The sequence below is a fragment of the Pseudonocardia alaniniphila genome, from assembly GCF_022524485.1.
Lineage (GTDB): Bacteria > Actinomycetota > Actinomycetes > Mycobacteriales > Pseudonocardiaceae > Pseudonocardia > Pseudonocardia alaniniphila.
The window spans coordinates 111,884-168,355 of sequence record NZ_JAKXMK010000028.1; the positions used below are offsets into that span (position 1 = coordinate 111,884).

Annotated in this window: 57 protein-coding genes, 1 tRNA gene and 1 pseudogene (1 of these 59 running past the window's edge); 30 read left to right on the forward strand and 29 right to left on the reverse strand. The window is 70.5% G+C overall.

Annotation, left to right across the window (positions count from 1 at the left end):
- Both MMF94_RS29310 and MMF94_RS29315 read right to left on the reverse strand, forming a co-directional pair.
- Positions 1–214 carry the start of an endonuclease/exonuclease/phosphatase family protein gene (locus MMF94_RS29310; RefSeq protein ID WP_241040477.1) on the reverse strand. 737 nt of this gene lie to the left of the window's left edge, so only the first 214 of its 951 coding nucleotides appear in the window; the start codon lies at positions 212–214; its stop codon lies beyond the left edge, outside the window.
- A gap of 115 nt (positions 215–329) precedes the next feature.
- On the reverse strand, positions 330–1,607 hold the full coding sequence (locus MMF94_RS29315) for an MFS transporter (RefSeq protein WP_241040478.1): 1,278 nt from the start codon (positions 1,605–1,607) through the stop codon (positions 330–332).
- A gap of 184 nt (positions 1,608–1,791) precedes the next feature.
- Here MMF94_RS29315 and MMF94_RS29320 point away from each other — a divergent pair, with 184 nt between their 5' ends.
- Positions 1,792–2,571: an SCO4651 family lipoprotein gene (locus MMF94_RS29320; protein ID WP_241040479.1), complete on the forward strand. Its 780-nt coding sequence runs from the start codon at positions 1,792–1,794 to the stop codon at positions 2,569–2,571.
- On the opposite strand, the gene MMF94_RS29325 is transcribed toward MMF94_RS29320, so the two are convergent.
- The 3 genes from MMF94_RS29325 to MMF94_RS29335 form a co-directional block, all read right to left on the reverse strand.
- Positions 2,572–3,486: a carbohydrate ABC transporter permease gene (locus MMF94_RS29325; RefSeq protein ID WP_241040480.1), complete on the reverse strand. Its 915-nt coding sequence runs from the start codon at positions 3,484–3,486 to the stop codon at positions 2,572–2,574. It lies immediately after the preceding gene.
- Positions 3,483–4,451: a carbohydrate ABC transporter permease gene (locus MMF94_RS29330; protein WP_241040481.1), complete on the reverse strand. Its 969-nt coding sequence runs from the start codon at positions 4,449–4,451 to the stop codon at positions 3,483–3,485. Before MMF94_RS29330 ends, MMF94_RS29325 begins: the two co-directional genes overlap by 4 nt.
- 89 nt (positions 4,452–4,540) lie before the next feature.
- Positions 4,541–5,920, reverse strand: a complete 1,380-nt coding sequence (locus tag MMF94_RS29335) for an ABC transporter substrate-binding protein (RefSeq protein WP_241040482.1) — start codon at positions 5,918–5,920, stop codon at positions 4,541–4,543.
- Positions 5,921–6,165: 245 nt separating this feature from the next.
- Here MMF94_RS29335 and MMF94_RS29340 point away from each other — a divergent pair, with 245 nt between their 5' ends.
- The gene (locus MMF94_RS29340; protein ID WP_241040483.1) at positions 6,166–7,251 is read left to right on the forward strand and encodes an ABC transporter ATP-binding protein; all 1,086 of its coding nucleotides are present in this window, start codon (positions 6,166–6,168) and stop codon (positions 7,249–7,251) included.
- 54 nt (positions 7,252–7,305) lie between these two features.
- On the opposite strand, the gene MMF94_RS29345 is transcribed toward MMF94_RS29340, so the two are convergent.
- On the reverse strand, positions 7,306–8,343 hold the full coding sequence (locus MMF94_RS29345) for a GNAT family N-acetyltransferase (protein WP_241040484.1): 1,038 nt from the start codon (positions 8,341–8,343) through the stop codon (positions 7,306–7,308).
- 130 nt (positions 8,344–8,473) lie between these two features.
- Here MMF94_RS29345 and MMF94_RS29350 point away from each other — a divergent pair, with 130 nt between their 5' ends.
- On the forward strand, positions 8,474–8,896 hold the full coding sequence (locus tag MMF94_RS29350; RefSeq protein ID WP_241040485.1) for an organic hydroperoxide resistance protein: 423 nt from the start codon (positions 8,474–8,476) through the stop codon (positions 8,894–8,896).
- Positions 8,897–8,947: 51 nt separating this feature from the next.
- Here the strand turns inward: MMF94_RS29350 and MMF94_RS29355 are convergent, their stop codons facing one another.
- On the reverse strand, positions 8,948–10,813 hold the full coding sequence (locus MMF94_RS29355; protein WP_241040486.1) for a prolyl oligopeptidase family serine peptidase: 1,866 nt from the start codon (positions 10,811–10,813) through the stop codon (positions 8,948–8,950).
- Between the two features lie 134 nt (positions 10,814–10,947).
- Between MMF94_RS29355 and MMF94_RS29360 the strand changes: the two genes are divergently transcribed.
- From MMF94_RS29360 to MMF94_RS29375, 4 genes are read left to right on the forward strand one after another with little or no spacing between them, the layout of a single operon-like run.
- Positions 10,948–11,280 carry a hypothetical protein gene (locus tag MMF94_RS29360; protein WP_241040487.1) on the forward strand — a complete coding sequence of 111 codons (333 nt, stop codon included), beginning with the start codon at positions 10,948–10,950 and terminating at the stop codon, positions 11,278–11,280.
- A 53-nt stretch (positions 11,281–11,333) separates the two neighbouring features.
- On the forward strand, positions 11,334–12,239 hold the full coding sequence (locus MMF94_RS29365) for a hypothetical protein (protein WP_241040488.1): 906 nt from the start codon (positions 11,334–11,336) through the stop codon (positions 12,237–12,239).
- Positions 12,240–13,460, forward strand: coding sequence for a hypothetical protein (locus MMF94_RS29370; protein WP_241040489.1), 1,221 nt, complete (start codon positions 12,240–12,242; stop codon positions 13,458–13,460).
- A 4-nt stretch (positions 13,461–13,464) separates the two neighbouring features.
- Positions 13,465–13,794 (forward strand): YnfA family protein, encoded by a 330-nt coding sequence (locus MMF94_RS29375; protein ID WP_241040490.1) that lies wholly within the window; start codon positions 13,465–13,467, stop codon positions 13,792–13,794.
- A 9-nt stretch (positions 13,795–13,803) separates the two neighbouring features.
- Here the strand turns inward: MMF94_RS29375 and MMF94_RS29380 are convergent, their stop codons facing one another.
- Positions 13,804–14,727 (reverse strand): cation diffusion facilitator family transporter, encoded by a 924-nt coding sequence (locus MMF94_RS29380; protein ID WP_241040491.1) that lies wholly within the window; start codon positions 14,725–14,727, stop codon positions 13,804–13,806.
- A gap of 95 nt (positions 14,728–14,822) precedes the next feature.
- On the opposite strand from MMF94_RS29380, the gene MMF94_RS29385 reads away from it, so the two are divergent.
- Both MMF94_RS29385 and MMF94_RS29390 read left to right on the forward strand, forming a co-directional pair.
- Positions 14,823–15,242 (forward strand): DUF1707 SHOCT-like domain-containing protein, encoded by a 420-nt coding sequence (locus tag MMF94_RS29385; protein WP_241040492.1) that lies wholly within the window; start codon positions 14,823–14,825, stop codon positions 15,240–15,242.
- A 517-nt stretch (positions 15,243–15,759) separates the two neighbouring features.
- Complete coding sequence (locus MMF94_RS29390; RefSeq protein ID WP_241040493.1) at positions 15,760–17,313, forward strand: amidase; 1,554 nt, start codon at positions 15,760–15,762, stop codon at positions 17,311–17,313.
- A 37-nt stretch (positions 17,314–17,350) separates the two neighbouring features.
- On the opposite strand, the gene MMF94_RS29395 is transcribed toward MMF94_RS29390, so the two are convergent.
- Entirely contained in the window at positions 17,351–17,890 is a 540-nt protein-coding gene (locus tag MMF94_RS29395) for a VanZ family protein (RefSeq protein WP_241040494.1), read from the reverse strand.
- A gap of 555 nt (positions 17,891–18,445) precedes the next feature.
- Positions 18,446–19,339 carry an aminoglycoside phosphotransferase family protein gene (locus MMF94_RS29400; protein ID WP_241040495.1) on the reverse strand — a complete coding sequence of 298 codons (894 nt, stop codon included), beginning with the start codon at positions 19,337–19,339 and terminating at the stop codon, positions 18,446–18,448.
- 586 nt (positions 19,340–19,925) lie between these two features.
- Here MMF94_RS29400 and MMF94_RS29405 point away from each other — a divergent pair.
- The gene (locus tag MMF94_RS29405; protein ID WP_241040496.1) at positions 19,926–20,657 is read left to right on the forward strand and encodes a hypothetical protein; all 732 of its coding nucleotides are present in this window, start codon (positions 19,926–19,928) and stop codon (positions 20,655–20,657) included.
- A 147-nt stretch (positions 20,658–20,804) separates the two neighbouring features.
- Here the strand turns inward: MMF94_RS29405 and MMF94_RS29410 are convergent, their stop codons facing one another.
- Positions 20,805–21,293, reverse strand: a complete 489-nt coding sequence (locus MMF94_RS29410; protein WP_241040497.1) for a hypothetical protein — start codon at positions 21,291–21,293, stop codon at positions 20,805–20,807.
- 171 nt (positions 21,294–21,464) lie between these two features.
- Here MMF94_RS29410 and MMF94_RS29415 point away from each other — a divergent pair, with 171 nt between their 5' ends.
- Both MMF94_RS29415 and MMF94_RS29420 read left to right on the forward strand, forming a co-directional pair.
- Positions 21,465–22,973: an RNA-directed DNA polymerase gene (locus MMF94_RS29415; protein ID WP_241040498.1), complete on the forward strand. Its 1,509-nt coding sequence runs from the start codon at positions 21,465–21,467 to the stop codon at positions 22,971–22,973.
- Positions 22,974–23,152: 179 nt separating this feature from the next.
- Complete coding sequence (locus MMF94_RS29420) at positions 23,153–23,545, forward strand: hypothetical protein (RefSeq protein ID WP_241040499.1); 393 nt, start codon at positions 23,153–23,155, stop codon at positions 23,543–23,545.
- Positions 23,546–23,752: 207 nt separating this feature from the next.
- On the opposite strand, the gene cutA is transcribed toward MMF94_RS29420, so the two are convergent.
- Together cutA and MMF94_RS29430 are read right to left on the reverse strand one after the other, a co-directional pair.
- Positions 23,753–24,082, reverse strand: a complete 330-nt coding sequence (cutA, locus tag MMF94_RS29425; protein WP_241040500.1) for a divalent-cation tolerance protein CutA — start codon at positions 24,080–24,082, stop codon at positions 23,753–23,755.
- Complete coding sequence (locus MMF94_RS29430) at positions 24,079–24,690, reverse strand: helix-turn-helix domain-containing protein (RefSeq protein WP_241040501.1); 612 nt, start codon at positions 24,688–24,690, stop codon at positions 24,079–24,081. Before MMF94_RS29430 ends, cutA begins: the two co-directional genes overlap by 4 nt.
- A gap of 144 nt (positions 24,691–24,834) precedes the next feature.
- On the opposite strand from MMF94_RS29430, the gene MMF94_RS29435 reads away from it, so the two are divergent.
- The 13 genes from MMF94_RS29435 to MMF94_RS29495 all read left to right on the forward strand — a co-directional run bounded on the left by MMF94_RS29435 (position 24,835) and on the right by MMF94_RS29495 (position 32,472).
- The gene (locus tag MMF94_RS29435; RefSeq protein WP_241040502.1) at positions 24,835–25,206 is read left to right on the forward strand and encodes a hypothetical protein; all 372 of its coding nucleotides are present in this window, start codon (positions 24,835–24,837) and stop codon (positions 25,204–25,206) included.
- The gene (locus tag MMF94_RS29440; protein ID WP_241040503.1) at positions 25,203–25,457 is read left to right on the forward strand and encodes a hypothetical protein; all 255 of its coding nucleotides are present in this window, start codon (positions 25,203–25,205) and stop codon (positions 25,455–25,457) included. The genes MMF94_RS29435 and MMF94_RS29440 overlap by 4 nt, the downstream gene beginning before the upstream one ends.
- 288 nt (positions 25,458–25,745) lie before the next feature.
- On the forward strand, positions 25,746–25,928 hold the full coding sequence (locus MMF94_RS29445; protein ID WP_241040504.1) for a hypothetical protein: 183 nt from the start codon (positions 25,746–25,748) through the stop codon (positions 25,926–25,928).
- Between the two features lie 4 nt (positions 25,929–25,932).
- On the forward strand, positions 25,933–26,259 hold the full coding sequence (locus MMF94_RS29450; protein ID WP_241040505.1) for a hypothetical protein: 327 nt from the start codon (positions 25,933–25,935) through the stop codon (positions 26,257–26,259).
- A 5-nt stretch (positions 26,260–26,264) separates the two neighbouring features.
- Positions 26,265–26,450: a hypothetical protein gene (locus MMF94_RS29455; protein ID WP_241040506.1), complete on the forward strand. Its 186-nt coding sequence runs from the start codon at positions 26,265–26,267 to the stop codon at positions 26,448–26,450.
- A 100-nt stretch (positions 26,451–26,550) separates the two neighbouring features.
- A complete protein-coding gene (locus tag MMF94_RS29460; RefSeq protein WP_241040507.1) occupies positions 26,551–28,053 on the forward strand; it encodes an FtsK/SpoIIIE domain-containing protein in 1,503 nt (500 codons plus the stop codon).
- Positions 28,053–28,364 (forward strand): hypothetical protein, encoded by a 312-nt coding sequence (locus tag MMF94_RS29465; RefSeq protein ID WP_241040508.1) that lies wholly within the window; start codon positions 28,053–28,055, stop codon positions 28,362–28,364. Before MMF94_RS29460 ends, MMF94_RS29465 begins: the two co-directional genes overlap by 1 nt.
- On the forward strand, positions 28,364–28,579 hold the full coding sequence (locus tag MMF94_RS29470) for a hypothetical protein (protein WP_241040509.1): 216 nt from the start codon (positions 28,364–28,366) through the stop codon (positions 28,577–28,579). Before MMF94_RS29465 ends, MMF94_RS29470 begins: the two co-directional genes overlap by 1 nt.
- On the forward strand, positions 28,576–29,292 hold the full coding sequence (locus MMF94_RS29475; protein WP_241040510.1) for a hypothetical protein: 717 nt from the start codon (positions 28,576–28,578) through the stop codon (positions 29,290–29,292). The genes MMF94_RS29470 and MMF94_RS29475 overlap by 4 nt, the downstream gene beginning before the upstream one ends.
- A 111-nt stretch (positions 29,293–29,403) precedes the next feature.
- Positions 29,404–29,649: a hypothetical protein gene (locus MMF94_RS29480; RefSeq protein WP_241040511.1), complete on the forward strand. Its 246-nt coding sequence runs from the start codon at positions 29,404–29,406 to the stop codon at positions 29,647–29,649.
- Positions 29,646–31,037, forward strand: coding sequence for a replication initiator (locus tag MMF94_RS29485; protein ID WP_241040512.1), 1,392 nt, complete (start codon positions 29,646–29,648; stop codon positions 31,035–31,037). The genes MMF94_RS29480 and MMF94_RS29485 overlap by 4 nt, the downstream gene beginning before the upstream one ends.
- Entirely contained in the window at positions 31,034–31,240 is a 207-nt protein-coding gene (locus MMF94_RS29490; RefSeq protein ID WP_241040513.1) for a helix-turn-helix domain-containing protein, read from the forward strand. Before MMF94_RS29485 ends, MMF94_RS29490 begins: the two co-directional genes overlap by 4 nt.
- Positions 31,213–32,472: a site-specific integrase gene (locus tag MMF94_RS29495; protein ID WP_241040514.1), complete on the forward strand. Its 1,260-nt coding sequence runs from the start codon at positions 31,213–31,215 to the stop codon at positions 32,470–32,472. The genes MMF94_RS29490 and MMF94_RS29495 overlap by 28 nt, the downstream gene beginning before the upstream one ends.
- Before the next feature lie 85 nt (positions 32,473–32,557).
- On the opposite strand, the gene MMF94_RS29500 is transcribed toward MMF94_RS29495, so the two are convergent.
- Together MMF94_RS29500 and MMF94_RS29505 are read right to left on the reverse strand one after the other, a co-directional pair.
- A tRNA-Pro gene (locus MMF94_RS29500) sits at positions 32,558–32,634 on the reverse strand.
- 24 nt (positions 32,635–32,658) lie between these two features.
- Positions 32,659–33,600: a metallophosphoesterase gene (locus MMF94_RS29505; protein ID WP_241040515.1), complete on the reverse strand. Its 942-nt coding sequence runs from the start codon at positions 33,598–33,600 to the stop codon at positions 32,659–32,661.
- Positions 33,601–33,744: 144 nt separating this feature from the next.
- Here MMF94_RS29505 and MMF94_RS29510 point away from each other — a divergent pair, with 144 nt between their 5' ends.
- A complete protein-coding gene (locus tag MMF94_RS29510; RefSeq protein WP_241040516.1) occupies positions 33,745–34,215 on the forward strand; it encodes a GatB/YqeY domain-containing protein in 471 nt (156 codons plus the stop codon).
- Positions 34,216–34,232: 17 nt separating this feature from the next.
- Here MMF94_RS29510 and topA read toward each other — a convergent pair whose 3' ends face one another.
- From topA to MMF94_RS29540, 6 genes are all read right to left on the reverse strand, one after another.
- The gene (gene topA, locus MMF94_RS29515; RefSeq protein WP_379660242.1) at positions 34,233–37,064 is read right to left on the reverse strand and encodes a type I DNA topoisomerase; all 2,832 of its coding nucleotides are present in this window, start codon (positions 37,062–37,064) and stop codon (positions 34,233–34,235) included.
- A gap of 239 nt (positions 37,065–37,303) precedes the next feature.
- Positions 37,304–37,897 carry a hypothetical protein gene (locus MMF94_RS29520; protein WP_241040517.1) on the reverse strand — a complete coding sequence of 198 codons (594 nt, stop codon included), beginning with the start codon at positions 37,895–37,897 and terminating at the stop codon, positions 37,304–37,306.
- Positions 37,898–38,037: 140 nt separating this feature from the next.
- Complete coding sequence (locus MMF94_RS29525; RefSeq protein WP_241040518.1) at positions 38,038–38,643, reverse strand: hypothetical protein; 606 nt, start codon at positions 38,641–38,643, stop codon at positions 38,038–38,040.
- Positions 38,644–38,761: 118 nt separating this feature from the next.
- Positions 38,762–39,355, reverse strand: coding sequence for a hypothetical protein (locus tag MMF94_RS29530; RefSeq protein WP_241040519.1), 594 nt, complete (start codon positions 39,353–39,355; stop codon positions 38,762–38,764).
- A gap of 73 nt (positions 39,356–39,428) precedes the next feature.
- Positions 39,429–39,983, reverse strand: coding sequence for a hypothetical protein (locus MMF94_RS29535; protein WP_241040520.1), 555 nt, complete (start codon positions 39,981–39,983; stop codon positions 39,429–39,431).
- A 134-nt stretch (positions 39,984–40,117) separates the two neighbouring features.
- Positions 40,118–42,430 carry a sodium-translocating pyrophosphatase gene (locus MMF94_RS29540; protein WP_241040521.1) on the reverse strand — a complete coding sequence of 771 codons (2,313 nt, stop codon included), beginning with the start codon at positions 42,428–42,430 and terminating at the stop codon, positions 40,118–40,120.
- Between the two features lie 231 nt (positions 42,431–42,661).
- Between MMF94_RS29540 and MMF94_RS29545 the strand changes: the two genes are divergently transcribed.
- Both MMF94_RS29545 and MMF94_RS29550 read left to right on the forward strand, forming a co-directional pair.
- Positions 42,662–43,630: a serine hydrolase gene (locus MMF94_RS29545; protein ID WP_241040522.1), complete on the forward strand. Its 969-nt coding sequence runs from the start codon at positions 42,662–42,664 to the stop codon at positions 43,628–43,630.
- A 76-nt stretch (positions 43,631–43,706) separates the two neighbouring features.
- Complete coding sequence (locus MMF94_RS29550) at positions 43,707–46,130, forward strand: DEAD/DEAH box helicase (RefSeq protein ID WP_241040523.1); 2,424 nt, start codon at positions 43,707–43,709, stop codon at positions 46,128–46,130.
- Positions 46,131–46,772: 642 nt separating this feature from the next.
- Here the strand turns inward: MMF94_RS29550 and MMF94_RS29555 are convergent.
- The 7 genes and pseudogenes from MMF94_RS29555 to ssd all read right to left on the reverse strand — a co-directional run.
- Positions 46,773–47,066: pseudogene (locus tag MMF94_RS29555) on the reverse strand (Rv3654c family TadE-like protein); the annotation flags it as partial.
- Positions 47,063–47,500 (reverse strand): TadE family type IV pilus minor pilin, encoded by a 438-nt coding sequence (locus MMF94_RS29560; protein ID WP_241040524.1) that lies wholly within the window; start codon positions 47,498–47,500, stop codon positions 47,063–47,065. The gene MMF94_RS29560 and the pseudogene MMF94_RS29555, both read right to left, overlap by 4 nt.
- Positions 47,500–47,712: a DUF4244 domain-containing protein gene (locus MMF94_RS29565; protein WP_241040525.1), complete on the reverse strand. Its 213-nt coding sequence runs from the start codon at positions 47,710–47,712 to the stop codon at positions 47,500–47,502. The genes MMF94_RS29560 and MMF94_RS29565 overlap by 1 nt, the downstream gene beginning before the upstream one ends.
- A gap of 32 nt (positions 47,713–47,744) precedes the next feature.
- The gene (locus tag MMF94_RS29570) at positions 47,745–48,503 is read right to left on the reverse strand and encodes a type II secretion system F family protein (protein ID WP_241040526.1); all 759 of its coding nucleotides are present in this window, start codon (positions 48,501–48,503) and stop codon (positions 47,745–47,747) included.
- Positions 48,500–49,303, reverse strand: coding sequence for a type II secretion system F family protein (locus MMF94_RS29575; RefSeq protein WP_241040527.1), 804 nt, complete (start codon positions 49,301–49,303; stop codon positions 48,500–48,502). The genes MMF94_RS29570 and MMF94_RS29575 overlap by 4 nt, the downstream gene beginning before the upstream one ends.
- On the reverse strand, positions 49,297–50,442 hold the full coding sequence (locus tag MMF94_RS29580) for a TadA family conjugal transfer-associated ATPase (RefSeq protein WP_241040554.1): 1,146 nt from the start codon (positions 50,440–50,442) through the stop codon (positions 49,297–49,299). Before MMF94_RS29580 ends, MMF94_RS29575 begins: the two co-directional genes overlap by 7 nt.
- Before the next feature lie 229 nt (positions 50,443–50,671).
- Positions 50,672–51,784 (reverse strand): septum site-determining protein Ssd, encoded by a 1,113-nt coding sequence (ssd, locus tag MMF94_RS29585; protein WP_241040528.1) that lies wholly within the window; start codon positions 51,782–51,784, stop codon positions 50,672–50,674.
- Positions 51,785–52,182: 398 nt separating this feature from the next.
- Between ssd and MMF94_RS29590 the strand changes: the two genes are divergently transcribed.
- On the forward strand, positions 52,183–53,013 hold the full coding sequence (locus tag MMF94_RS29590; RefSeq protein WP_241040529.1) for an HAD family hydrolase: 831 nt from the start codon (positions 52,183–52,185) through the stop codon (positions 53,011–53,013).
- A gap of 372 nt (positions 53,014–53,385) precedes the next feature.
- Here MMF94_RS29590 and MMF94_RS29595 read toward each other — a convergent pair whose 3' ends face one another.
- Positions 53,386–54,156, reverse strand: a complete 771-nt coding sequence (locus MMF94_RS29595; protein ID WP_241040530.1) for a Fic family protein — start codon at positions 54,154–54,156, stop codon at positions 53,386–53,388.
- A gap of 202 nt (positions 54,157–54,358) precedes the next feature.
- Between MMF94_RS29595 and acs the strand changes: the two genes are divergently transcribed.
- Complete coding sequence (gene acs, locus MMF94_RS29600) at positions 54,359–56,341, forward strand: acetate--CoA ligase (protein ID WP_241040531.1); 1,983 nt, start codon at positions 54,359–54,361, stop codon at positions 56,339–56,341.
- The last annotated feature ends 131 nt before the right edge of the window (positions 56,342–56,472 follow it).

Genomic DNA, 56,472 nt, shown 5'->3' on the forward strand with positions numbered 1-56,472 from the left:
CGAGCAGCACCAGGACCACGCCGTCGACGAACGGCAGCACACGCCGCTCGAACACCATCACCACGAGCAGCAGCACGAGCAGCCCCGCGACCCCGATGAGGATCCACGGACGGAACGACACGAGCTGCGTGAAGGGGCTGCGCTGGTCCAGCCCGAACAGCAGGTCGGGCAGGGCGACCACGGCCACGAGGAGCGTGAAGACGACCGCCGCCACGTAGCGCAGGGCGTCTCTGCGGCCAGAGGAGGAGGAAGGAGCCGATGGCGGACCCGGCGGTGGTGCTGGGGCCTGCAGGCTGTCCGGCGGCGCGGTCATCGGCACCGAGTGTGCCTTAGATCGGTTGAGAGCCCACTGAGGGTCCTACCCCGATCGAGGCAACCTGCGGGGCGTTCTGCCTGCGCAGACGAGCGCCCCTGCGGGCGAGGAGTGCCGCGACTCCGGCGACCGTGATGCCGGCGAGCCCCACAGTGATCACGGCCACAGCGGGCGACCCGACGTCGATCAGCAACCCGGCGACCGGCGTGCTGATCGCCGCCCCCACGGTGATGGCGGATCCGTGCAGCCCGGTGACCAGACCGCGGGCGTGCTCGGGGGCGAGGCCGCTGACGGCCTCCGAGCTGGCCGCGAGCGACGGCGCGCAGAGCAGGCCCGCGGGCACGAGCAGGAGTGCGTAGGACCACCAGGGGCCGGCGGCGGCCACCAGCAGCGTGGCCACTCCCATGGCGGCGACCAGCACGAACAGCGACGGCGAGCGGCGGGCCGCGCCGTAGAGGAACCCTCCGGTGAGCGACGAGATGCACCACACCGCGTTGACGACCGCGATGGCCGCTGCCTGTCCGCTGGTCTGCAGCCCGGCGATCATCGAGATCTCGGTGCCGAAGATCAGCACGACAGCCGCGGTGGTGGCCAGCAGCGCCCCGAGCAGTCGCAGGTCGAGCCACTCGCGTACCGGGCCGGGCCGGGCGGCGCCAGCGGTCTCCGGGGCCCGGGTGGGTGGGTTGAGCAGCCAGAGCGCGACGCCCGAGGCGACCCAGCCGGCCCCGACGATCCACATGGCCGTGCTGGTGGCCAGCTGCAGCGCGAGGAGCGTGCCGACGGCGGGACCGATGATGTAGGACATCTCGACCGACATCGAGTCGAGCGCGAAGGCAGGCCTGCGGTGCTGTGCGGGCACCATCGCGCCGAGCGACTGCCGCACCACCGAGTACACCGGCATCCCGAGCAGGCCGCCGAGGAACGCCCCGACCAGCAGCGCGGGATAGGACAGCCACGGGGCGACGGTCCAGAACACCGCCTCGGCGCACAGCGTGAGCGACAGCATCGTGCGCAGCCCTCGCCGGTCGACGAGCCTGCCGAGCAACGGTGCGCCGACGGCCATCCCGATCGTGGAAGCCGCCCCGACGAGACCCGCGGCTGCGTAGCCGTGCCCGAGGGTGAGCACCACGTGCAGGGTGAGCGTGATGGCGGCGGCCGACGGAGCGATGCGCGCGAGGAACGAGACCGCCGTGAGCGCCGCGACCCCGGGCAGCGCGAGAACGGTGCGGTAGGCGGCCAGGCCGGCAGTGCCCTCGTCGCTGCCCTCGTCGCTGCCCTCGTCGCTCGGTGTCACGTGGACATAGTGGACCGGGGGACCGACAAATCTCGACCGGGTTCGGGCACGCCGGGCTCTCGGACCACATTCGGTGCAAGGCCAACCGGACGTGCGCGCGGAGATCCCCTTCGCAGCGCCGGGATCGGCATAAGGTGCCGCTCCGACCGGCCCTTGTCTGCTGCCCTCACGTCCAGGAGGACCCATGCCAAGACCGATCCGTGGTGCAGGAATCGCCTGCGTGGCCGTCGTCGCGGTCGCGCTCCTCGGTGGTTGCAGCGGGACCGGGGAGGCGCCCGTGGGTTCCCCGGCGGCCCAGAACGGGGCGGCCGCTGCAGGCGATCCCGCCGCGCTTCTCGCCAGCGCTGCCGCCGCCACGTTCGCGTCCGGGTCCACCCGTTTCGCGCTCCAGATGCAGGTCAGCTCGGGTGGTCAGGACACCACGGCCAGCGGGGCGGGTAGCTACGACTTCGCCAGGAAGGTCGGGGACATCTCCGTGACCACCACCGGCACCGCTGCGCAGCGCAGCCAGGTCGACGTGATCATGGACGGCGCCACGTTCTACACGCGCCTGCCGGGGCAGGAAGGCTGGACGCGGACGCAGGCGCAGGGCGCCGCCGCGGGTGGTCAGCAGTACGACCCGGCCCAGCAGCTCGACATCCTGCAGAAGGTGTCGAGCGACGTGCGGCTCGTCGGCGTCGAGGAGTTGCGGGGAGAGCAGGTGCGCCACCTGACCTTCACCATCGACCCGGCGTCGCTGGCTGCGGCGTCCGGCATGGCGGGCGACGGTGCGGCCGCGCTTCAGCGCGGTGGACCGATCGCGGGTGACGTCTACATCGACGACGCGGGCCGCGTGCGCAAGCTGCAGACGCGGATGACCATGGACATCGCAGGGTCGAGCACCGCGATGAACCTCGTGTCCGAGTACATCGAGTTCGGCGTGCCCGTCACCGTGCAAGCACCGGATCCGGCGACGGTGCGCTGATCAGCCCTTGACGCTGCCGGCGAGCAGGCCGCGCACGAAGTAGCGCTGCAGCCCGAGGAAGACCAGCAGCGGGATCACGATCGAGACGAAGGCGCCTGCAGCGAGCAGGTGCCAGTCGGCGCCGCGCGTGCCGGCGAGGTCGGCCACCCGCACCGTCAGCGGCGCGACGTCCGACGTGCCGCCCGCGAACACGAGCGCGACCAGCAGGTCGTTCCACACCCACAGGAACTGGAACACGGCGAACGCCGCGATCGCGGGCTTCAGCAGCGGCAGCATGATCGTGGTGAAGATGCGCACGTGCCCGGCGCCGTCGACGCGCGCGGCCTCCACGAGCTCCTCCGGGATCTCGCGCATCGCGTTGTGCAGCAGGAAGATCGCCAACGGCAGCGCGAACGTCGAGTGCGCGATCCACACCGTCCAGAATGTGTTGTTGAGGCCGCTGCCCACGAAGATCTCCAGCAGCGGCAGCAGCGCCACCTGCAGCGGCACGATCTGCAGCGCGAAGATCCCGACGAAGAGCGTGTCGCGCAGCGGGAACTTCGTCCATGCGAACCCGTAGGCCGCGAGCGTGGCCAGCACGATCGGGATGGCCACCGAGGGAAGCGTGATCAGCACCGAGTTGACGACGTAGCCGATGAGCGGCTGGTTCCCGCCGAAGAGCACCTCGGCGTAGTTGTCGAAGGTGATGCTCGGGTTGGCGAAGAACGTCCACCAGCCCGTTCGCTGGACATCCCGCTCGGGGCGGAACGAGGAGAGGAACAGGCCGAACGTCGGGATCGTCCACAGGACGGCGATCACGATCGCCGCGAGCGACGCCCACGGTGAGGACAGCCGGCGGCGGGCGGTCGCGGGCCGCGTCGTCGCCGCCGTGACGATGCCGGGAGTCGCGTCGTCGCGCGTGTCGAGCAGCGTCATCGCGCGTCCGCCTTCCGAATCTGCCGCACGTTGTAGATCACGATCGGCACCACCAGGAGGAAGAGCAACATGGCCAGGGCGGAGCCCATGCCCAGGTCGGAGAGCCGGAAGCTCTGCACGTAGAACTCGTTGGCCACCACGCTCGTGCCGAACTGACCGCCGGTCATCGTGCGGACGATGTCGAAGACCTTGAGCACCGCGATGCTGATCGCGGTGACCACCACGACCACGGCCGGCCGGATGCTCGGCAGGGTGATGTACCAGAACAGGCGCACGCCGCCCACCCCGTCGAGCCGCGCGGCCTCGACGATGTCGCTCGGGATGGCGTTGATCGCGGCCGAGAGCACGGTCATCGCGAACCCGGCCTGGATCCAGATCATCACCACGATCAGCAGCAGGTTGTTCCAGGGCTGTTGCAGGATCAGGTTGACCGGCTCGAAGCCCAGCCAGACGAGGAACTGGTTCACCAGCCCGGTCTGCTGGATGTTCTGCTGGTTGGGCCGGTACTCGTAGACGAACTTCCAGATGATCGACGCCCCGACGAACGAGATCGCCATCGGCAGGAAGATCAGCGCCTTGGCGAACGACTCGAAGCGCGTCCGGTCCACCAGCACCGCGTAGACCAGCCCGATCGCCGTGGCGAGGATCGGGGTGACCACGACCCAGAGCACCGTGTTGCGCAGGACGACGAGCAGGTCGGGCTGGGTGAAGATCCGCACGTAGTTGTCCAGGCCGATGAACCCGGCGCTACGGGCGTCGAGGAGCGACTGCACCGCGGTACGTCCCGCCGGGTAGAGCAGCCCGACGAGGAGCAGCAGCAACGCGGGCGTCGCGAATGCGATGCCGGCGACCACGTCGGTGCGGCGGCCCTTGGCGCGGCCTGCCACCAGGAGCACCGCGCCGAGCACTGCGGCGAAGACCGCTGCTGCCACGAGAAGTTGGAGAAGCTTGTCCAGCAGGGTCATGCCGGCTCACCTCCGAGCACACCGAGGGGCACGCCCCGGGACGGACGGCCCGGCACCCGCTCGGGGCGCCGGGCCGTGTGGCGCGGTTCCTACTGGCCGGCGGGCCAGGACTGTTCGATGAACGTCAGCGAGTCCGCCGTGCTCTTGCCGGTGATCCAGTCGGTCATGCCCCGCCAGAACGTGGCGGCGCCGACCGCGGCCGGCATCAGGTCCGACCCGTCGAACCGGAAGGTGTTGCCCTCGTCCTGCAGGATCTCGGCCGAGAGCCGGTCGATGGGGCTCGACAGGTTGGCCGGGTCGAAGCCGGTGTTGGCGCTCACCCAGCCGCTCTGCCCGAGAGCCGAGCCCGCCTTGGCCTTCTCGTTGGCCCACTCCGGCGAGGACAGGTAGGCCTGGAAGGCCTGGACCTCGGGCCGGTCGGAGAACGCCGCCACGAACTCGGCGCCGACGAGGATGGTCTGCGGTGAGGCCGGGTTGATCGGCGGAAGCTCGAACGCGTAGACGTCGCCGTTCTCGGTGATCTCGGTGCCCTCGGGCCAGTTCGCCGCGTAGAAGTTCGCCTGGCGGTGCATGTAGCAGGTCTCGTCGAGGATCGGCAGGCCGCCGTCCTGGAACGTGGTGGTGGCGATCGAGGAGGCGTCGCCGAGCCCGCCGTTGACGTACGCCGGGTTCTTCAGCACCGAACCGACGCGGTCGAGCGCCGCGTTCACCTGCGGGGCGTTGAACGGGATGGCGTGGCTGACCCACTGGTCGTAGACCTCCGGGCCGTTCTCCCGGAGCATCACGTCCTCGAGCCAGTCGGTGAGGGGCCAGCCGGTGGCCTCGCCGGAGCCGATGCCGGCGCACCAGGGCTTGCCGCCCTCGGCGACGATCCGGTCGGAGAGCGCGATCATCTCGTCCCAGGTCGTCGGCACGGTGTAGCCCTTGGCCTGGAAGGCCTTCGGCGAGTACCAGACGAACGACTTCACGTTGGCGCCCAGCGGGGCGGCGTAGAGAGTGCCGTCGACGCTGCCCGCCGACTTGAAGGTCTCCGGGAAGTACTGGTCGACGTTGGCGGCGACGCCGGCGGGGGCCGGCTTCACCGCGCCCGTCTGCCGCACGAGGGTGGCCAGGAGGCCGGGCTGGGGCACGTACGCGATATCCGGCGGGCTACCCGCCTGCACCCGGACGGGGAGCTGGGCCTCGAACTCCTTCGAGCCCTCGTACACGACCTTGGCCCCGGTGCACTGCTCGAACGGCTTGTACGAGTCGATGTGCGGCTGGTCCTCAGGCTCGACGATCGAGGTGTAGACCGTGATCGTCTTCCCGTTGAGGTCTCCGTACTGGGCGTAGGCACCGCACTCCGGGGCAGGCCCGGTGGGGCCGCCACCCGCGACGTTGCTCCCGCTGCAACCCGCGAGCACGAGACCCAGAGCGAGGACCCCGCTCGCGAGGCTCGCCGCGCGCCCTCTTGATGGCACAGCAGGCATCACATCTCCGCTTCATCGGGGAAGGACGGGCGCGTGCCTCGCACCCGGGAATCACGCCATGGAAGCGGTCCCGCACGGAAACGGGCAATAGCGGACAGTAACGATAACGTAACCTCACGCTACGTGCCCACTTGCCACTCAGGGTAGTAGGTCTGTCCTGATCGTGATCGGCATGGCACTCTTCGATCGCTACTCCCTCACACTCGGATCGTCCGGCACGTTCCTGCCGGTGGAAGGAGCACAGCATGGCTGCTGTGACCTATGACAGCGCGAGCCGGATCTACCCCGGCTCCACCGTCCCCGCTGTCGACTCGCTCGACCTGGAGGTCGCCGACGGGGAGTTCCTCGTCCTGGTGGGGCCGTCCGGTTCCGGCAAGTCCACGGCCCTCCGGATGCTCGCCGGGCTGGAGGACATCGACAAGGGCTCCATCCACATCGGGGGTCGCGACGTCACGCGGGTGCCGCCCAAGGACCGCGACATCGCGATGGTCTTCCAGAACTACGCGCTCTACCCGCACATGACGGTCGCCGAGAACATGGGCTTCGCGCTCAAGATCGCCGGGCAGTCCAAGGCCACGATCCAGGAGCGGGTCATGGAGGCCGCGAAGATCCTCGACCTCGTCGACTACCTCGAGCGGCGCCCCAAGGCGCTGTCCGGTGGTCAGCGTCAGCGCGTCGCCATGGGCCGCGCGATCGTGCGCCAGCCGCAGGTGTTCTGCATGGACGAGCCGCTGTCCAACCTGGACGCCAAGCTTCGCGTCTCCACCCGCACGCAGATCGCGTCGTTGCAGCGCCGTCTCGGCACGACCACCGTCTACGTCACCCACGACCAGGTCGAGGCGATGACGATGGGCGACCGCGTCGCGGTGCTCAAGGACGGGCTCCTGCAGCAGGTCGGCACGCCGCGCGAGATGTACGACAAGCCGGCCAACGTGTTCGTCGCCGGGTTCATCGGCTCACCCGCGATGAACCTGCTCCCTGTGGAGGTCGACGGCGACACGCTGCACTTCGGCGGCGCCGACGTCCGCGTGCCTCGGCAGGCAGCCGACGCCGTGGGCGCCACCCGGTCGGTCACGGTCGGCGTCCGGCCCGAGGACATGGACATCGTCGAGAGCGGTGCCGGCCTGCTCACCGAGGTGGAGGTCGTCGAGGAACTCGGCGCCGACGCCTACGTCTACGGCAGCACCGAGGTGGGCGGCGAGCGCCGCGCGGTCATCGCGCGGGTTGACGGGCGCACGCCGCCGAACAAGGGCGCGGTGTTGCACCTCGCCCCCCGTGAGGGCGCCCTGCACATGTTCGCCGGCGACACCGGTGAGCGCATCGAGATCTGATCGAGCCTGTCCGAGCGGCCCCGGGACCAGCGGTTCCAGGGCCGCTCGGCGCTTTCAGGCGACCGGGGCGGGAAGCGCGGCCCGCAGGTGCACCTTGTCGTCCACGATCTCCGCGCACGGCCGCAGCCCCGCGCGACGGAGCAGTCGGGTGACGCCGAGATCGTCGGCACGGACCACTCCGGTCAGCTCCGTCAGCCCTTGCTCGGCCGCCGTCTCCGCCACTCTGCGCAACAGGGCCGTGCCCAACCCCCGGCGCTGCCAGGCGTCCTCCACCAGCACCGCCGCGCGCGCCGTGCCCGCCCCGGCGCCGTCGAGGTTGGCGATCCCGACGGCACTACCGCCGTCGACCGTCACCGCGAGCACGGCCCGACCGTACTCGGACCCCAGGCCGAGGAGCGCCTCGAGCTCGCCGGGGGCGAGCTGGCGCGTGGGACTCAGGAACCGGGACCGCCGCGAGTGCGGGGCGCAGCGCGCGTGCAGTGCTGCCACGAGCGGGGCGTCGCCGTCGGAGGCGGGTCGCATGCGCACCTGCGATCCGTCGCGCAGTAGGAGGATCCGATCGGGGGACACCGCGCGTGCCGGGGCGCGCATCGCGAGCTGGGTGGCGAGCTCCAGCAACGCGGCCGCCCGCGAGAGCTCGGTGGCTGTGAACGGCCAGGCCCGGCCCAGCCGCAGCTGCTGAGCGCCCACGCGGATGACATGCGTGTGCCCGTCGTCGTGTTCGGCGGACGGGTCGACCAGTCGCGCTCTGAGCATCGTGGCCACCGCGCGCGGTGCGCTGCCCGGATCCGCCGCGACCATCCGGGCCAGGGCCAGCGCGGTGGTGGCGGGGTCGGAGAGCTCGGTGGCGTCAGCGCGTACGAGGAGCGTGCAGGGGATCTCGGCGCCCTCCACCGCTTCGACGAGCGTGGCCGGATCGGCCGACTCCGGCACCTTGACGAGCAGTTCGTCGGTGATCGAACCGTCGTCGGCAGGCTCGCCGACCACGTGCAGGGAGATGATGTTGCAACCGGCCGCCCCGACCGCCGTGGCCAGCTCGCCGAGCCTGCCGGGCCGGTCCTCCAGCTGGACATGCACCCGCCACAGGGCCATGTACGCCACCTCCTCGGGGGTCGGGTCCCAAGAGTTCCTTGGAGATGTTTCGTGGCCGCTAACGAACCATGACAGCGCTGGATCCCGGAGATAGGTTGTGCACGACATATCCTCGAGAAAAGGCGGGTTCATGACAGAGGCGATCTACACCGCTGAGGCGACATCCACCGGTGGAGGCCGTGACGGTCACGTTCGCTCCTCGGACGGCGTCATCGACCAGGACGTGAAGTTCCCGAAGGAGATGGGTGGGCCAGGAGGCGCCACCAACCCCGAGCAGCTCTTCGCGGCGGGCTACTCCGCCTGCTTCCACGGCGCCCTGCGCCTCGCCGGCAAGAACAAGGGCGTGCGTATCCCCGACGGCGCAAGCGTCGACGCCGCCGTCGGGATCGGCCGCGACGACACCAGCATGGCGATCAGCGTCGCCCTCACCGCCCACCTGCCTGGCCTCGACCAGGCCACGGCGAACGACCTCGTCGAGGCCGCCCACCAGCTGTGTCCGTACTCCAAGGCCACCCGCGGCAACGTGGATGTGCAGCTGAACGCGACCGTCTGACCCATCTGCGGATACGGATGCTCCCCGCATCCGTATCCGCGCAGGGCTGCGTCAGGCCACCGCCCGCAGCGCGAAGGCGATCTCGGTGGCGATGTGGCGCATGGTCTCGTCCACGACGAGCGAGCCGTGGCCCGCGTCGAAGCGGCTGACCTGGTAGTGGACGTCGCCCTGGGACGTGCCCACGAGCGGCTCGATGCCGCTCCGCTCAGCGAGTGCGTCCAGGTAGTTGTCGACCTGCCGGATCGGGCACCGCGGGTCGTTCTCCCCGGCCAGCACCAGCACCGGGGCGCGCACCTCGGCCACGTAGGTCAGCGGCGAGGCCACCCGGTAGGCCTCCGGGCGTTCCTGCGGTGACCCGCCGAACAAGGCCCGGTCGAACGCGCGGAGCTGCTCCATCTCGTCGGCGTAGGCCGTGAGGTAGTCGGCCACCGGCACTCCCGCGAGCGACGCGGCCCAGCGGTCGGGCTGCGTGCCGGCGGCCAGCAGCGCCAGGTAGCCGCCCCATGACCAGCCCTCCACCACGCAACGCTTCTGGTCGACGAGACCGGACTCGACGCACCGGTCGAACACAGCGGCCACGTCCTCCAGCTCGGTGAGCCCCGGCCTGCCCTCGATGGCGTCGCGCCACGCCGAGCCGTACCCGGTCGAGCCTCGGTAGTTCACCTCCACGACGACGAACCCGGCGTCCACCCAGGCGGCGCGGGCCGCGCTGAAGCGATCCTCGTCGGCCGCGTGCGGGCCTCCGTGCAGGCTGAACACGGCAGGCGCCGGGCCTTCCACGCCGGACGGGCGGGCGACGAGCGCGTGCACCCGGCCACCGGGCCCGTCCACCCAGAGGTCCTCGACCGGCACCGATCCGGGCGCGCGCTGCCCGGGCGGTGCGATGAGCACGTGGTCGGTGCCGTCCGGGCGCAGGGCGCGCACCGCAGGCGGCTCCGCGGCCGACGAGCACGTGTACTCGACCGTGCCGTCCGGGCGGACCTCGGCCGATCCGATGCATCCCGGCGCCACGGGCAGCTCCGTCAGCTCGCCCGTGTCGAGGTCGTAGCGGTGCAGGCGGGTACGGGCGGCGTGGGTGTGCCAGACGAGCAGGCTGCGGCCGTCGGGGTAGAAGTCGGCCACGATCTCGCCGGGCAGGTCGAGCGGCAGCTCCCGCTCCGTGTCGGCGGGGACGTCCCAGATCAGCAGCTCCTCGCGGCCGTGACGTTCGTGCAGCAGGAGCAGCCGCCCGTCGCCGGCGATCGGGGCGAACGCGAGCGGGGTCAGGCCCTTCCCCTCGCCGTCGGACTTCTCGGCCACCGCGGCGCCGTCCGACACCCTGAGCACGCGCACGGAGGGGTGCCGGGAGTCGCCGTGCTCGGAGTGGCTGATCGCGAGCAGGGTCTCGTCCTCGGAGAGCGCTCCGACGCCGGCGTCCTCGGCATGCGTGTAGATCACCTCCGGCGGGCCGTCGCCGCGGTGCAGCCAGATCTTCGTGCCGTCGTCGGTGGAAGTACCGACGGCCACCACCCGGCGGCCGATCTCCAGGCCTGCCGGGTAGCCGTCCTCGACGCCCGCGACGGCGGCCGCGGCCGTGGCCCCGTCGGTGAGCCCGGCGAACGGCTCGGTCACCCAGTGCCCGAACTCGTCGCCGTCGGTGTCGGCGAACCACCACACCGTCCCGCCGTCCGGCGGGAGGGTTGCCGTGAGCGTCCCGCTGCGGCGGTCGGTCACCTGCCGGTGCGTGCCTGCCGCGCGGTCCCAGACGTAGACCTCGGTGGTACCGCTGCTGTTGGACGTGTACACCGACCGGTCAGGGGCATCGCGGGCCCAGCCCGGCCGCGACATCCGCGTGGCGGTGAACCGGGCGCGCCACCGCTGCTCGCGCTCGTCGTCGAAGAGCCGGTCGGGGACGGGTGCGGCAGGGTGTTCGGTCACGCTTTCGATCCTGCCGCACCTCGCCCGGACGCCGGCGTGTCCATGGGTCCACGGTTGAATCTCGTCGTGCGGATTCGGGGACCACGACCGGCGGCCGTCTGATGGGGCCGCGTCTGGCCGCGACGCTGGCGGCGATGGTGCTTCTCGTCGTCGGATGCGGCACAGCGGGCACCGGCGCTGCGGCGCCCGTCGTCACGGCCGACGGTGTCCAACGGGTGGAGGTGACGTTCGCCGACGGGGCGGTCACCGGCGGGGTGCGGCGGTACGCGGTGCCGCTCGGGTCCACCGTCGACCTGGTGGTGGCGAGCGACGTGGCCGAGCAGGTGCACCTGCACGGCTACGACCGGATGACCTACGTCACCGCGGGCGCCACCGCCACCCTGCGCTTCGCGGCCGACCTGCCAGGGGTCTTCGACGTCGAGCTGGAGGGCAGCGGCACCCCACTGACGCAACTCCAGATCGCCTAGCCGGGGCGGGCGTGCGTCGATCACGTGTGTGCGTCTCCGCGTAGGGTGACCTTGTGCCGGGGGTGCGGATTGCGCAGTTGCTCCTGCTCGTGGCCATGACCGCACTCCTGCTCCCGGCAGGCGCGACGCCGGCTCTCGCACACGCAGGCGGATTGTCGTCGTCCACCAGTGAGGCGCGGGTGCTCGCGATCGATCCGCCCGTCCCCGGTCTGGACGTCCGTGCGGTCGAGTTCGGTGCCCGCCTGCGGATCGAGAACGGCACCGGCGACACCGTGGTCGTCGAACCGCCGGACGGATCCCCGCTCGCCGCCCTGCCCGCCGTCGCTCCGGGCGCCGTCGCCTATTGGATCGACCCGCGGGTCACTGCCGCCGCGGCCGGCGACCGCCCCGACGGCGACCGGCTCGCCTGGTCGGTTCCGCTTCGCGTGGGCTCCGGCGTGGCGACGGTGCACGGCGAGCAGTTCTGGCCCCCGCCCCCGGCCACGGCGCTGTGGGTGGCGCTGGCGATCGTCGCGCTGGCGGTCCCGGCCGTGGTGGGTGTACTCGGAGCGGGGCGACGGCTGGGCCGGGTCGCGCTCGCCGCGGCGACGGGCGTGGTGATCGGTTCGCACCTGTTGCACGTCTTCGGCTCCGCCGGGGTGCCGGAGGATCAGCCGTACGCGCTGATGTTGCTCAGCGCGGCGGGATACGCGCTGCTCGGGTGGCCGCTCGGTGCCGTCGGGGCGTGGCTCACGGTGCGGGGGCACGTCGGCGGCCCGCTGTTGTGCGTCGCGGCGGGAGGCCTGTTCGCCGTCGTCATCACCCCGATCGACGCCTTCACGCTCGGCGAGGCCGTGGTCCCCTTCTCGTGGGGCGCGGATTTCGACCGGCTTCTCGTGGCGCTGACTCTCGGCGGAGGCCTCGGCGTGGTGGTCGCCGGGATGGCGGTGCTGCGCCGCGGTCCTGTCCCGGCGGCGTAGATGCTGCTCGCGCACGGCATCGGCGCTGTCGAGGGGCTGCCTCTCGACGGCGAGCTCGTGCTCCAGACCGGCGGCGTGGTCGTGCTCGTGTCGTTCCTGGCCGTGGCGCTGTTGTGGAAGCATCCGCGCTTCACCGGCCCGGTGACGGGACGGCCGCTGCCGGTCGTTCTGGACTCGCCCCGCCTGCGCGACGCTCTCCAGGCGGTGGCGCTGGCCGGGGCCGTCGCGATCGTGGGCTACGGATTCGCCGGTCCCCAGGACCCCGACGCGAACCCGGCTCCCAGAGCGCTCTACGTGTTGCTGTGGGTGGGGGTCGTCCCGGCGTCGCTGCTGCTGGGGCCGGTCTGGCGGGTGGTCAACCCGTTGCGGCTGCTGCACCGCCTCGTCGCGACGGCGCTGCGCATGCCCGTGCAGGGCACCGCATCACTACCCGATCGGCTCGGCCACTTCCCCGCCGACGCCGGGCTGTTCGTGTTCGTCTGGCTGGAGCTGATCGCGCCCGGACGCGACCGGCCGGCCGTCGTCGCCGGGTTCTTGCTGGCGTACGCCGTGGTGCACACCGTGGCCGCGCTGCGGTTCGGCGCGCGCTGGTTCGACCGGGCCGACGCCTTCGAGACCTACTCGGTGCTCACGGGCGCGCTCGCCCCCATCGGTCGGCTGGACAACGGGCGGATCGGGCTGCGCAACCCGTTGCGGGGGCTCGCGGCCGTTCCCGCGGCGCCGGGGCTGGTCGGGTTCGTCGCGGTGTGGTGGGGCTCCACCGTGTTCGACGGCCTCACCGGCTGGATCGGCTGGCAGGCGTTGAACCTCCCGCCGGTGCTCGACACCCTCGTGCTCATCGGACTGGTGCTGATGGTCGCCGGCCTCTACCGAGCCGCGACCGGACGGCTTGCGGGCCCGCTCGTGACCACGCTGGTGCCGATCGCAGCCGGGTACACGATCGCCCACTACGTCACGCTGCTGCTGGTCGAAGGGCCTCGGGGGCTCGCACAGCTCGCGGGCGCGCACCTCGGGGCGGTCACCGCCGTGCCGGCGCCTGCGATCGTGGCGGGCGTTCAGATCGGAGCAGTGCTCGTCGGGCACGTCGTGGCGGTCGTCGCCGCGCACGACCGGAGCGTGGCCCTGCTGCCCGAGCACCGGCGCCTCGCCGACCAGGTGCCGCTCGTACTGTTGATGGTGGCCTACACGATGGCCGGGTTGTTCCTGCTCGTGCTCTCCTGATGCCATGACGGTTGTCCGGTCGATCCTGCTGTTCGTCGTCGCGGCGGTGGCGGAGATCGGTGGAGCGTGGCTGATCTGGCAGGGAGTGCGGGAGCACCGCGGGTTGCTGTTCGTCGGGGCCGGCGTGGTGGCGCTCGGGGCCTACGGGTTCGTCGCCACCCTGCAGCCGGATCCGCACTTCGGCCGGATCCTGGCGGCGTACGGGGGGATCTTCGTAGCGGGCTCGCTCGCCTGGGGGGTGGTCATGGACGGGTTCCGCCCGGACCGGCTCGACTACGTCGGAGCCGCGCTGTGCCTCGCCGGAGTCGCGGTGATCATGTACGTGCCCCGCTGACGGGTCGCGTCACCAGGCGAGCTCCGCGCAGCCCGTGCGCGCTCCGGGCGGTTCCACCTGCAGGGTGAAGTGCGCCAGATGGTGGCGTTCGGCGAGCAGTGCCTGTGCCTGGGTGAGCACCACGGCCGGATCACATTCCGCGTCGACGGTGAGGTGGGCGGAGCCGACCTCCATCCCGGATGTGAGCGTCCAGACATGGACGTCGTGCACGTCCTGCACGCCCTTGAGGGCGGCGAGTTCGGACCGGATGGCGGTGACGTCGACATCGGCCGGGGCGGCCTGTACGAGGATCCGGACGGCTTGCCTGCCGAGCGACCAGGTACGCGGCAGGATGAACAGACCGATCGCGATCGCGATGATCGGGTCGGCGTAAGGCCAGCCCCACACCAGCATGACCAGACCGGCGATGAGCACACCGATCGACCCGAGGGTGTCGGAGATCACCTCGAGGTACGCGCCGCGGAGGTTGATGCTCTCCTTCGCGCCCTGTCGTAGCAGGCCGAAAACGATGAGGTTGGCGGCGAGGCCTGCGATCGCGGTGAGCATCAGCGGGAGCCCGGGCACCTCGGGTGGGTCGGTGAACCGGTGCACGGACTCCACGACCACCCACGCGGCCACGCCGAACAGCAGCACTGCGTTGGCGAGTGCGGCGAGCACCTCGGCGCGGTAGAGCCCGAAGGTGCGACGGTCGTTGCGCCCCGAGGTGCGGGCGGCGGTGATCGCGGCGAGCGCCATCACGATGCCGAGAACATCGGTGAAGTTGTGCCCCGCGTCGGAGAGCAGCGCGAGCGACGACGTGGCGAGTCCGACGATGACCTGCAGGACGAGCGACGCCGTGAGTATGACGACCGAGATCGCCAACCGCCGCGAGTAGCGGCCCGATGCGCTCTGACCGGCGTCGACGCCGTGACCGTGACCGTGACCAGCCCCCATGGCCGCCAACATATGCGGGAGTGTGCATGAGTGCAACTTGAGCCACCCGACGATCAGTGATCGCCACCGTCGGAGGGGCGTGGGATCATCCGCGCGTGACGGAACCCGTCCTACCGGAGGACATGCGCGTATCGGACGTCGAGCGCGGCAGGGTCCAAGATGCGCTGCGCCGCGCACATGACATCGGCCAGTTGGACCTCGGTGAGTTCGACGAGCGCGTGCGCTCCGTCTGGGCTGCCCGCACCCGGGGCGAGCTCGAGCGCGTCACGGCCGACCTGCCCGCGCTGCCGCCCGAGCCGGGGCGCCGCACCGTCTTCTCCGACACCGGTGGCGGCGTCGCCATGCGCGTGCTGACGATCATATGGTCGTGTCTTTCCGTGCTCAGCCTGTCGATCTGGGCCCTCTTCGCGGTGAACGCGGGCAGTTCGCTGTGGTTGCTGTGGCTGGCGCTGCCGCCCGGCCTCGTGCTCCTGGTGCTGTACCTGGCGGGTATCGGGCGCCCGAGGCGCAGCTGAGGCAATAATAGTTCTGTAATTGTTCAAGAACGTCTGGCCTGCGTGGTTGGCATGGGCAGTCGGGACGAATTCCGGCGCGCCGAAGTTTGCATCTGCTGGGATGGCGTCAGAACTGTCCGGCTTTGTCCCGGCGTGTCCCGAGCTGTGTGGAATCTCTGGTAACTCACCGGAACGGTTTGACGGTAGGCCAACCGTTCCAATCGTCGCGATCTCATCCTGTTGCGCAGCGTTCGGGCACGCTGGGGACTGCTGTGACCAGCGGTGATCATCTGTAATGCATGGAGAGAGTTCGCGAGGTGTGGAAATTCTCAACCGTCCCGTATTGTCTGAACTTCGACGTGGAAGTTCTCGCGGGCCGGTCGATCGAGGACGGTCTGTGATGGGATCGACGATCAACTGAGCGATGATAAATGGGTTCTCTCAGGCTGTTGGAAGGTACATTCGCCATCATCATTGGCACACGTCGGCCTGCCCCTCGTCGCGATTCGGTGGGCTGCCGACTTCGAGGAGATCTCATATGCCTGTTCAGCCGCCTGATCCGTCGGCCATCACCAAGGTCGCCGAGAGCTACGGCCTGGGTCTGACCGACACCGACGTCGCGTCCTTCGCCCCGCTGGTGCACGGCGTGCTTCAGTCGTGGGACGTTGTCGAGCGGCTGCACGCCGAGGTCGAGCCGGCGGTTCCGCAGCGGGCCTGGACGCGTCCGGAGGCGGCCGACAACCCGCTGGGCGCCTGGTACGTGACCTGCGAGGTGACCGGAAGCGGCGAGGGTCCGCTGGCCGGGCGCACGGTGGCGGTCAAGGACAACACCGCCGTGGCCGGCGTGCCGATGATGAACGGATCCCCCATCGTGGAGGGCTTCGTCCCGCGCCGGGACGCCACGATCGTCTCCCGGATGCTCGATGCCGGCGCCACGATCACGGGAAAGGCCGTGTGCGAGAACCTCTCTGCCTCCGGCGGTTCGCACACCTCGCACACCGGACCGGTGCGCAACCCCTGGGATCTCGCCAGGTCCAGTGGCGGGTCTTCCAGCGGTAGCGCGGCGTTGGTCGCGTGTGGCGCGGTCGACTTCGCCACCGGCGGGGACCAGGCCGGGTCGATCCGCATGCCCGCATCTTTCAGTGGGATCGTCGGGCACAAGCCCACCTACGGCCTCGTGCCGTACACGGGCGCGCTCTCGATCGAGCGGACGATCGACCACGTGGGCCCTATGACGCGCACGGTGGCGGACGCCGCACTGGTGCTCGGCGTCATCGCGGGGTTCGACGGTCACGACCCGCGGCAGCCTGCCAACCTCGTCGTCGACGACTACGTGGGCGCGCTGGCTCGCTCGGCGGAGGGACTGCGGGTCGGCGTGGTCAGCGAGGGCTTCGGGCACCCGAATTCCGAACCCGCCGTGGACGACACGGTGCGCGCGGCCGTCGAGACCTTGCGGGAATCCGGGCTCACGGCCGAAGACGTCTCGATTCCGTGGCACGTGCACGGCCGGATGCTCTGGGACGTCATCACCATCGAGGGCGCCACGGCGCAGATGGTCGACGCCAACGGCTACGGGCTGAACTGGCAGGGCCTCTACGACCCCGAGTTCATGGAGTTCTACGGCAACAAGTGGCGCGAGGACGGCAGCCAGTTCTCCGAGACGATCAAGCTCATCCTGCTCTCGGGCCGGTACTCGCTCGATCGCTATCGGGGCAAGCACTACGCGATGGCCCGTAACCTGACATCGCACCTTCAGGCGGCCTACGACGAGGCCTTGTCGCGTTTCGACGTGCTGGTCATGCCGACCACGCCGATCCAGGCCTCGGTCATCCCGGCCGAGGACGCCCCTCGCGAGGAAGTGATCATTCGCGCCATTGAGATGGTGAACAACACCACTCCGATGAACATATCGGGCCATCCCGCGTGCAGCGTGCCCGCCGGGATGGCCAACGGTCTCCCGACCGGGATGATGATCATCGGGAAGCGGTTCGACGACGCCACCGTGCTGCGCGTGGCCCATACATTCGAACAGGCCGTGGGTGGATTCCCGGCACCCGCTGGAGTGATGGTCGGGGGCGTCGCCTCTTCGTGAGCGCAACGGATCCGCAGCGCTACGGACGCCAACCGGCTCAGCGTCCCGGTACCGGGGCCGATCGAGGTCGATCTGCCGACGCTCTGGCCGTAGCGCGCCACCAGCGGCGCGATGCCAGCGCCGCCAGCCCGGCGCCGGCGGCGTTGAGCACTACGTCGTCCACAGAGGACACTCGATCCAGCTGCAGGACGTACTGCGCGACCTCGACCAGGATCGAGCAGCCCGCCGCGAGCGCCAGGATCCGCGGCACCGACGCCAGCGCCGCGAACCGCATCGGGGCGAAGAACCCCAGGGCCGCGAACACCAGCAGGTTGCCGACGATCTGGCCCGCCGCCGTCAGCGGCGCGTCGGCGAGAATCGTGAGCAGATCCTGCAGCGGCACCAGGCTCACCCGACCGGGGGCAGCGCCCGCCCGGCTTCCCGGCAACATGATCATTGATACCCACGGCACCGTCCCGTAGACGATGCCGACCTCGGCCAGCGACCACCGCCACGCCGAAGTGGTGCCGGTGGCACTCCGGCGGCGTGCCAGAGCCCACACCGCCAGCACGGCCAAAGGCAGTGCGACCACCGTCATGAATGCAACGCCAGTGAACGTGCCGAAGAAGTGCCACCCCCCGGCCATGCCGCCTCCACTTCCGTCGGACCGCGGAATCTACCCGGGCCGGCACGACGGGCGGACGCAGCCGTACCAAAGGCAGAGGCCCTGTCCGATGATCTCGGACAGGGCCTCTGGCCTGTGTCGGGGTGACAGGATTTGAACCTGCGACCTCTTCGTCCCGAACGCGGTACCACAGTGCCGGCCAGGGCCGACTCAGGCGCTTCTGGCCGCTCAGCGTGCCGAGGCGTGTCGAGCTCAGGCGGGGCGTGCCAGGGCTCGTGATGCCTTCCTGCTGCCTTGCCGCAGCTTCGGCGCCGATCAGTGCCATCCCGTCGACCTGTCACAGCCCGACCCCGCGGCGCCTCGGGCGCAGCCAGCCTGCTCGACGATCACGTCCCGTGCCAAGACTGCGTCCGGGGCGTCGCGCGGTAGCCCTCGGGGAAGTCGGCGAGATGCCGCACCCTGTCCGACCAATGCACGGCCATCCGCTCGGAGCCGGCCATCTCCGACGCCTGCCCGCCCGGCGAAGTCCTATACCTGGCCAGCGAGCCGATCAAGGGTTCGGCGCCCCAGGCGGCTCAGCGGCGGACTCGACTCGACGTAGTACCAGACCAAGCCCATGGCCTGCTGGAACGCCCATGCCATGCCCCGGGCCCACTCGATGTCGCCAGAGCCCAGGGTCATCCGCAGTTCTGTACGCGGTCCGTGATCAAGGAGATGCCACGCTGACACGAGATCAAGAGCGGGGTCGGCGGGACCAAACCCGCCACAGTCAACGACGCCGACAAGGCGCCCATCGTTGACCAGCACGTTGCCGGGGATGAGGTCCCCGTGTGACATCACGTCGGCCCCTGCACGAGGAAGTTGCCTAAACTCGCTCCACATCCGCTTCAGCGGCTCGACGTCGAGCAATCCAGCGGACTCCCGGAAGCACGTGTGCATCCAGTCGTCGTGATCCTTGAGGTTGCCACCGCGGTTGGTTCCAGAGAATTTGCGGCCCCGGGTATCTGCGGCACGGAGCGCGCCGATGAAGCCAGCGAGATCGCGAGCAAAGGCCACTGAGCTACTCGGATCGTCGTCTGTAGCAACATGGCCGTGTACCCAGGTCTGAACCGCCCACGGAAGTGGGTAATCGTGTCCGGGCTCGCCGAGCGCGACCGGTTCGGGCGTCGGGACCGAACTGTGAACTGCCAGTTCACGAGCTGCGGACGCCTCGGCCACCAGCCGACATCGTGTCTCGCTCGGATCCGGCGCTCGCAGCGGAAAGCGGGCGGCGAGTTCGTCGCCGATGCGGTAGATCGCATAATCGGTACCATCGGCGACCACCGCACGGATCGGCAGATGACGCCACTGCGGGAACTGGTCGACGATCAGTCGGCTAGCGACCTCGGGAGTTACACGCACCTCGTCGCTGTGCATCATCATCGCGGCAAGCATCCCAGTTCGGATCCAGGAGGGCACCTCCGTTTCCAGCCGGCGGCTGCGGTGGTGCAGCCGCACGTCGCGTGGCACGTATGTGGCACGACGAGCCCCAGCTTGGAAGACTGCCCAGAGGACCATTCCCCCGGTGCTGACCTGCGCTCGCACCTGCAACGGCATGCACCCGTTGGCCAGCTCGCACCCTGCTTAGTTGCACGCTAATTGCACGGCCAGCACCGGTCCTCGTCTCCACGTCGGGAGCTGTGCGGCATCCCGTCGACCTGGCGCAGCCCGACCGCGCGGCGCCCCGGACGCAACCGACCTCCTCCACTGTCGTCGACCCTGCCAAGCCTGCGTCCGGGGCGCCGTGTGGTAGCCCTCGGGAGGTCGTCGGGATGCCGCACCCCGCAGCCCACCTCGCCAGGGGCGGCCCTACCGCCTTGCCGGCCATCCCGGAGACCTGCCGCCCGGCGAGGGCAGGTGTTTGTTCGGCGTCGCATACCGGCGGGGCGCGCCCGGACGAGTGCACCTTCCGGCTTACAGTTGCAGAGTGGTGGATGCGGGAAGGCCTGCTAGTCGGTGGCATCACCGTGTGTTGCCTGAGACCGACACCGAGCGGGCGCTTGCCGCTCGGGAGTTCATCTGGACGACCGGTTACGCCCTGTCCCCGCAAGAAGCCCAGGAGCTTCTTCGACCGTGGTTCGATAGAGGCTGGCCCATCAAAGCCATTCTGCGGGCCCTAGACACGACGTACCATGGTGAGCCGCAGAAGTATCACCGTAACGAGTCGGACGCGAAGAGCTTCGAGCGCAGGATGCGCGCATGGATTGACGGTTTCAGTAAGCTCCGGCCCCCTCCTATCGAGGCCGTAGATCAGGAAGCGCTCGAAGCGGACGAGCGTAAGCGGTGGCATGAAGAAGTTGGTTACCACCGTCCGGCTACTGCAAGATCCCTGGAAGATAGGCGAGCGGCGAAATCCACTGCCGCGGACGCGTACTCGCGAGCGCGAGGGGACAGTATCGAGCGGATTCGGGAGTCGAATCGCCGGGTTAGGTCTGCACTCGATTCGCTCGGCCCGGGGCCGCGGCTAACCGAACCGGAAGAGGATTTCGCGGCGGAACGGGACGCATCGGGTGCCCTCTATAGCGTGATCACGCACAGAGCTGCGATGCGTGTAAGCGGCCTCGATCAGGAGTCTCAGAAAGCGCTTGCAGAGCGCGACACCCCTGCTCGCCGCGTCCTCAGCAACCGCTACAAGCGTTACCGGCTGGCGCAGGCATACACGCAACTCGATGAGCTGACCGATCCTGACGAACAGAGCTGACGCAGTTCTACGGCTAGCAGCCAGGCGGGATGGGCGGTCTCCTGTACCGAATTTCTACCGGTCGGCGACATAGCGTCACTCCTATGCAATAGCCTTGCGAGGCCGTTCAATGGCTGCACCGAGAACCGGACCGATCGGCTGTCCTTTCTAAGCCGGATATAGATCCCGCGGGACGCCGATGTCACGCCTCACCGCCTCGACGAAGGCGTCTTCCAAATCGTCATACTCTTGCTCAGAACCCCTGCCCGCCGCCAGGCGCTGACACTCGCTGAAGGCCGCGTCCGCTGCTCGGAAGACTTCGGGCGAGGTGTACAGCCGGAGCTTGTCATACTTGCGCTGCAGCTCACGTTCCCAGCCGTCCGCGCGCTCCTCGCCGATGCCTATGACGGCCAGATACGAAATGCGTAGTGAGCTATAGAAGTCGGCGTAGGCATCCCGTCGCTGCTCGAAGGTCCGGAGCTTGTCGTCCCGCTCCCAGAGCTCCCGCTCCCGCTCGCGCTCACGTTCCCAGCTCTCCCGCTCCCTGTGGTCCGAGCGCCGTTGCGTCACGAGGACACCGGCCAGGGTGCCCACGACGGCGCCAAGCACGCCGAGCCCGGCGACGACCAGCGGCACCCAGATCGGGAGGGAGTTCACACGGGGCACCGTAGGACGCGGCCGCGCAGTCGCAGCACGCCCCCCGGCTGCCGTCGCACATCGGCGGTGATCTCTGAGTTATAGGTCGGGCGCCGGACGCCCCGGGGCGTTCTAGTCATGCGGACTGCAGCGGCCGGACCTACAACTGATCGAGTCCGGTACGCTCCGCGAGTGCTCGCTCTGAGTAGTCGCCTTCTTGATGAACTCAATCTTGCAGAAGCCGCCAAGGCCGAGGCGGAGTGGACACCCGATCTAGTGCCTTCGCAGTTGGTCAACGCCTATGCAGCTGCCAACGTCGAAGCCGTGGTTGACTACGTTTCAGAGAAGGGTCGGACGAGCCTCGAAACGGCGCCTGCGGACGTTATCGCAGCGAGCAAGTGGCAATACGGGCGACGCCCTGTCGCCTTCCTCCCGTTAACCGAGCGAGTGCTGTATCGCGCAGTTGTCGCTACACTTGCCGACGATCTTCCCTTCGTACCTCGCGGCAAGGAAGCCTACCGAAGCTTTCAGCGTCGGGCCTTGATTGCACAGGGGGCGACTCATGTGGTTACAACCGACTTGGCCAATTTCTATAGCTCAATCCCAACCGACCGGCTAGTTAGTGAGCTGGTGGATCGGACTGGGCGCTGGGAGCCGGTTGAATGGCTCCGTGACTTCTGGCTTCATGCGGCCGACGGCAGCAACGGCCTACCGCAGGTCTCACAGCCGAGCGATCTCGTTGCAGAGTCTTACGCCGACGAGCTGCATCGCCGGCTCCTCCGAAGGAACGTTCGGGCGTGGCGGTGGGCCGACGACTTTCGCTTCGCAGCCACCAGCGCAAATGACGCATACGCCGCGCTAGAGATCTTTGATGAGGAAGCGCGAAAGCTAGGCCTCACGGTCAACGAGCGAAAGACGCGCACTCAGACAATTGCCGAGTACGGGAAGAGTCTCGACGCCGGAGCCGAGCGACTGCAGAAGATAACCAAGGAAGTCGCCGCCGATCTAACCGACTTCAATCCATACGATGATTCAATTATTACACCGAGCGAGGCTCAGGTTCAAGAAGGTGCCGCGGAGGCGATACTCGAGTACTGGCGTAAGGAAAAAAGCACAGGACAAGGGCGCCTCGATCTTCTGGCACAGATGGAGCTTGCCAGCCTTCTGCGCCACTCGCTTTCCATCCTCGAAGTACTTGCGCGGCCAAGCGCAATCGAGCATTGTGCAGATATACTCCAGTCCGATCCGCAATTGACGCCACAGGTGGTGCGCTATCTTGCCGCACTAAGCGAAGCGGAGCAAGGTGGCGTCCGCTCCGCCGCTCGCTACATCATCGAGAATATCCCTTTGAACCGATGGCAGCGACTTTGGTTCTTGGACCTGTACTCGCAGGCAAACCTTGCCCCAGTCTACGATAGGGAGGTAGCGATCCCATGGATTGAGTCCAACCTCACGGACACCTCTGAGGTTCTTCGGAGTTCCGCCGTCTGGGCATTATCGATGAACTGGACCCTGACCCAAGATCAATGGAACCTGGTCACAGGATCCGCAACCTCACTTGGCACGCCATGGCTATCCGCCGGACTCTTGAATTCATCTGGACCCATCGATCAAAGAGATACTTTACTGTCATCCGACAAGCTCGCTCGCGGAGTCTACAATTGGACCAAGACATGGGATCCGTTCCCCCCTCCGTTCTGAGCACCGAAGGTGACATTGCTTTCCGACGGTGCATGCGTGTAGCTGCTGAGCTGGATCGCCAACAGCCTAAAACGCTGCTCCCCCTTCTCGCCCGCTCGCCCCTCGCCGCTACAGTCGACTGCGTTAGCATCAGTGAGAACTTCGTACACGGGCGGGTGCGCTACATCATTGAGCGCCACGTGGATCAACTGAGCGACATCATGCTTGCGGCTCTTTACAAGCAAGGAAAGCCAGTTGACTCCTCATGGGCGAGTGTCCGTGATGCCGCGAAGAACTATCTGAGATTCGATATCTACTCGCTGGGTGAATACTTGCCTTTTGCTGGCTTGATTGAGGTGCGTAACGCCGCCCTGCACGGCGGGGGATCTCTCACCGCGCAGCAGCGAAAGCGAGAGCAAGACACGGTTCGTAAAATACGACAGGCAGGATTCGGACTGCGGGGCTATGAGATTGTGTCTCCGCCAGGGTCGGCATTATCCGTCGCACGCATGTGCGGGCGCATGATAGCGGCGATTGATTCGAAGACCTGGTCACCGGGCGGCGGTCTGGTTTCGGTTGGTCAGATCCCGTAGCCGCTCGCCGGGCGGGGACCGGCCGGAGGCCGCACGCCCCGGCCGGCGGGAAGCGGCGCGGCGCCGTCAGGCGCCGCCTTGAACAAGTAGGGAAAGTTTGAACACGCACGCTGTCGGTGGCATCTCGGTGGCAACGCTGTCGGTGGCTTGGGTGGCCGTCGACGACCGCCTCCGGTGGGCGCGGAGTTTCGTGAGCTGCGGCGACTGCTACGCGTGGCGCGGCGCGGTTTCCTCCGCGATCCAGTCCAGGTATTCGGGGTTCCCGTCGTAGATGGGGCGGGCGCTGATGCCCGGTACCTGGTACGGGTGGCGACCTTTGGCGTGCTCAACGATGGCGGGGACGAGTTCGCGTCGCGTATGGAGTGAGGCGCGCCCTTCGGTCCGCTCGTGGACCTCACCCTTCCACCGGTAGATGGATTGCACCGGGGAGAAGTTGTGGACGCTTGAGCAGAGGCGTCGGTCAACGAGCTCGCGGGTGAAGCGGCGAAGCCAGTCGGGGTCTGGTGCGGTGATCACGACCTCGCAGAGTTCGGTCATTGCGCGGTGGGCTCCCTCTCTCGGATCAGGTCGGTCATCGCCTGCTCGGAATCCTCGCGCGTCTTACCCATCGTCGCCCAGCCGGACATGATCTCGTCGTCGTACCCGAGGCCGACCCAGCGGCCGACCATGGACAGGCCGTGTGGGTGCTTCATGAACAGGTACATCGTTCCCTTGGAGCGGATCGATCCCTCGCTAGCCGCGTACCAGCCGGTGAGGACCTGGTTGTCCCAAAATCGGAGTTCACCGGTCCACAAGTAGCCGCCTTGATCTGCGGTCAGTCCGCGCTGCGTGGCCGCGATGTGGACCATGTCGCCCTCTTGGCGCATGTGCACGGGTTGTGTCGCGATCTTCTGGACTCCGTCCCGCCACGTCTGCCACGACGCCCACCAGTCGCCAGTGATGGTGACCCTGCTCGGGGCCCGGCCGGCTAGCTCGCTGATGGACACGCCCAGGGCATCAGCGATCGCGACGGCTACAGACAGCAGCGGCTGCTGCTCCCCGGCTTCGTACCGGCGAATCTGACGCGCGTCGACTCCTGCGGCGCGAGCCAGATCGCTCTGCGACAGCCCCAGGTCGGCGCGCCGCTGGCGGATCACATCGGACATCTCCACTGTCCCATCCTCCAAGGACCTCCTAGTCCTTGACAACCGGACTACCTCGCCCCACTATAGGACTTACTAGTCCGCTCCAAGGGCGAACTAGACCGCCCTCGGGGCGGGTCAGTCGCAACGAACGGGGAGGAGCAGCAGGTGAGGGACATCCCGGTGGTGCTAAGCGGTTACAAGCTGACGGTCGTCGAGCCGCCGGCGCCGAATACTCGCGATGACGGCAACGGCGGTCAGGTGGTGGTGACCGACCGGCAGGGTGTGACGCAGTTCGTGGTGGCGTTGTTCGCGAAGCTGCGGGTCGGCCCGGGTGAACGGGCGCCGAAGGGTGAGGAGATCAAGGTGACCCTGTTGACCGATCCGGGTCTGGGGTTCGAGGAGGACTCGCGGGTGGAGCTGGTGGACCCGCGGATCAACGCCTACCAGATCGATAGCCCCGACGGTCGGTCGATCTCGGGGATCTCGTTCAAGGCGATGGGGCTCAAGCCGGTGCGCGCCCCGCGGGAGGAGAAGTGAGCAGCGCGGAGCGGCGGATGACCGTGATCGTCAGCGCTCACGTGAACCCCACGACGGCGATCGACTACACGGTCTACCCGGCGGAGAACCGGGCGACGGTGTCGCTGGAGGGCTCCGGGCTCACGAACGTAACCCTGTTCGCCGAGCGCCCGGAGCTGGTGCGCCTGCGCGACGCCCTTGCCGCACTGGTGGCAGAACTGGACGAGAAACGAGCCGCGCTCAACGAGCACGAGGCGCATTCGGCGGCCTGACCGCCTCAATTCTTTCGGCGAGCCTCGTCGGTTCGCGACAACCACTGACATTCCCGCGGAATGGGGCGTGGGTGGAGTCATGCCGAAAACAGGGAGGTGACGCGGTGGTGTGTGCGGAGTGTACGGGCTCGGGGGCGTGCGACCCGTGCGATGGCTACGGGTTTTTCCCGGACTCGTTCCCCAACGCGGGTGACGGACCGGAATGCGATGTGTGTGAGGGCACCGGGACGTGCCCGGAGTGTTTCGGAACTGGTGAACAGCAGCGGGAAAACCGAGGAGTGGGTGTCAGTGCAGACGGTGAGTGAGAACAAGAGCCGCACGGCGGGTGTGGGCCGACTGGTGCGTCGGCTGGAGCGGGAGCGGCGCCGCTGGAACCGCGGGGACTCTCCGGTGGCCACCGAGCAGGCGTGGCGGGCCGGGGTCGCGGAGGGGCTGCGCCTGGCGCAGGTGGCGATCCGGAAGGGGGTCTGAGCCGGTGGCCACGGTGGGATCGACGGTCGGTGGCGCGGTCAAGGCCACTCGGGGGTGGGCGCAGCGTCGGGCGGATCGGCGCGCGGTGGCCCGGTTCGCCGAGTTCTGGCAGGCCCTCCAGGAGGTCGGCGACGCGCTAGCGGAGGCGCAGCGGGCGTCCAAGAACGCCGAGGACACGCGGTGGAAGGCGCGGAATCAGCGGCACTGGAACATCGCAACGGTCGATGAGGTGCGCGGCTCGTTGCGCCGCTGCAAGTCATCCCTGCGGATCGTCTCGGCGCAGGCGAAGCGGTTCGAACCGCAACTGATCGAGAAGGACTGGAGGCGCTGAATCCGATGCCCGAACACGTGGACCGCATCATCGAAAACCTCGACGAGTCGATGAAGAAGCTGCGCGACGCGATGCGCGACATCCCGATCCGGCGGGGCTCGTTCAAGAAGACCCACGACAACCTCGCCCGCGACGTCGCGCAGGTGGTCACCATGCTCGACGCCGCCCGCCCGGTACTGCGCAAGAACTGACACCGGCACGGCCCCTTTCCCGACCGTTCGGGCCGGGACGCACAACCAGCAATTGCGTCCCGGCCCGACCTGTCTCCGAAACCAAGCGTGAGGAAGAGAAATGGTTGCGTTTCTGAGCAAGAGCCGACCCCGGGGCGGGGGCGCGGTGGCCGGGCGTGGGTCGGGCCGCTCCACCGGCGGGGAGATCCGGGCGTTGCTGTGGCTGGCTCGCCACCCCGGCTGGGCGCTCCTTCCCGCCGTGGCGGTGTGGGCGCTGCTGGCGTTGGGCACGGTCACTGTCGGCTCGATCGCGGCCGGGCTACTGGCCGGGGTGCTGGTGTGGTGGCGATCCCATCCGCCCTCGTTCGACCGCTGCGCCGCACCCGTGCTGCGCTCGACCTGGCGGCGCTGGACGACCTACCGGGGCGCCCACTGGCGCGGGGTGCTGGACGACTGCGAACTGACCCGGGAGAACCGGCGCACCGGACAGGTCCTCGTCCCGCGGATCGTGCGCTTCCGGGCGGTCACCCCGTCGATCGACACCCTCACCGTCGCCCTCGTGCGGGGCCAGGACGTGCTCACCTGGACCGACCGCGCCCCCGCCCTGGCCGACGCGCTCGGCGCACACCGGGTCGCCGTATCGCGGGCCCGCCCGGGACGCCTGCGCGTGGTGGTCGAGCGGTCCATGCCGTTCGCTCGCATGCTCGACGCCCCCGCCATCCCGGCCACCGCGGACGAGGTGGACCTGCGGACGCTGGACGTGGGCGACACCGAACGCGGCACCCCGTTCCGCATCCGCATCCGCGGCAAGCACCTGCTCGTAGTCGGCGCCTCCGGCGCAGGCAAGGGCTCGCTGCTGTGGGGACCGCTACGGGCGATGGGCCCCATGATCCGCGACGAACTCGTGCGGCTGTGGGTCATCGATCTCAAGGGCGGCACCGAGACCGAACGCGGACAGGACCTGTTTCACCGCTGGGCCACCACCCCCGCCGACGCGCTGGAGCTGCTGACCGAGTTCCGCGACTCCATGCTCGCCCGGCAGGCGTGGATGCGCGAACACCAGGTGCGCACCTGCGAGATCACCCGCGAGACCCCGTATGAGCTGCTGATCATCGACGAGCTGGCGATGCTCACCGCCTACGGCGACCGCTCCGTGGTGCGCGACGCCCTGCGGCTACTCGCCGAGGTCCTCACCCAGGGCCGCGCCGCGGACCACACCGTGGCCGGCTACGTCCAGGAACCCTCCAAAGACGTCGTGGACGTCCGCGAGCTGTTCACCACCCGCATCTGCCTCGGTGTGACCGCCGCGTCGCATGTCGACATGGCGCTGGGTGACGGGGCCCGTGATCGGGGCGCGTTGGCCGATGAGATCCCCGGTGATGAGGCGCACGCCGGGATCGGGTTCGTCATCGACACCGGCTCCCGCCTCCCGGTGCGCTTCCGCGCCGGCTACGTCACCGACACGGAAATCGACGAACTCGTCCACCGCTGCACCCCCGGCCTGACCACCGACCAGCCGGACGCGGGCGAGGTGCTGCCCTTCCCCACCCCCACCGACCAGCCCGACCAGGACAGCGACGACCGGCACGACGACCAGGACGACTCGGAAGGAGGCGTGGCCTGATGAACCCCATCGACCAGCACCGCACTCGTGAGACCCGCATCATCACCGCCACCGTGACCGCGATCTGTGCGCTCGGCTTCGCCGCTGCGGTCGTGCCCGGTGCCGAAGCGCGCATCATCACCACCCTCGCCCTCGGCGCCGGCCTCGTGGTCGTGCTGCTCGTGGTGCGGGCGGTGGTGCGGCGGGTGCGCGAACACCTCGAAGACCGCGCCGACGAACGCACCGCCGCCGTGCTGCGCGCCCAGTACCAGGCCGACCACGCCCCACAGGGCGCCCCGGTCGCCGAGGACGTGGTGAGGGGGCGGGTCTGATGTGGTCCGTGACCGGATGGGTGTTCGCCACCTGGCTCAAGATCACCCTCCTGCTCGCCCTCGCCGTCCTGGTCGCGGCGCTGGTATTCGGCACAGGCTCCGGCTGGTTCTGGCTCGCCACCGCGGCTGCGGTCCTGGCGGAGCTGTACGTGATTCGTCAGCTCGCCCGGGAGTGGGGCTATGAGGCCCGGCTGTCCTGGTGGTGGTCACGGTGACCGCCCCACTGCAGGACGGGCTGTGGGGCGAACCCACCGCCACCCCGACACCGACAACGCAGCGCAGCGAGATCAACGACGTGGAGCTGGTGGCCTCCGTCATCCGGGCCGCGCTCTCCCGCGGGTATGTCCTCATCGGACCGGCCGATCGGGTCTACCTGCGCGACGCCGCCCCCGCCGGGAAAGCTCACGCGGTCGTGGTGGAGCCGGTACCCGCTTACGAGCAGGACACCGTGCGGCAGCTGCTCGACTCCGGCCACCTGAGCACCGGCGGGATCCACCACGTCCGCTACGGCCGAAACGACGGCCCCACCCACTCCGTACTGGTCCCGAAAGCAACCCGGGCGATGGTCAACCGGTGGGCCGCCCTCCGCCCCCTGACCAGCCGCCCCACCACCAGTGCGCCCGCGCCCGCACCGCACAAACTCACCGAGCGCAAGCCCGCGGGGGCGGGTAGCAGGCGGGGGAAGCGACCCTCGTGCGGACGGCTCCTGGTCGACGTGGTGCGCCCCGGGCTCGGGCTGGTCACCTGCGGCGGCGGGGACTTCTCCGGCTCCATCGTCCGCCAGGACGGCCACTACCTCGTCGAGACCGAACACGGGCAGGTCATCGGGCGCGCCGCCTCCTACCGCGCCGGAGCGCACCTGCTGGCCCGTCACCACGGCTACGACCCGGGCCCGGTCGAGATCGAACACGAGAAAGACCTCGCCTAACCCTCCGCTGAGCACGGGCGGCCCGCTCCTGGACACCGGCTTCCGGGCGGGCCACCCGCACCCACCCCGGCACGTCTCCCCGCCCCGCTCGCGCCCCCAAAGGACATCACCATGTCTCTCGCGAACTTCCGCCGACGCCCGGTCTCCCGGTTCTGGCTACACACCGGCGCCGCCGACAACTGCCGCTACGCCGAAGCCTTCCCCACCCACACCGAGGTCGACTGCTCCCAATGTGGATCGGTCATCCGCACCCAGCACACCGGCCCCGCCGCCAGCGCCGAATGCGGACCCCTCTACGTGGTCCTGATCGACCACTACCGCTTCGACTGCCCCGCCATCGAGATCACCCGGCGATGACCGCTCCCGCCACCACGGCTCCCGCCGACGTCCTGGACGCGATTAGTGCGCGGCTGCGCGATCCCGGCTACCGCACCTGGCGCACCCAGGTCGAAGCCACCGGCGGCTGCGCCGCCCCCATCCACTTGTCCGGCTCCACCCGGGTGCTCGACCGCGACGGGGCGGTGCTGATCGAACGCGGCGGGGAGATCCTCGCCCCGTGCGGGAACCGGCGCGAGTCGGTGTGCCCGGCCTGCTCGGACCGCTACGCCGGTGACGCCTTCCATCTCATCCGGGCCGGGCTCGCCGGTGATAGCAAAGGCGTTCCGGCTGCGGTGACCGGCAAGCCTCGGGCGTTCCTGACCCTCACCGCGCCGTCGTTCGGTCCGGTCCACACCCGCCGGACCGGGCGCCGCGCGCAGATCCTGCCGTGCGGGTGCGGGGACCGCCACCACCCCGACGATCCCCGCCTCGGCTCACCGCTCGACCCGGACACCTACGACTACGTCGGGGCGGTGCTGTGGCAGGCCCACGCCGGGGCGTTGTGGCACCGCTTCACCATCGCCCTGCGCCGCGCCCTCGCCACCGCCCTCGGCATCCCGGTACGGGCGTTCCGGGATCACGCCCGGCTGTCCTACGCAAAGGTCGCCGAGTACCAGCGCCGCGGGCTCGTGCACTTCCACGCGGTCCTGCGCCTCGACGGACCCGACGGACCCGGCGACCCCACCCCGACCGGGCTCACCGGCGACGTGCTGCGCGAGGTCGTGCGCCTCGCTGCCCGCACCGCCGTGCTCACCGCGCCCCGGCCGGACGGGACACCGCTGGTGCTGGAGTGGGGACGCCAGCTCGACCTGCGCACCATCACCCCCGCCCACGCCGCACACCTCGAGGACGAGTCCGGGGAGATCACCGACGCCGCACTGGCCGGCTACATCGCCAAATACGCCACCAAGGGCACCGGCGCGTCCGAGACGGCTGAGCGGCCGATCCGCGACATCGACCACCTACAGCACCTCGACGTCAGCCCCCACCACGCGGCCATGATCCGCACCTGCTGGGAGCTGGGCGCCCTGGAGCGGTACGAGGAGCTGGGGCTGCGCCGGTGGGCGCACATGCTCGGCTTTCGCGGTCATTTCTTGACCAAGAGTCAGCGGTATTCGACGACCTTCGGCGCCCTGCGCAACCAGCGCCGGACGTGGCGGCTGACCGAGGACCTGGTCCAGCTCGACCGCGACACCGAGGACCCGAACGAGATTCCCCTCGACCTGTCCACGGTCACGGTCGTCAACGACTGGCGCCTCGTCCACATCGGACACCGCGCCTATGCCGAACGAGAGCTGGCGGTTGCCATTGCGGAACGGAACCGACAGCAACGAAAGAGCAGAACTACGCAGAGGAGGACGGCGTGAGCACCGTCGCCAACATGCCGATCATCGATACTCACCGGCTGACATACACCGTCGATGAGGTGGCATTTCTGCTGAACATCTCGCGTGGAATCGCCTACCAGCATGTTCGTGACGGGCTGATTCCGGCGGAACGGGTCGGGCGGCGGTGGCTGATCCCGCGTAAGCGTTTCCATGCGTGGCTCGATGGACGGGCGGTCGCGTGATGGCCGGTGGTATCCGCAAGACTCCGGCCGGGAGCTGGCGGGCCTACTGGCGCGATCCCGCCCGGCGGCAGACGTCCAAGACGTTCCGCACCAAGCGCGAAGCCAGCGCGTTCCTGGCTCAGGTGACCACGGCGGCCAGCACCGGCGGCTACGTGTCGCCGCACGCCGGGCGGGTCCTGTTCGGCGAGCACGCCCGGCAGTGGATGGCCTCGTGGAACAACGAGAAGACCACCCACGCCCGCGACGCCTCCATCATGCGCACCCACGTCATCGCCCAGTGGGACACCTGGCCACTGGCGAAGATCGACCACATGGCCGTGCAGACCTGGATCACCGGCCTGTCCGCCCGACTGTCTCCGGCGACCGTCGCTGAGTGCCGCCGCCTGACCAGCGCGGTCCTGCGCTCCGCAGTGCGCAACCGGCTGATCCCGTTCAACCCGTGCGAGGACATCAAGGTCCCCAAGCGGCGCCGCCGCGACACCGACGACCAGGTCATCGACCGCCCGGTCTACCGGCACCGGCTGCTCCCGGCCGTCCCGGACCGCCACCGCGGGATCGTGGGCGTGGCCGGCGGATGCGGCCTGCGCTGGGGTGAAGCGGCCGGGCTCTGCCTCGACGCGCTCGACCTCGACCGCGGCATGCTGCGGGTGATCCGAACCGTGATCGAGGTCGCCGGGCACACCTCGTTCAAGCCCTACCCCAAGTCCACTGCCGGACGCCGCACCATTCCGCTTCCCGGCTGGCTCGTCACGATCCTGCGCGCGCACCTCGACCGATACCCACCGGGTGAGGGCGATCTCCTCTTTGCCAACGAGGTCGGCGGAGCGCTGCGCCGCACCCTGTTCCGCTCCCGGGTCTGGCGGCCATCGCTCGTGCGCGCCGGCCTACTCGGCTCGGTGACCCCGGACGGCGACGTCTATCTCGCCCACTGGATCGACGCCACCGGGAAACGGCACCGACAGCGCTTCGACACCGAACCGGCAGCCGTGAAGCACGTCGCACGCGAGCACGACGGCGGGCTGCGCTTCCACGACCTGCGCCACTCCTACGCCACCTGGCTCGTCGACGACGGAGTACCGCCCAACATGGTGCAGCGCGTCATGGGGCACGAGCGCTCATCCACCACGCTCGACCTCTACACCCGCCGCACCGAGGACTCGACACGGATCCTGCGCGCCCTCGACGACGAAGGTCCCGACGACGGGCCAACGAATGGCTTTGTGCCCGCGTGATGCCCTTCTGATGCCTCCCGGAGCGCTACAACGACAAACGGCCTGGCCGGAAGCTCTCGAAAGAGCATCTGACCAGGCCGTTTGGTGGTCGGGGTGACAGGATTTGAACCTGCGACCTCTTCGTCCCGAACGAAGCGCGCTACCAAGCTGCGCCACACCCCGGTGGCCCGTGGGCCGTGACCAACTCTAGCCGACGTCTGCGGGCGCCGACGCGCGGGTTGCCTGCGCCGACGCGACCACCGACGGGCGGGGCACGAGCGTCAGCAGGCTGGCCTCGGGCGGGCAGGCGAACCGCACGGGCGCGAACGGTGAGGTGCCCAGACCTGCGGAGACGTGCAGCCATGTGTGGGCGCCCCACCGGGAGACGCCGCGGGCGCGGGAACGGTCGATCCCGCAGTTGGTGACGAGCGCGCCGACGCCCGGGACGCGCAGCTGCCCGCCGTGGGTGTGGCCGGCGAGCACGAGGTCGTAGCCGTCGCCTGCGAACCGGTCGAGGACGCGCGGCTCCGGGGAGTGGGTGAGTCCCAGCCGCAGGTCCGCCTGGCGAGCGGGGCGGCCGGCGATGCGGTCGTAGCGGTCCAGCCCGAGGTGGGGGTCGTCGACACCGGCGGCGGCGATCGTGGCGTCCCCGGCGGTGAGGCTCACCTGTGCGTGGGTGGCGTCGGCCCAGCCTCGCTCGACCATCGCGGCCCGCAGGTCGCGCCACGGCAGCGGGGCGCCGTGATGGCGTCGCTTGCTCTTCACCAGGTAGCGGGCCGGGTTCTTCGGGGTGGGCCCGAAGTAGTCGTTGCTGCCGAAGACGAACACGCCCGGGTACTGCATCAGCGGCCCGAGGGCGGCGACGACGGCGGGCACGGCGCGAGGGTGGGCCAGATTGTCGCCCGTGTTCACGACGAGGTCGGGCTCCAGCGCGACGAGCTCGGCCACCCAGCGCTGCTTGCTGTGCTGCCGCGGGGTGAGGTGCAGATCGGACACGTGCAGGACACGAATCGGGCGCGCACCCTCCGCCAGAACCGGCAGCGTGGCCTCGCGAAGCGTCCATCTCCGGCGCTCGATCCCCGCCGCGTACGCGAGCGTCGCCGCTCCCGTGGTGGTGGCGCCGAGAGCGATCCGAGCCCAGCTGTTCACCCGGCCAGGGTACGGCGAATGCTGGTTCCAACGCGATCCCCTGTATTTCGGTGACGAACTCTTGACTCCGCACCCCGATCGCGGCGACCCGAGGCCGGGTATCTACGCGGACACCCAGGCGGACATGCATTAGCGTGCAGCGCCGTGAGCACCTTGAAGGAGCAGCTGCGGACGGACCTGACCGCCGCCATGAAGGCTCGCGACGAGCTGGTGAAGGCCACCCTGCGGATGACGCTGACGGCGATCGGCAACGCGGAGGTCGCCGGCACGCAGGCCCGCGAGCTGGACGACGCCGAGATCATCAAGGTGATCACGAAGGAAGCCAAGAAGCGCGCCGAGTCGGCGGAGGCCTTCGCCGCCGCCGGCCGCGACGAGCTGGCCGCTCAGGAACGCGCTGAGGGCGAGGTGCTGGCCCGCTACCTCCCGGCCCAGCTGTCCGACGACGAGCTCGCCGCGATCGCGCGCACAGCCGTGGAGGAGACCGCCGCCGAGCTCGGCGAGCAGCCCGGACCGCGGCAGATGGGGCAGGTCATGAAGAAGGCCACCGCGGCCGCCGCCGGCCGTGCCGAGGGTGGCCGGGTGGCCGCCGCGGTGAAGGCCCTGCTCGTTCCCTGAGAAGTCGTGCTCCCGGCCTACTTGGCGGGAGCCTTCTTCCGGGTGGTCGTGGTGCGCTTCTTCGGTGCCGGCCCGCGCGCCCGGCGTTCGGCCAGCAGCTCCGAGGCGCGCTCGTCGCTGATCTCCTCCACGCTGTCGCCCTTGCGCAGCGAGGCGTTGGTCTCGCCATCGGTGACGTACGGGCCGAACCGCCCGTCCTTGATCACCATCGGCTTGCCGGTGGACTTGTCCGCGCCCAGCTCACGCAGCGGCGGAGTGGCCGCGGCGGTGCGGCGGCCGCGCTGCTTGGGCTGCTTGTAGATCTCCAGCGCCTCGTCGAGCGTGACGGTGAACAGCTGCTCCTCGGTGGCCAGCGACCGCGAGTCGGTGCCCCGCTTCAGGTACGGCCCGTAGCGCCCGTTCTGCGCGGTGATCTCGGCGCCGCTCTCGGGGTCGGTGCCGACCAGCCGCGGCAGCGAGAGCAGGCGCAGCGCGTCCTCCAGCGTGACGGTCTCGGTCGACATGTCCTTGAAGAGTGATCCGGTGCGCGGCTTGGGCTTGGCCGGCGCCTTCTTCTTGGAGCCGTTGGCGGTGGCCTCCGGAGCCACGGGCTCGGGAAGGATCTCCGTGACGTAGGGCCCGTAGCGGCCCTCTTTCGCGACGATCTCGTGGCCCGTGGTCGGGTCGACGCCCAGGGAGCGGCCCTCCTGCGGCACCGAGAACAGCTGCTCGGCGACCTCGGGGGTGAGCTCGTCGGGCGGGAGGTCGTCGGGCAGGTTGGCCCGCTGGGACTGCCCGTCGCGCATGCGCTCGAGGTACGGGCCGTAGCGGCCGACGCGCACCACGACGTCGTCGAACACCGGGACGGAGTTGATCTCCCGGGCGTCGATCTCCTCGAGGTTGATCCCGACGAGCTTCTTCAGCCCGCCTGCTCGTGCCACCGATCCCGTGCTGCCCTGGTCGGCGCCGAAGTAGAAGCCCGAGAGCCAGTCGGTGCGACCCTGCAACCCGGCGGCGATCGAGTCGAGCTCGTCCTCCATCGCGGCGGTGAAGTCGTAGTCGACCAGCCGCCCGAAGTGGTGCTCGAGCAACCCGACCACCGCGAACGCGATCCACGACGGGACGAGCGCCTGGCCCTTCTTCCAGACGTACCCGCGGTCCTGGATCGTCTTGATGATCGACGCGTAGGTGGACGGGCGGCCGATCCCGAGGTCCTCGAGCGTCTTGATCAGACTCGGCTCGGTGAAGCGCGACGGCGGGTTGGTCGAGTGCCCTTCGGGCGTCAGCTCCGCGGCGGTCAGCGCCTGGCCCTGCGTGAGCTCCGGCAGCCGCGACTCGGCGTCGTCGGCCATGCCACCGGCCTGGTCGTCGACGGTCTCGACGTAGGCCTTGAGGAAACCGGGAAAGGTGATCGTGCGCCCGGACGCGGCGAACGTGACCGCCTCGCCAGTGGCCGCGCTGCCGCCGATACGCACGCTCACGGTGGTGCCGCGGGCATCGGCCATCTGCGAGGCGACCGTGCGCTGCCAGATCAGCTCGTAGAGCCGGAAGTCGTCGCCGTCGACCTCACGGGCGATCTCGCCCGGCGTGCGGAAGGTGTCGCCGGCGGGCCGGATCGCCTCGTGGGCCTCCTGAGCGTTCTTCACCTTGCGCGTGTACTGCCGCGGCTGGGCCGGGACGTAGGCGTCGCCGTACAGGTCGCGGGCCTGAGTGCGGGCGGCCTGGATCGCCGACTCCGACAGCGTGATCGAGTCGGTACGCAGATAGGTGATGTAGCCGTTCTCGTAGAGCCGCTGCGCGCTGCGCATCGTGCGGTCGGCGGAGAAGCGCAGCTTCCGGCCGGCCTCCTGCTGCAGCGTGGATGTCATGAACGGGGGGTACGGCTTGCGGGTGTAGGGCTTCGACTCGACGGACTCGACGGTGAGACCACGGCCCTGAAGCGCCTCGGCCAGCCTGCGGGCGCTCTCCTCGTCGAGGACGCGGGCGGTCTCCCTGGCGCTGTCCGCGCTCTTGAGACGGCCGTCGGGGCCGAAGTCGCGCCCGGTGGCCACCCGGGTGCCGTCGATCGAGACCAGGCGCGCGGGGAACTGACGGGGGCTCGCCTCGACACCGGCGTCGAGCTGCGCGGCGATGTCCCAGTACGACGCCGACACGAACGCCATGCGCTCGCGCTCGCGCTGCACGATGATCCGCGTGGCCACCGACTGCACCCGGCCTGCCGAGAGCTTCGGCATGACCTTCTTCCACAGCACGGGGGAGACCTCGTAGCCGTAGAGGCGGTCGAGGATGCGGCGGGTCTCCTGCGCGTCGACGAGGTCGTGGTCGAGATCGCGCAGATTATCGATCGCGGCGCGGATGGCAGGCTCGCTGATCTCGTGGAACACCATCCGGCGAACCGGGATCCGCGGCTTGAGCGTGTCGAGCAGGTGCCAGGCGATGGCCTCGCCCTCGCGGTCGGGGTCCGTTGCGAGCAGGACCTCGTCGACCGACTTCAGAGCGTCCTTGAGCTCGGCGACCTTGCTCTTCTTCTCGGGCGTGATGATGTAGAGCGGCGTGAACTGGTTGTCGACGTCCACCCCGAGCCGCGCCCATGCCTCGCCCTTGTACTTGGCGGGGACGTCGGAGGCGCCGCGCGGAAGGTCGCGGATGTGCCCGACGGAAGCCTCGACGATGTAGTCGTTACCGAGGTACTGCTGGATCTTCTTCGCTTTCGTCCCGGACTCGACGATGACGAGCCGGCGTGGCGGTCGCCCGTTGGCGCTGACCGCAGCTGTGCCGTTGGGCCGACCCGGGGCGGCCTTCGCGGCAGCCTTCCGGCTGCCCGTGCCCCTCGGGGTCGCGGGCTTCGCACTCGTCGTTCCGGTTGCCACCTGGTCCTACTCCATCGTCTACGGCCGTTTCGGCGCCGCGCACCAGCCGTCCTGCTGGGTTTCCGCGCCGGATGCGCGGACGTGCCCGGACACCGAGTATGCGGGTCCTCCGTTCCGGCAGTACCGGAACCTAGACTTCACCCGCCCACCTAGCGTGTCGCCCTCATCACACCGAGCGTCGCCCGGCGGAGCGCCTGCGACACCGTGTCGGCCTGCGCCGCGCGAGCGTAACCAGCTCGTCAAGACGCAGCCCTGCCCCAGCATCGGGGCCAGTCAGCGGTGTCGGCCCTGGCCGGAACCGGGCCGACGAGCTCGACGAGCCGTTGGACCCGTCGGGTGCCGCTGATCCGCAGCGCCTGTCCGCTACCCACCCTCGCGGGTGATATTCCGGCTCTGGTGGCCGCGGCCACCAGAGGTAAGTGGGTTTCAGGGGCGTGCGGGTCGAGCCCGAGCAGGTAACCGCCCCGCTCGTCGGGCTGGCCTGCGGCCAGAGCCCACAGTCGTAACGCCGCCCCGTCCAATTGCCATCCCGCCGGGACCGTTTTGACCGCCCCGTGTGTCCACGCCCGTGCCAAACCCACCAGATCGCAGCGGAACGCCGAGCGTAACGCGGTGGCCCCGCTCTCCGTCCGTACCGCCTCCATCCGGATGCCGGTGGCGGCGCACGCTGCCGCGAGCGCTGGTGCTCTGGCGGGATCGGGCAGCACGATCGAGAGCCGGGCCTGATCGCCCGCTCCGAACCTGACGATCTGTCCCGGCCCGCACAGCAGCCCGGCCAGATCGCTCACCCGCGGAGGGCGGGCATCGGCGGAGAACAGCGACAGCTGCGACACGAGCGCACAGTAGAACACGCGTTCGAGCGTTGTGGCCAGGGCGCGCCGAAAGATCGACGCTCTCGGGCGTCAGAGGAAGAAGGCGGCAAGCGCCTGATGGCCCTTCCGGGCGCCGGTCGGATCGTCGACGACCGTGCTGGTCAGCGCGGGGCGGTGGCCGACAACGCGGAGAGCTGCTGGCACTGCGTCGCCCGTTCGGCGGCCTTCTGCAATCGGGGCGTGGCGCTCAGGTCGGCCAGCGGGTTCGGGGGAGTGATCGCGTCGAAGGTCGACTGGGCCTGGTTGAGCGCGGCCATGACGGACTCGGGGTTGTTCGCGTCGGCAGCGTCCACCGCGGTCTTGGCTCCGGTGAAGTCCTGCTCGAGGAACTCCAGCGCGCTCTGGGCCCGGCCCACGGCGTCGTTGCCACCCTGCACCGGTGAGCGGCCGATCGAACCGAGCTGCGAGCGGCCCTGCTGCACTCCGTTGAGGACCGTGCCGAGGTAGTCGCTGACGGCGCCCTTGACGGTGGGCAGGTCGGCCCCCGCCGGGATGGCGGGCGGCGTCGTGGCCGGCACCGCGAAGCTCATGACGGCCCCGCAGAGGCGGTCGGCCCAGGCCACTGGATCGCTCCCGGGGCCTTCGGTCGGGGTCGGGGCAGGGTCGGCGCCGGGGTTGCCGGCGACCGTGGTCGTGCAACCGGCGAGGACGCCGGCGGCGACGAGCACGGCGACAGCCGTCAGGGCGGGGCGGGTCGAGCGAGTCATACGCCGGCTCCGGATCGGTGGAAGGTCGGCGTCAGTGTGCCCGGGGCCCTCCGGCGCTGATCATGGAGGTCCGGCCGACCCGCAGCGCCCCGCCCCGGGCCGGCGTCGGTCCGCTGCGTCAGCCTCCGGTCTGGCGTTCGACCTGCTGGCAGTTCGGCGCCTGCGAGCTCGCCCGCTCCAGCTCGGGGCTGGTCTGCAGATCGACCGTGGGGTCCGGCATGTTCGCCAGCTGCTCCAGCGGCGCGACGGCCTTCGGCAGCTCGGTGCGCAGCGACTGCGGGTTGGTGGTGTCGACCGCGTCCACCTGGGTCTTGGCGTTCTGGAAGGAGGTCCGGAACGTGGTCAGGGTCTGGGTCAGCCGGGTGATCACGTCGTCCCCGCCCGCCACCGGGGAGGGGCCTACGGCCGCAATTCCGTTGATCGCCGAGTCGGCCGCGGTCGCGCCCTGCCCGAGGTAGTCGCTGATGCCCTTCGCGAGCGCTGTGGGGTCGGACGCGGTGTTGAGCTGCGGTGGTGTGCCTGCCGTCTTGACGAACGGCAGGAGCGCCCCGCAGACGCCGTCCACCCACTGCACGGGATCTCCCGCAGCGGTGGCAGGGGACTGTCCGGCCGGGGCAGCCGTGCCCGAGACGGCAGACGTGCAGCCCGCGATGCCCACCACTAGCGCGGCGAGCGCCGGAAGCAGCAGTACCGGACGCGGTGTGGTTGACATGCTGCTCCTGGATCGAAGGTGATGTGGGCGGTCAGTGTGCCGCGTTGGCGGGCGGTGCACCGCGACAGGCCGGTCAGCGAGCAGGTGACGTCGTCGAGCGGACCTGCTGGCAGTTCGCGGCCTTGTCGGCGGCGGCCTTGAGCTCGTCGTTGGCCTGCAGTCCGGCGGTGGGGTCGGCCATGTTCCGCAGCTCCTGCAGCGGCGCGAGCGCCGTCGGAAGGGCAACGGACATGGTCTGGACGCTGGACGTGTCGACGGTGGTGAGTTGTCCGCGCGCCGCGTCGAAGCCGGTGCGGATCTGGGTCAGGGCTCCCTTGAGCCGGGCGACGTACTCGTCACCGCCTGCAACCGGCGATGGGCCGATCGCGTCGAGTGCGGTGATGGAGCCCTGCACGGCGGTGCCCGTGGCAGTGAAGTAGTCGCCGAGCCCGCGAACGGTCGCGACGGGGTCGGCCCCGTTCACTTGCGGCTGCGTCGTGGCCGCCCGGGCGAAGCCGGACAGCGCACCGCAAACCTGGTTCGTCCAGGCCACCGCCTCGGCGTCGCTGTCACCCCCGGTGCCGCACCCTGTCACGACGAGGAGAACGAACGCCGAGGCGAGTGTGTAGGTGAGCCTGCGAGTACTCATGCGGTCCTCCCGCAGCGGTGCGCATCATGACGCGCGGCGCGCGTCGATTCGCGGGGGAAGGTACTGGTAGGCCTCAGAACGGCCGGAGGCCGCCCACCCGAACGGGTGAACGGCCTCCGGACAGGGACGAGCGGTCAGCCGACCGAGCTGGCTGCCGGGGTGTCGGCGATCGAGGTGGAACGCCGCTTGGAGACGACGATCGCGGCGACGATGATCGCGACCGCCACGAGCGCGATGGCGATGCGCAGCGGGGCCGAAGCCGACGGGCCGACGGAGAACGTCACGACCGCCGGGGCGATCAGCACCGAGACCAGGTTCATCACCTTGATCAACGGGTTGATCGACGGACCCGCGGTGTCCTTGAACGGGTCGCCGACCGTGTCACCGATGATGGTGGCCTCATGGGCGGACGATCCCTTGCCGCCGTGGTTTCCGTCTTCCACCAGCTTCTTCGCGTTGTCCCACGCGCCACCGGAGTTGGCGAGGAAGACCGCCATCAGTGTGCCGGCAGCGATGGCGCCGGCCAGGTAACCGGCCAGCGGGCCGACGCCGAGGCCGAAGCCGACGGCGATCGGGGCGAAGATCGCCAGCAGGCCGGGGGTGGCCAGCTCACGCAGTGAGTCGCGCGTGCAGATGTCCACGACGCGGCCGTACTCCGGGCGGACAGTGCCTTCCATGATCCCGGGGTTGTCCCGGAACTGGCGACGCACCTCGAAGACGATGGCGCCCGCCGCCCGGGTGACCGCGTTGATCGCGAGCCCGGAGAACATGAACACCACCGACGCACCGATGATCACGCCGACGAGGGTGTTCGGGGCGAAGACCTCGAAGGCGAACGCGGTGCCGGCATCCTGCAGGGTGCCGCCCGCGTCGGCCAGAGCCTGGCCGATGGCATCGCGGTAGGAGCCGAAGAGCGCCGTGGCCGCGAGCACGGCCGTGGCGATCGCGATGCCCTTGGTGATGGCCTTCGTCGTGTTGCCGACCGCGTCGAGCTCGGTGAGGATGCCGACCCCGGCCCCCTCGACATCGCCCGACATCTCCGCGATGCCCTGCGCGTTGTCCGAGACGGGCCCGAACGTGTCCATCGCGACGATGACGCCGACCGTGGTGAGCAGGCCGGTGCCCGCGAGGGCGACCGCGAACAGCGCAACGGTGATCGAACCGGTGGCCAGCGTGAACGCACCGAACACCGCCGCGCAGATGACCAGCGCGGTGTAGACCGCCGACTCGAAGCCGATCGAGATGCCGGCGAGGATGACGGTGGCGGGACCGGTGAGCGAGGACTCGCCGACGGTCTTGACCGGCTTGTCCTCGGTGCCGGTGAAGTAACCGGTGAGCCAGAGGATCACGCCCGCCAGCACGATGCCGATGATGACGGCGATCGAGGCGATCAGCCGCGGGTCGCTGCCTGCCATGGCGGCAACGACCGTGGTGTCGGTCGGGTTCGTCAGTCCCTCGAAGCTGCCCGGGAGGTAGACGTAGGCGGCGATCACGCACAGCACCGCGGAGATGACCGCGGAGATGTAGAAGCTGCGGTTGATGGTGGTCAGGCTGCTCTCGCCCTCGCGGGTGCGGGTGATGTAGACACCCACGACGGCGGTGATCACACCGATGGCCGGCACGATCAGCGGGAAGAGCAGGCCTTGCAGGCCGAAGGCGGCGGTGCCGAGGATCAGCGCGGCCACCAGCGTCACGGCGTAGGACTCGAACAGATCGGCGGCCATGCCGGCACAGTCACCGACGTTGTCGCCGACGTTGTCGGCGATCGTCGCGGCGTTGCGAGGGTCGTCCTCGGGAATGCCCTGCTCGACCTTGCCGACCAGGTCGGCGCCCACATCCGCGGCCTTGGTGAAGATGCCGCCGCCGACACGCATGAACATGGCGAGCAGCGCGGCGCCGAAGCCGAAGCCCTCCAGCACCTTCGGTGCCTGGCCGGCGTAGACCAGCACGACCACGGCCGCCCCGAACAGACCGAGGCCGACGGTGAACATGCCGACCACGCCACCGGTGCGGAACGCGATACGGGTGGCCTTCTCCCGGCCGCCCTCCTCGCGCGACGCGGCGGCGACGCGGATGTTGGCGAAGGTCGCGAGCCGCATGCCCAGGTTGCCGATTGTGGCAGAGAACACAGCGCCGACGATGAAGAAGATCGATCGCCCGATGCGCTCGCCGAGGTCGTCCGCCGGGAGAGCGAAGAGCAGGACGAACACGATCACGACGAATATGCCGAGCGTGCGGAACTGGCGGTTGAGGTACGCCGTGGCGCCTTCCTGGACCGCTCGGCCGATCTCCTGCATCTTGGAGGTGCCCTCGCCCGCGGCGAGTACCTCCCGGCGCAAGACGAAGCCGATGGCCAGGGCAGCAAGGGCGACCACCGCGACCACACCGACGAGGATGCGATCATTCGCTCCGAGCTCGAGGCCCTGGGCGAGGGTGGACGTGGACATCCGTCCTCCTGGTTCAGTGAATACCGGGCCAGGGAACTCCAGACGGCACCCCTGGCGTCTCGAAACCCGTCGCCGCAGGTGGGCGCGGTGCAGGCGTCTGCAGTCTATGGGTGGTACGTAGGGCACCCGCGAGTGAGGGGCAGGGGGGCGCTAAGCTTAACGATCTGATCACGAGTCGGTTGATTACGGTTGGGATCCGAACTTGCCGATGGTGTCGATCGTGAAGTTCACGTGACGGTCAGCGCTCCCTCACACCGGACACAGTTCCTGGTCATCACCTGCACCCTCGCTCTGCTCGTCGCCGTGCCCGTCGTCGCGGCCAGTGGGCTCGGCCACGCGGAGGCCAAGCCCGGCGGTGGAATGGCCTTCAGCGACCCGTCTGCGAGGCCCTCCGGTCAGCTCAGCGCTGCCATACCGGGCGTCGAGGCGCTGGCCGCACCGGTTGCGCCCGCCCCCCGCACCGGACTCGCCCAAGCCGCCGTCGACGCTGCGCAGGGGGCAGCAGCGGGCGCCACGGAACTCGCCGTCGCCGTGCTGGATCGCGAGACCGGCGAGCTCGCGCTCGGTGCGCGGGGCGGGGAGCCGTACTACACCGCATCGCTGTCCAAGGTGCTCGTCGCCGTGGATATCCTCGACCGCAGGCGGCTCGACGGCCTGGCCGTCGCCGACGCCGACATCACCCTGCTGAACCGGGCACTGGGGCCCAGCGACGACAACGCCATGAACGCGCTCTGGAGCCGCTTCGACGGTGTCGGCGGCATCGGGAGGGTCAGCAGCCGGGTGGGGCTCACCGGCACCACAGGGCCGCGAGATCCATCCCAGTGGGGCGAGGTGTCGATGTCGGCCGAGGACACCGTGCGGACCTGGCGGTACTTGCTCGAGGACATGCCCGCCGCCGACCGCGATCTGCTCGCCTCCGCCATGGAGGCCGCTCCGGCGCGGGCGGCCGACGGGTTCAACCAGGCGTTCGGGCTGCTCGCCCCGGCGGTGGACGGGCCGGACGCCCCGGGAGCGGTGGCCAAACAGGGCTGGATGTGCTGCTTCTCGGGGAAGTACTACATCCACAGCACGGGCGCGGTCGGCGGCGATCGCCGCTTCCTGATGGCCCTGCTGGCCAGGGTGCCCCGCGCACCGGGCTGGGAGGCCGCACGCCAGGAGATGACGCGAATCGCCACCGCGGCGGTGCAGGCGACGGCCTGACCGTCGGACCGATGTGCCAACCTCGAACACCGTGGGTGGCGGGAACGGACGAGCCGGGGGTGCCGCGGGGCCGGAGGTGAGCGCGCAGCCCGGGCGCGGCGAGATCCTGCTGCGCCGAGTGCTGGCCGGGGCCGGGGCCGAGCCACTGTGGCGGCCGACCGACGGGCCGGAAGCGCACGACGCCGAGGACGCGGCCGGCCCGCTGCGCCACTCCGTGCGCATGCCCCCACGGCCCGGCCGGCCCGTCGAGTGGCCGGGTTGGGTGCCGCAGGAGGTTTTGGAGGCGTTCGGCCGCTCCGGTGTGCAGGCACCGTGGAGCCACCAGGCCGAGGGGGCAACGCTGGCCCACACCGGTCAGGACGTCGTGGTGGCCACAGGCACGGCGTCGGGCAAGTCGCTCGTCTACCAACTGCCCGTGCTCGCCCGGTTCGCCGCGGACCCCCGCGCCACCGCGCTCTATCTGTCGCCGACGAAGGCACTCGCGGCCGACCAACTCCGGGCACTCGACGCTCTCGGCCTGCCGGACGTGCGGCCGGCACCGCTGGACGGCGACACCCCGATCGATGCACGCGACTGGGCGCGCCGCCACGGCCGGTGGCTCTTCAGCAACCCGGACATGCTGCACCGATCGCTCCTGCCGCAACACGGACGCTGGACGGCCTTCCTGCGCAGGCTGCAGTTCGTGGTGGTGGACGAGTGCCACACCTACCGCGGCGTCTTCGGCTCGCACGTCGCGCTGCTCCTGCGCCGTCTCTTGCGCGTCTGCGCCCGCTACGGCTCGCGCCCCACGCTCGTGCTGGCCTCCGCCACCGTGGCGGAGCCCGCTGCCTTCGCGTCCCGGCTCACCGGTCGTGACGTCGTGGCCGTGACCGACGACGGCTCGCCGGGAGCGGGGCGCACCGTCGCGCTGTGGGAACCGCCGCTGCTGCCCGAGCTGACGGGGGAGAACGGCGCCCCGGTGCGGCGGGCGGCGGGCGCCGAGGCCTCGCGGATGCTCGCCGACCTGGTGGTGGAGGGCGCACGCACCCTCGCCTTTGTGCGCTCCCGCCGTGGGGCGGAGGTGACCGCGCTGGGTGCGCAACGGCTGCTCGCCGAGGTCGACCCCGCGCTGGCTGAGCGCGTGGCCGCCTACCGCGGTGGCTACCTCCCCGAGGAGCGCCGGGCGCTCGAGGCGGCGCTGGTGCGTGGCGAGCTGCTCGGGGTGGCCACCACGAACGCGCTCGAGCTGGGCGTCGACATCGCAGGCCTCGACGCGGTGGTGGTGGCGGGCTTCCCGGGCACGAGGGCGTCGTTCTGGCAGCAGTCCGGTCGCGCGGGACGGGCCCGCGACGAAGCGCTGGTGGTGCTCGTGGCCCGCGACGACCCCATGGACACCTACCTGGTCCACCACCCGGAGGCGCTGCTCGGAGCCCCGGTGGAGGGCTGTGTGCTGGACCCGCTCAACCCCTACGTTCTCGGCCCGCAGCTCGTGTGCGCCGCGGCCGAGCTCCCCGTGACGGAGCACGACGTGTCGGAGGTGTTCGGGGGCGCCGCGGCGGCGGACGTGCTGGACGAGCTGGTGGCCGATGGCGTGCTGCGGCGCAGGCCCACCGGCTGGTTCTGGCCGTCGACGCGGGAGCGCCCCGCGGCGTCGGTGGACATCCGGGGCTCCGGCCTGGGCCAGGTGGCGATGGTGGAGGCCGAGACCGGCCGGATGCTCGGCACGGTGGACGGCCCCTCGGCCCCGGCCACCGCGCATCCCGGCGCGGTGTACCTGCACCGCGGGGAGAGCTACCTGGTCGAGGAGCTCGACCTCGAGGCCGGTGTCGCGCTCGTGTGCCCCGCCGACCCGGACTGGCGCACCGACGCCCGATCCACGGCCGACGTGGAGGTGGCGCGGGTACTCGCGCACCGCGACCTCGGCGACGTGCGCGTGTCGTTCGGTGAGGTGACGGTGACGTCGCAGGTGGTGGCATATCAACGGCGTGCCCCCGACGGCACCGTGCTGGAGACCACGCCCCTCGACCTCCCCGAGCAGACCCTGCGGACGCGTGGGGTCTGGTACGACATCGACGAAGGCGCACTGATCGCTGCAGGGGTGCCGCCCGTGCGGATCCCGGGGGCGCTGCACGCTGCGGAGCACGCGGCGATCGGCCTGCTCCCACTGTTCGCGATCTGCGACCGGTGGGACATCGGCGGGATGTCCACGGCCCTGCATCCGCAGACCGGTCGCCCCACGGTGTTCGTGCACGACGGGCATCCGGGCGGCGCGGGGTTCGCCGAGCGAGGGCACGCCGTGCTGGCCGCATGGCTGACGGCCACGCGAGACGCCATCGGCGGCTGCGAGTGCCGCACGGGCTGCCCGTCCTGCGTGCAGTCGCCGAAGTGCGGCAACGGAAACGTGCCGCTCGACAAGGCGGGCGCTGTGATCGTGCTGAGCGTGGTGCTGGACACACTGTCGGCGCCGGGACCAGCGGAAACCGCGTCGCTCCCGCTGCACACGGAGCAGGTTTCCAAGTAGCCGTCGTCGGCCGGCCACATCGGGGGCCGGGCCGGCCGACGACGGCCGGAGCGCGGTGGAACCGGTATCGGGGTGGGCGTCGGGGGGGACGCGCCGGCCCCACCGCAGCCTGGGGAGCGAGCTCGTGGTCCGGTGGCCGGGGCCGTTCGGAACCACGTCAAGTAGGCGCGCCCTGTCCCGTGTGTCGCCAGTGGCCGTCGCCCATCGGTTCGGCAGCCACGACGAGCGTTGCGGTAGTGCGCCGAGTCGTCGGACGGCTGGCCAAGCCGGACGAATCGGGTTGATCGACAGCGGCCTGCCCACCCGTCGAAGAAGGCCTACCGTTCGCCGCGCAGATTTCCGGATGGTGGAGGAGAGATCGGAAAGGGCTGGATGAACGGTGCGCTGAACGCTCGCAGAACAGGATCCGCATTTGCCGGAGTCGACGCGTGGGGCGCGAGATGGTCCGTCCCCGGCACTACCAGTGCGGAGAGCGCGGCGGACGGGGACGGCAGGGCCGGGCTTGCGCCTGGCGCGGGCGCCGAGATGGTGGGTCGTGCCCTGGTCAGCGGGCGATGGAGCTGCCGGCGGCTCGGGTTCCATCGGCCCCGCCCGGGCCCGACCGACGGCCACGGCGCCGGAAAGCGCGAGCGGCACCGGGACGTGGACCTCGACCAGAGCGTCCCATCCCGACAGCAAACATCGGATGACCTCGCCGCCCATCTCCTGTGCGATCACCTCGGCCCGCTGACAGGCGGTGACCGCGCCGTGGACGGCCTGCCCGGCTACGGCGAGCGCTGCCAGGTCGGCTGCCGCTTCGGCCCGGTGGCGGGCAGCAACAGCGGCGCCGAGGTGAAGACCGAGCAGGAGCGCAGCCATGATCACGGCAGCGCCCGCGGCGGCCCATACGGTGGCGATCCCCTCGTCGTGGGTGGGACGTGCCCGGCGTGGCGTCATGACCCGATGGCCCCGGGTTCGAGGGCGGCGACGGCGCGACCGCCGACCCGAAGGGGGAGCGGCCGCAGCAGATCGTGGGAGACCTCCGCGATGACGAGGTCGTCCCGATGCACCAGCTCCAGGCGAGCACCGGTGGGCGCGAGCTCGGCGGCCACAGTGCGACCGCGGTCGGCCTCGCCACGGGCGGCGAGCCGGGCCATCTCGCGGGCGGCGTCGATGCAGCGGATCGCCGCCGCCACCGCGACGACCGAGGCGACCGCGACCACGAGGAACACCGCGAGGCTGCACAGGGCGAGAGCCGCTTCCACGGTGACGGCGCCGGCGTCCGCCCGCCCCCGCCGCTGCCACGGTGATCGCCGGTCGCCCGCACACCGGAGCTCGCGCCGGCCCGGCGAACGCTGCCCCGCGCGCGCCACCGGTGTGCGGGCGATCATCAGAACGTCACCGACAACGCGCGTTCGACGAGCTCGGTGAGGGCCGTGACGATCGACTCGCCGCTGACCACCGCGTAGAGGACGGCGGCGAACGCGGCGGCGGCAATGGTCCCGATCGCGTACTCCACCGTGCTCATGCCCGCGTCGTCGTGGCGGAGCGCCCGCAGGCGGGTGGATGTGTTCACTGGTGTGGGGATGGTGAGCAGGGACATCAGATCTCCTTCGTGGTGGACATGCGCGGTGGTCACCACTGCGCGAGTGCCTCGCCCGCCAGGCCGATGACGACCGGGGCGATACCGAGGACCAGGAACGCCGGCAGGAAGCAGAGTCCGAGCGGGCCGGTGATGAGCACCCCGGCGCGCTCCGCCCGTGCCTGCGCGGAGTCGAGCAGGTCGGCCCGGAGCCGCCCGCCTTCGGCTCTCGCCACCTGCGCGAGGGCTGCGCCGGTGGCGGCCGACCGGCCCGCTGCGCGGGCGAACGTCGCGAGCGCGGGCACGTCCTCGGCCGCGAGCCAGGCATCGACCGGATCAGCTCCGAGCTCGAGGAGGCCGGAGACCCGCCGCAGCTGGACGCCGGTGGAACCGCCGAGTGGCTCGGCTGCCGCCGACACCGCGACCGAGACGGGCAACCCCGCCTCCAAGCAGACCGCGAGCAGTTCCCAGCCCCCGGCGATGTCGCCGTCCGGCTCGGTGCCCGGGCCGGCGCGAGCGGCAGCACGGCGCGCGAACACCGCGCCCGCCGTCCCGGCGGCGATCCCCAGGACCGCGCCCGCGGTGGCACCGGCGACCGCCCATCCGAGCAGACCGGCGGCGGCCGCCCCGACGGCCAGCCAGGAACCCCGCAGTGGCGGCTGCGCCACGGCATCGACCGGTGGCGGCGGATCGGCCTGCAGCGCCCGCAGCCTGCCCGAGCTGCTGGGCCCCGCGGCGACGAGCAGCGCGGCGGCCAGCACCGCGAGTGCGGCGGCGGTGGTGCCCGGCACCGGGCTGATCGACGGACTCATGACGGCACCGCCGAGCGCAGGATGTGCTCCGACCACGCTGAGCCCGCCGCCACCAGGGTGACGCCGATGACCAGCAGCATCTGGCCGAGCACGCCGCCGCGCAGTACCGCGACCGGGTCGGCGCCGACGAGCTGGCCGAGCGCGAGTCCGAGCAGCGGCAACGCGGTGAGTACGAGGGCGGTGGCCCGTGGCCCGGCGAGCTGGGCCCGCACGGTGGCCCCGAAGCGCACTCTCCAGCGGATGTCGTGGTGGGCACTCCCGAGCAGTTCGGCGAGCGGGATACCGTGCCGTTCCGCGAGCGACCAGGCCACGGCGATCCGCTCGACGTCGGGCCCGATCCCCGGCCTTCCGGCCGCGCCTCGGCGCAGGGCGGCGGCCACGTTGTCGCCGAGACGTGCGGCGGCGGCCGCAGGATCCAGGATCTCGCGGGCCAGAGGACCGTCTGCCCGCACTCCGGCGAGCGCGGCGGCCGGGTGGCTGCCCGCGCGCAGCTCGTCGGTGATGCGGGAGACCGCGTCGGCGAGCTGAGCCGCCGCGGCCGCCGCGTCGCCGGCTGCTCGATGCCGGGCCTGCCGTCGGCGGACCGTGAACGCCACGAGCGCGCCCGCTAGTGCTCCACCTGGACCGGCGAGCAGCAGCCCCGCGAGCCCGCCGAGCACAGCCGGTGCCGCGGCCCACGCGATTCGGCGGCCGTGGATCGCCTTGACCGGCCAGAGCACGGCGAACCTCGTGGACCCGGCAGCTGGAGGCAGGCATCCGATCGCTGCCGCGAGAGCGGCACACGCCAGTGCGTTCACCACGGCGCTCGCACCCCGCGGTCGGCGAACAGCCGCCCGAGGGCTTCGCGTCCGCTGGACCAGCCGCGAGTACGGCTCCACGCTTCTGCGACTGCAACTCCCTCGGAGGTGCGGGTGAGCACGCCGACGACATCCAGCACCCGGACGCCGGAGCCGAGCCTGCGCATGTGGAGTACCACCTGCACAGCGGCGGCGAGCTGGCTGTGCAGGGCATCGCGGGGCAGGCCGCCGGTGGCCGCCAACGCCTCCATCCGCGCCGGCACCTCGCCTGCCGAGTTGGCGTGGACGGTGCCGGCACCGCCGTCGTGGCCCGTGTTGAGCGCGGCCAGGAGGTCGCAGACCTCGGCGCCCCTGACCTCGCCGACGACGAGCCGGTCGGGCCGCATCCGCAGTGCCTGGCGCACGAGGTCGCGCAGCACGATGCCGCCGGCTCCCTCGATGTTGGCCGGCCGGGCGACGAGGCGTACGACGTGCGGGTGCCTGGGGCGAAGCTCCTCCGCATCCTCGACGCAGACGATTCGCTCCCGCGGGTGGACCGTGCTGAGCATCGCGGCGAGGATCGTCGTCTTGCCCGTGCCGGTGCCTCCTGAGACGAGGAACGCGAGCCGGGCGGCGAGCACCGCCCGCAGCAGGGCCTCGCCGGTGGCGTCGACGGTGCCGAGCGAGCGCAGCGCCGGCAGGTCGTGCGCGGCGGGACGCAGGACTCGCAGGGACAGGCAGGTGCCGTCGGCGGCGACGGGCGGCAGCACCGCGTGCAGCCGCACACCGACGTCGGCGACCCAGCCGTCGACGTAAGGGCTGGCGTCGTCGAGCCTGCGGCCCGCGGCGATGGCGAGCCGCTGGGCGAGCCGGCGGACGGCGGCCTCGTCGGGGAAGCGGACGTCGGTGGCCTCGAGTCCCGATCCGCGATCGACCCACACAGCCGTAGGCCCGCACACGAGGACGTCGGTGGTGCGTGGGTCGCGCAGCAGCTCGTCGAGAGGGCCGGCGCCGACGAACTCCTGGCGCAGTACGCGCAGCGCCGCGAGTACGTCGAGGTCGGAGGCGACCCCGCCGGACTCCGCCCGCACGGCCGCGGCCACCGCCGCCTCGGTGATCTCTCCGCCGGCCGCGGCCAGCCGCGATCGCACGCGGTCGACCAGCGCAGACGCGGGGCGCGGGCGGGTATCGGCTGTGGCGCGGGCCGTGACGGCCAGGCCTGCGCGGCCCGGCGCGCTCACGTCGCCCCCTCGCTGACGCTCGTCGGCGGCGTTCGCGAAGCCGGGGTGCCTGATGGTTCGCTCGCAAGCTCGCTCACGACGCCTCCTCGCTGTCGCTCGTCGGCGGCGTTCGCGAAGCTGCTGTGTCTGATGGTTCGCTCGCAAGCTCGTCTCACGACGGCACCCCCGACGCCGGCCCCGCGAGCGAGTGAAGCTCGGTGAGCACCGTGTGTGCGGTGGCGGCGAGCGGGCCGCGTGGCCTGCCCGGTGCGTCGCCGCGCTCCAGCGCCCGGGCGAGCCCCGCCTCGGGTCGCATCGCGGCCAGCAGCGGAAGCCCGAGAGCGCGGGCGATCTCGGAGGCCGCGACCCCTCCCGGAGCCGGACCCCGGACGACCAGGCGCACCGGGCCGCCGTGCTCGGCGAGTACGGCGGCCACCCTGGCCGCGGCGGCGCAGGACCGTACCTCGGCAGGCACGACGAGGACGGTGAGGTCGGCCGATGACAGCGCGGCGACCGCAGCCTCGGTGGGGTAGCGCGGGAGGTCGCAGACGACCGTCTCCCCGGCCCGCCGACCGGCCTCGACGACCGAGCGGACCGCGGCGGGCGAGGGAGCGTGGGCGGAACGGTCGCAGGAGAGAACGCCCAGCTCGCCGCCACCGCGGCGGGCGACGGTGGGGGCAGGAAGGGCGGCGTGCAAGGCGGTGGCCGGCACACGCCCACCGCCGACCCCGATGTCAGGCCACCGCAGACCGCCGAGCTCCTCCGCTCCGAGCACCAGGTCGAGGCCTCCGCCGAGCGGATCGCAATCGACGAGCAGCACGCGTGAGCCGTGGCGTACGGCCGTGACCGCGACGGCTGCCGCGAGCACCGAGGCGCCGGCGCCGCCGCGACCGCCCACGACGGCGAGCACCGCACCGTTACGGCCGGGACCCTCGGCAGCCTCTGTGAGGGCCGCCACGAGCCACGACTCCGCCTGGGGGAGTGAGATGACGTGTTCGGCGCCGACCGCCACCGCGTGTTGCCACACGGGAGGGGCCGGTTCGCCACGGACAGTGACGATTACTTCACCCCGACGAGGCAGCCCCGCCCGCGCGCACTGCTGGGCCGCGGCCGCGTCGAGGAGCACGAGAGGCGCTCGCGGCCAATGGGGACGGGCCTGCGCCGCGTCGATGGTGCGGTGGAGGTCACACCCTGCTGCTGCGGCCAACCGCAGGATGGTGTCGAGCAAATCGGGGTCTGACACCATCACCAACCCGCGCCGTTCGCCTGCGCTCTGCTGCACCACGCCTCCCTCGTCCTGCCGCTCGGAAGAGCGGCCTGACCAGCGTGCGGTGCGCGCGGCCTCGGTTGCGGGCGGATCATGGTCCTGTGGACAGGCGGTAACCGATGTGGATAAACCGGATCGAATCGGCACCCGAATGCCCGGTTCTGTCGGTGTTGAGGGGCAGTGTGATTCGGGGACCCCTGGACACGGGACGGCCCCCGCCAGGGGGGATTGGCGGGGGCCGTCGGTGGTTCAGCTCCGGGGGGTCGAGCTGAACCGCGCCCGGACACGTCCGAGCACAACCAACTGTAGCCCTTGACGGGCTGCAACGCGCGCCTCTGGACGGACCATCTGTGCTGCGTTCGGGCAGCGCCGCGGGGGTCGGCCGCCGTTCGGGGGTTCTGGCAAGCTCGCTCGACGTGCCTGGTCCGTTGCCGACGCTACGCCCGAAGCCACCACCCGCGGCCTCGGGAGCCGCTGCCTTCTTCGACCTCGACAAGACGATCATCGCCGGGTCGAGCGCGCTCGCGTTCAGCCGTCCGTTCCGTCGGCGAGGTTTGATCAGCAGGCGCGCCGCCCTGCGGAGCGGATACGCACAGTTGCTGCTCGTGCTCTCCGGGGCCGACGCGGACACGATGGACCTGCTGCGCCGGCGGATCACCGCGCTGTGTACCGGGTGGGAGGTCGCGCAGATCAGGGCGATCGTCGCCGAGACCCTGCACGACATCGTCGAGCCGCTGGTCTACGCCGAAGCCGCGGAGCTCATCGCCGAGCACAAGGCCGGCGGTGACGAGGTCGTGGTGCTGTCCGCGTCGGGAATGGAGGTCGTGGAGCCCATTGCGGCTCTCGTGGGGGCCGATCGGTGCCTGGCCACGCGGATGAGCGTGCAGGAGGGCCGCTACACGGGTGTGATCGACTACTACTGCTACGGCGAGGAGAAGGCGGAGGCAGCGCGGGCCATCGCCGCCGAGCAGGGCTATCAGCTCGCCGACTGCCGGGCCTACTCCGACTCGATCACCGACCTGCCGCTGCTGGAGGCCGTCGGGCACCCCACAGTGGTCAACCCGGACAGGGCCCTGCGCCGCGAAGCCGTGCAGCGGGGATGGCCGATCCTGACCTTCGCCGATCCGGTCGCGCTGCGGCGGTTTCGAGCCCCGGAGAAGCGAACGACGCTGGCAGCGGCCGGGCTGGGAGCGGCGGCGCTGGTCGGGGTGTCGTGGTACGGGCATCGGCGGCGAACCCGCGGATGAGCGGCCGCGGAGGCGCTGCGAGGGGCCTTCACCGGAGCCTGGGTGTTCTGAACCGGTGCACTGCCGTGTGACTCTTGCTGTGCTCCGCGTCACGTACTACAAAGGGCGCACGGACTCCTGGTCGGCCAGGGACGGTGCGGTGGAGAAGCACCCGTTCCCCCTGACTGGGGCTCCGTGCGCAAAGGTCGGGCACTCCACGCACAGCACGCCGCGGGAGGCATGTCGTCGTGGGCCTGCGTACCGGGACGCTGGACGCCGAGGCCACTACCACGACACGTAGTGCACGCCTGGATCCCGATGTTTGCGCGTAGACGGGCGGTGTTCCTTCCAAGGGGCGCCGCCCGTCTCTTTGCCCGGGGGCCGGGACCGTGATCAGGCGCGGGCGTCGGCGATCGACATCCCCTCCCGCGCCCCGGCCTCCCACTGCGCACAACAGTGCAGCAGCCATGTTCTGATGCCCTCGGGAGTGCCGCCGGCGAAGGCGGCGGCCGCGGTGCGGTACTCGGGGGCGTGGCGCAGGTGCCCGACCTCGGGCACGGCCAGTCCCTTGGGATCGAGGCCCGCGGCCACGGACGTGAGCCGTGCCGCGGCGCGCGCAACCACACCGTTCGCGGTGGTGAAGGGGGCGAGGGCCAGCAACTCGCCGTGCACCACGGCGGCCAGCACCGGTCCGGGGGCGGACGTGCCGCCCGTCAGCATGTCGGCGAGCAGCCCGAGCCGGGCGGAGATCCCCTCGGCCCGTACCGGCCTGCCGAGCTCGGCGTCGTGGCGCTCGGCGGGAACGAGATCGGCGGCTGCCACCACGTGCAGGCGGGCCAGCGCCTGCAACGGCGAGGTACGCCAGACCGCCAGCAGCCGGCCCGACTCCTCGGCGGCGCGAACGGCCCCGGCGAGCACCGGGCTCACGGTGTGCTCCGCTCCGGGTACACCACCGTGAAGATCGACACTCCCCAGCGGAGCGCCGTCGAGGGCGGCCGAGGCCCGCGCGGCCCGCATGCTCGCCTCCGCCGCGCCTGCCGGCCATCCGCGCCGATTGACCGGATGGTTGTGCACCGCCACCAGCGCGTCGCGGGCCCTCGTCACGGCGTCCTGGACGCCGGGCAGACCGAGCAGAGGCGCGAGCGGATCGGCGGTCGTGGGCACCCCGGCATGGTGCCACCGCCGGGCGCCCGTTCCATGTCTCGGGGGGCCGTCGCGCATGGCTGTCGATCGGCGCGGGAGATCGGGATCAACCTGGGCAGACTGGCGATGCGGCGGCTCGGAGAGGCCGCTAGCGTCGTGGTCACGCACGAGGAGCCGGGCAATGACCGCCCGGCGTGAGGCGCCCACTACCAGGAGGGCATTCATGGCCGAGGAATCGACTCAAGCCACGTTGAGTAACCTGTCCACCGAGAGTCGGAGCTTCCCTCCGAGCGAGGAGTTCGCGGCCCAGGCCAATGCGACGGCCGAGTCGTACGACCGGAGCGCGGCCGACCGCGATGCTTTCTGGGCCGAGCAGGCCGACCGGTTGCACTGGCACCAGAAATGGGACCGGGTCCTGGAGTGGGATGCGCCGTTCGCGAAGTGGTTTGTGGGGGGCAAGCTCAACGTCGCCTACAACTGCGTCGACCGGCACGTCGAGGACGGTCACGGCGAACAGGTCGCCTTCCACTGGGAGGGCGAGCCCGGCGACACCCGCACCATCACCTACGCCGATCTCAAGAGCGAGGTCTGCAAGGCCGCCAACGCGCTGGCCGAGCTGGGTGTGGGGGAGGGGGACCGGGTGGCGATCCAGCTCCCGATGATCCCCGAGGCCGCGATCGCCATGCTGGCCTGTGCGCGGCTGGGCGCGGCGCACAGCGTGGTCTTCGGCGGGTTCTCGCCGGGGGCGCTGCGCTCGCGGATCGAGGACGCGCAGGCGAAGCTGCTGATCACCTCGGACGGGCAGTTCCGGCGGGGCAAGCCCGCGCCGATGAAGGAGAACACCGACGAGGCGGTCAAGGACACGCCGTCCGTCGAGCACGTGCTGGTGGTCAAGCGCACCGAGACCGATGTGCCCTGGACCGAGGGCCGCGACATCTGGTGGCACGACATCGTCGACCGCCAGTCGGACGAGCACGAGGCCCAGCCCTTCGACGCCGAGCACCCGCTCTACATCCTCTACACCTCGGGCACCACCGGGAAGCCGAAGGGCATCCTGCACACCTCGGGTGGCTACCTGACGCAGGCCGCCTACACCCACAACGTGGTCTTCGACCACAAGCCGGGGGAGAGCGTCTACTGGTGCACGGCCGATATCGGCTGGGTCACCGGGCACACCTACATCGTCTACGGCCCGCTGGCGAACCGGGCGACGTCGGTGATGTATGAGGGCACGCCCAACACCCCGCACGAGGGCCGGCACTGGGAGATCATCCAGAAGTACGGGGTCTCGATCTACTACACCGCCCCCACTCTGATCCGCACCTTCATGAAGTGGGGCAAGGAGATCCCGGAGAAGTTCGACCTCTCCTCGCTGCGCGTGCTGGGCAGCGTGGGTGAGCCGATCAACCCCGAGGCCTGGATGTGGTACCGGGAGAACATCGGTCACAACAACTGCCCGATCGTCGACACGTGGTGGCAGACCGAGACCGGCGCGATCATGATCTCACCGCTGCCCGGTGTCACCGCCACGAAGCCCGGGTCGGCCATGCGTCCACTGCCGGGTATCGCCGCCACGATCGTGGACGAGGGTGGCACGCCGGTGGAGCACGGCAACGGTGGCTACCTCGTGCTCGACGAGCCGTGGCCGTCGATGCTGCGGGGCATCTGGGGCGACGAGGAGCGTTACCGCGAGACGTACTGGTCGCGGTTCGCCGACAAGGGCTACTACTTCGCCGGTGACGGGGCGAAGTACGACGACGACGGCGCGTTCTGGCTGCTGGGCCGGGTGGATGACGTCATGAACGTGTCTGGCCACCGCATCTCCACCACAGAGGTGGAGTCGGCGCTGGTCAGCCACCCCACCGTGGCCGAGGCGGCGGTCGTGGGTGCGTCGGACCCCACCACGGGGCAGGGGATCGTCGCGTTCGTCATCCTGCGGGGCAACGTCGCGCAGGACGAGGCGAAGGGCGCCGACGCCATCAAGGCACTGCGCGACCACGTGTCCAAAGAGATCGGGCCCATCGCGAAGCCGCGCCAGATCATGGTCGTTGACGAGTTGCCCAAGACCCGCTCCGGCAAGATCATGCGCAGGCTCCTGCGCGACGTCGCGGAGAACCGCGAGATCGGGGACGTCACGACGCTCGCCGACTCCTCCGTCATGGACCTCATCTCCGAGGGCCTCAAGGGAGGCAAGTCGGAGGACTGACCGGCCGGTGACCGGCCCGGTGGTGACACCCACCGGGCCGGTCCGCGCTGTATTGATCCAGGTTGGTCCGCCTGTTCCGCAGTGGCGTGGTTTGCGACCGTCGTAGCCGGACGGGTGGCACCTTCTTCTCC

Bases quoted from the DNA above. Each gene is read 5' to 3' on its own strand.
- MMF94_RS29380 (WP_241040491.1), bottom strand. From the start codon at position 14,727: ATGGGGGCTGGTCACGGTCACGGTCACGGCGTCGACGCCGGTCAGAGC.
- MMF94_RS29460 (WP_241040507.1), top strand. From the start codon at position 26,551: ATGGTTGCGTTTCTGAGCAAGAGCCGACCCCGGGGCGGGGGCGCGGTG.
- MMF94_RS29400 (WP_241040495.1), bottom strand. From the start codon at position 19,339: ATGATGATGCACAGCGACGAGGTGCGTGTAACTCCCGAGGTCGCTAGC.
- cutA (WP_241040500.1), bottom strand. From the start codon at position 24,082: ATGACCGAACTCTGCGAGGTCGTGATCACCGCACCAGACCCCGACTGG.
- MMF94_RS29325 (WP_241040480.1), bottom strand. From the start codon at position 3,486: ATGACGCTGCTCGACACGCGCGACGACGCGACTCCCGGCATCGTCACG.
- MMF94_RS29330 (WP_241040481.1), bottom strand. From the start codon at position 4,451: ATGACCCTGCTGGACAAGCTTCTCCAACTTCTCGTGGCAGCAGCGGTC.
- MMF94_RS29375 (WP_241040490.1), top strand. From the start codon at position 13,465: ATGACGGTTGTCCGGTCGATCCTGCTGTTCGTCGTCGCGGCGGTGGCG.
- MMF94_RS29455 (WP_241040506.1), top strand. From the start codon at position 26,265: ATGCCCGAACACGTGGACCGCATCATCGAAAACCTCGACGAGTCGATG.
- MMF94_RS29560 (WP_241040524.1), bottom strand. From the start codon at position 47,500: ATGATCGCCCGCACACCGGTGGCGCGCGCGGGGCAGCGTTCGCCGGGC.
- MMF94_RS29570 (WP_241040526.1), bottom strand. From the start codon at position 48,503: ATGAGTCCGTCGATCAGCCCGGTGCCGGGCACCACCGCCGCCGCACTC.
- MMF94_RS29340 (WP_241040483.1), top strand. From the start codon at position 6,166: ATGGCTGCTGTGACCTATGACAGCGCGAGCCGGATCTACCCCGGCTCC.
- MMF94_RS29320 (WP_241040479.1), top strand. From the start codon at position 1,792: ATGCCAAGACCGATCCGTGGTGCAGGAATCGCCTGCGTGGCCGTCGTC.
- MMF94_RS29395 (WP_241040494.1), bottom strand. From the start codon at position 17,890: ATGACGGTGGTCGCACTGCCTTTGGCCGTGCTGGCGGTGTGGGCTCTG.
- MMF94_RS29485 (WP_241040512.1), top strand. From the start codon at position 29,646: ATGACCGCTCCCGCCACCACGGCTCCCGCCGACGTCCTGGACGCGATT.
- MMF94_RS29390 (WP_241040493.1), top strand. From the start codon at position 15,760: ATGCCTGTTCAGCCGCCTGATCCGTCGGCCATCACCAAGGTCGCCGAG.
- MMF94_RS29370 (WP_241040489.1), top strand. From the start codon at position 12,240: ATGCTGCTCGCGCACGGCATCGGCGCTGTCGAGGGGCTGCCTCTCGAC.
- MMF94_RS29525 (WP_241040518.1), bottom strand. From the start codon at position 38,643: ATGACTCGCTCGACCCGCCCCGCCCTGACGGCTGTCGCCGTGCTCGTC.
- MMF94_RS29465 (WP_241040508.1), top strand. From the start codon at position 28,053: ATGAACCCCATCGACCAGCACCGCACTCGTGAGACCCGCATCATCACC.
- acs (WP_241040531.1), top strand. From the start codon at position 54,359: ATGGCCGAGGAATCGACTCAAGCCACGTTGAGTAACCTGTCCACCGAG.
- MMF94_RS29360 (WP_241040487.1), top strand. From the start codon at position 10,948: ATGGTGCTTCTCGTCGTCGGATGCGGCACAGCGGGCACCGGCGCTGCG.
- MMF94_RS29565 (WP_241040525.1), bottom strand. From the start codon at position 47,712: ATGTCCCTGCTCACCATCCCCACACCAGTGAACACATCCACCCGCCTG.
- MMF94_RS29350 (WP_241040485.1), top strand. From the start codon at position 8,474: ATGACAGAGGCGATCTACACCGCTGAGGCGACATCCACCGGTGGAGGC.
- MMF94_RS29430 (WP_241040501.1), bottom strand. From the start codon at position 24,690: ATGTCCGATGTGATCCGCCAGCGGCGCGCCGACCTGGGGCTGTCGCAG.
- MMF94_RS29480 (WP_241040511.1), top strand. From the start codon at position 29,404: ATGTCTCTCGCGAACTTCCGCCGACGCCCGGTCTCCCGGTTCTGGCTA.
- MMF94_RS29470 (WP_241040509.1), top strand. From the start codon at position 28,364: ATGTGGTCCGTGACCGGATGGGTGTTCGCCACCTGGCTCAAGATCACC.
- MMF94_RS29540 (WP_241040521.1), bottom strand. From the start codon at position 42,430: ATGTCCACGTCCACCCTCGCCCAGGGCCTCGAGCTCGGAGCGAATGAT.
- MMF94_RS29535 (WP_241040520.1), bottom strand. From the start codon at position 39,983: ATGAGTACTCGCAGGCTCACCTACACACTCGCCTCGGCGTTCGTTCTC.
- MMF94_RS29335 (WP_241040482.1), bottom strand. From the start codon at position 5,920: ATGCCTGCTGTGCCATCAAGAGGGCGCGCGGCGAGCCTCGCGAGCGGG.
- MMF94_RS29345 (WP_241040484.1), bottom strand. From the start codon at position 8,343: ATGGCCCTGTGGCGGGTGCATGTCCAGCTGGAGGACCGGCCCGGCAGG.
- MMF94_RS29530 (WP_241040519.1), bottom strand. From the start codon at position 39,355: ATGTCAACCACACCGCGTCCGGTACTGCTGCTTCCGGCGCTCGCCGCG.